47 protein-coding genes (1 of these 47 running past the window's edge) are annotated in these 57,671 nt (G+C 69.1%); 9 read left to right on the top strand and 38 right to left on the bottom strand.

What is annotated here, in order from left to right; all coding sequences use genetic code 11:
* The first annotated feature begins 221 nt into the window (after positions 1–221).
* Positions 222–6,131, top strand: coding sequence for a MobF family relaxase (gene mobF / locus KVF89_RS23870; RefSeq protein ID WP_257429223.1), 5,910 nt, complete (start codon positions 222–224; stop codon positions 6,129–6,131).
* A 466-nt stretch (positions 6,132–6,597) separates the two neighbouring features.
* Here mobF and KVF89_RS23875 read toward each other — a convergent pair whose 3' ends face one another.
* The 17 genes from KVF89_RS23875 to KVF89_RS30490 form a co-directional block, all read right to left on the bottom strand.
* Complete coding sequence (locus KVF89_RS23875) at positions 6,598–7,401, bottom strand: M48 family metalloprotease (protein WP_257429224.1); 804 nt, start codon at positions 7,399–7,401, stop codon at positions 6,598–6,600.
* A 142-nt stretch (positions 7,402–7,543) separates the two neighbouring features.
* Complete coding sequence (locus tag KVF89_RS23880) at positions 7,544–7,912, bottom strand: hypothetical protein (protein WP_257429225.1); 369 nt, start codon at positions 7,910–7,912, stop codon at positions 7,544–7,546.
* Positions 7,909–8,610, bottom strand: a complete 702-nt coding sequence (locus KVF89_RS23885; protein ID WP_257429227.1) for a hypothetical protein — start codon at positions 8,608–8,610, stop codon at positions 7,909–7,911. The genes KVF89_RS23880 and KVF89_RS23885 overlap by 4 nt, the downstream gene beginning before the upstream one ends.
* Positions 8,607–10,085 (bottom strand): type IV secretory system conjugative DNA transfer family protein, encoded by a 1,479-nt coding sequence (locus tag KVF89_RS23890; RefSeq protein WP_257429229.1) that lies wholly within the window; start codon positions 10,083–10,085, stop codon positions 8,607–8,609. Before KVF89_RS23890 ends, KVF89_RS23885 begins: the two co-directional genes overlap by 4 nt.
* Positions 10,082–10,363, bottom strand: coding sequence for a hypothetical protein (locus KVF89_RS23895; RefSeq protein WP_257429231.1), 282 nt, complete (start codon positions 10,361–10,363; stop codon positions 10,082–10,084). Before KVF89_RS23895 ends, KVF89_RS23890 begins: the two co-directional genes overlap by 4 nt.
* Positions 10,360–10,962, bottom strand: coding sequence for a hypothetical protein (locus KVF89_RS23900; protein ID WP_257429233.1), 603 nt, complete (start codon positions 10,960–10,962; stop codon positions 10,360–10,362). The genes KVF89_RS23895 and KVF89_RS23900 overlap by 4 nt, the downstream gene beginning before the upstream one ends.
* Positions 10,963–11,039: 77 nt before the next feature.
* Positions 11,040–14,186, bottom strand: coding sequence for a VldE C-terminal domain-containing protein (locus KVF89_RS23905; RefSeq protein WP_257429234.1), 3,147 nt, complete (start codon positions 14,184–14,186; stop codon positions 11,040–11,042).
* Positions 14,187–14,214: 28 nt separating this feature from the next.
* Complete coding sequence (locus KVF89_RS23910) at positions 14,215–15,750, bottom strand: putative type IV secretion/conjugal transfer ATPase (protein ID WP_257429236.1); 1,536 nt, start codon at positions 15,748–15,750, stop codon at positions 14,215–14,217.
* Positions 15,750–17,255, bottom strand: coding sequence for an SCO6880 family protein (locus tag KVF89_RS23915; RefSeq protein WP_257429238.1), 1,506 nt, complete (start codon positions 17,253–17,255; stop codon positions 15,750–15,752). The genes KVF89_RS23910 and KVF89_RS23915 overlap by 1 nt, the downstream gene beginning before the upstream one ends.
* A gap of 74 nt (positions 17,256–17,329) precedes the next feature.
* On the bottom strand, positions 17,330–19,315 hold the full coding sequence (locus tag KVF89_RS23920; RefSeq protein WP_257429240.1) for a type IV secretion system protein: 1,986 nt from the start codon (positions 19,313–19,315) through the stop codon (positions 17,330–17,332).
* A complete protein-coding gene (locus KVF89_RS23925) occupies positions 19,312–20,088 on the bottom strand; it encodes a hypothetical protein (protein ID WP_257429241.1) in 777 nt (258 codons plus the stop codon). The genes KVF89_RS23920 and KVF89_RS23925 overlap by 4 nt, the downstream gene beginning before the upstream one ends.
* The gene (locus tag KVF89_RS23930) at positions 20,088–20,954 is read right to left on the bottom strand and encodes a hypothetical protein (protein ID WP_257429243.1); all 867 of its coding nucleotides are present in this window, start codon (positions 20,952–20,954) and stop codon (positions 20,088–20,090) included. The genes KVF89_RS23925 and KVF89_RS23930 overlap by 1 nt, the downstream gene beginning before the upstream one ends.
* On the bottom strand, positions 20,954–21,247 hold the full coding sequence (locus KVF89_RS23935; protein ID WP_257429245.1) for a hypothetical protein: 294 nt from the start codon (positions 21,245–21,247) through the stop codon (positions 20,954–20,956). Before KVF89_RS23935 ends, KVF89_RS23930 begins: the two co-directional genes overlap by 1 nt.
* Before the next feature lie 39 nt (positions 21,248–21,286).
* Positions 21,287–22,141 (bottom strand): hypothetical protein, encoded by an 855-nt coding sequence (locus KVF89_RS23940; RefSeq protein WP_257429246.1) that lies wholly within the window; start codon positions 22,139–22,141, stop codon positions 21,287–21,289.
* Entirely contained in the window at positions 22,138–22,359 is a 222-nt protein-coding gene (locus KVF89_RS23945) for a hypothetical protein (RefSeq protein WP_257429248.1), read from the bottom strand. Before KVF89_RS23945 ends, KVF89_RS23940 begins: the two co-directional genes overlap by 4 nt.
* A gap of 61 nt (positions 22,360–22,420) precedes the next feature.
* On the bottom strand, positions 22,421–23,374 hold the full coding sequence (locus KVF89_RS23950; protein ID WP_257429249.1) for a hypothetical protein: 954 nt from the start codon (positions 23,372–23,374) through the stop codon (positions 22,421–22,423).
* Positions 23,375–23,786: 412 nt separating this feature from the next.
* Positions 23,787–24,206 carry a MerR family transcriptional regulator gene (locus tag KVF89_RS30490; protein WP_257429250.1) on the bottom strand — a complete coding sequence of 140 codons (420 nt, stop codon included), beginning with the start codon at positions 24,204–24,206 and terminating at the stop codon, positions 23,787–23,789.
* 188 nt (positions 24,207–24,394) lie between these two features.
* Here KVF89_RS30490 and KVF89_RS23960 point away from each other — a divergent pair, with 188 nt between their 5' ends.
* The gene (locus KVF89_RS23960; RefSeq protein WP_257429252.1) at positions 24,395–25,894 is read left to right on the top strand and encodes a SulP family inorganic anion transporter; all 1,500 of its coding nucleotides are present in this window, start codon (positions 24,395–24,397) and stop codon (positions 25,892–25,894) included.
* Between the two features lie 392 nt (positions 25,895–26,286).
* Positions 26,287–28,665 (top strand): hypothetical protein, encoded by a 2,379-nt coding sequence (locus tag KVF89_RS23965; RefSeq protein ID WP_257429254.1) that lies wholly within the window; start codon positions 26,287–26,289, stop codon positions 28,663–28,665.
* On the opposite strand, the gene KVF89_RS23970 is transcribed toward KVF89_RS23965, so the two are convergent.
* The 15 genes from KVF89_RS23970 to KVF89_RS24040 form a co-directional block, all read right to left on the bottom strand.
* The gene (locus tag KVF89_RS23970) at positions 28,666–29,097 is read right to left on the bottom strand and encodes a hypothetical protein (protein WP_257429256.1); all 432 of its coding nucleotides are present in this window, start codon (positions 29,095–29,097) and stop codon (positions 28,666–28,668) included. It abuts the gene before it with no gap.
* Between the two features lie 294 nt (positions 29,098–29,391).
* Complete coding sequence (locus KVF89_RS23975) at positions 29,392–29,607, bottom strand: helix-turn-helix domain-containing protein (RefSeq protein ID WP_257429258.1); 216 nt, start codon at positions 29,605–29,607, stop codon at positions 29,392–29,394.
* On the bottom strand, positions 29,604–32,726 hold the full coding sequence (locus KVF89_RS23980; RefSeq protein WP_257429260.1) for a type I restriction endonuclease subunit R: 3,123 nt from the start codon (positions 32,724–32,726) through the stop codon (positions 29,604–29,606). Before KVF89_RS23980 ends, KVF89_RS23975 begins: the two co-directional genes overlap by 4 nt.
* Positions 32,723–33,868, bottom strand: coding sequence for a restriction endonuclease subunit S (locus KVF89_RS23985; RefSeq protein ID WP_257429262.1), 1,146 nt, complete (start codon positions 33,866–33,868; stop codon positions 32,723–32,725). Before KVF89_RS23985 ends, KVF89_RS23980 begins: the two co-directional genes overlap by 4 nt.
* Complete coding sequence (locus KVF89_RS23990) at positions 33,865–34,824, bottom strand: HsdM family class I SAM-dependent methyltransferase (protein ID WP_257429263.1); 960 nt, start codon at positions 34,822–34,824, stop codon at positions 33,865–33,867. The genes KVF89_RS23985 and KVF89_RS23990 overlap by 4 nt, the downstream gene beginning before the upstream one ends.
* On the bottom strand, positions 34,718–35,809 hold the full coding sequence (locus KVF89_RS23995) for a type I restriction-modification system subunit M (RefSeq protein WP_257429265.1): 1,092 nt from the start codon (positions 35,807–35,809) through the stop codon (positions 34,718–34,720). Before KVF89_RS23995 ends, KVF89_RS23990 begins: the two co-directional genes overlap by 107 nt.
* Before the next feature lie 157 nt (positions 35,810–35,966).
* A complete protein-coding gene (locus tag KVF89_RS24000) occupies positions 35,967–36,569 on the bottom strand; it encodes a hypothetical protein (RefSeq protein WP_257429267.1) in 603 nt (200 codons plus the stop codon).
* A 293-nt stretch (positions 36,570–36,862) separates the two neighbouring features.
* Positions 36,863–37,432 carry a DUF3558 domain-containing protein gene (locus tag KVF89_RS24005; RefSeq protein ID WP_056890688.1) on the bottom strand — a complete coding sequence of 190 codons (570 nt, stop codon included), beginning with the start codon at positions 37,430–37,432 and terminating at the stop codon, positions 36,863–36,865.
* Positions 37,429–37,704 (bottom strand): hypothetical protein, encoded by a 276-nt coding sequence (locus KVF89_RS24010; RefSeq protein ID WP_056890687.1) that lies wholly within the window; start codon positions 37,702–37,704, stop codon positions 37,429–37,431. The genes KVF89_RS24005 and KVF89_RS24010 overlap by 4 nt, the downstream gene beginning before the upstream one ends.
* Before the next feature lie 23 nt (positions 37,705–37,727).
* Entirely contained in the window at positions 37,728–40,958 is a 3,231-nt protein-coding gene (locus tag KVF89_RS24015; protein WP_257429270.1) for a LysM peptidoglycan-binding domain-containing protein, read from the bottom strand.
* Positions 40,955–41,407, bottom strand: a complete 453-nt coding sequence (locus tag KVF89_RS24020; protein WP_188782347.1) for a TadE/TadG family type IV pilus assembly protein — start codon at positions 41,405–41,407, stop codon at positions 40,955–40,957. Before KVF89_RS24020 ends, KVF89_RS24015 begins: the two co-directional genes overlap by 4 nt.
* Positions 41,404–41,802: a TadE/TadG family type IV pilus assembly protein gene (locus KVF89_RS24025; RefSeq protein ID WP_257429274.1), complete on the bottom strand. Its 399-nt coding sequence runs from the start codon at positions 41,800–41,802 to the stop codon at positions 41,404–41,406. The genes KVF89_RS24020 and KVF89_RS24025 overlap by 4 nt, the downstream gene beginning before the upstream one ends.
* A 50-nt stretch (positions 41,803–41,852) precedes the next feature.
* Positions 41,853–42,248 (bottom strand): TadE/TadG family type IV pilus assembly protein, encoded by a 396-nt coding sequence (locus tag KVF89_RS24030; RefSeq protein ID WP_257429276.1) that lies wholly within the window; start codon positions 42,246–42,248, stop codon positions 41,853–41,855.
* 6 nt (positions 42,249–42,254) lie between these two features.
* A complete protein-coding gene (locus KVF89_RS24035) occupies positions 42,255–42,458 on the bottom strand; it encodes a hypothetical protein (protein ID WP_056890682.1) in 204 nt (67 codons plus the stop codon).
* A gap of 76 nt (positions 42,459–42,534) precedes the next feature.
* Positions 42,535–43,449, bottom strand: a complete 915-nt coding sequence (locus tag KVF89_RS24040; RefSeq protein WP_257429278.1) for a type II secretion system F family protein — start codon at positions 43,447–43,449, stop codon at positions 42,535–42,537.
* 236 nt (positions 43,450–43,685) lie between these two features.
* Between KVF89_RS24040 and KVF89_RS24045 the strand changes: the two genes are divergently transcribed.
* Genes KVF89_RS24045 through KVF89_RS24055 form a run of 3 tightly spaced genes read left to right on the top strand, consistent with a single transcriptional unit; the run spans position 43,686 to position 46,934 of the window.
* On the top strand, positions 43,686–44,813 hold the full coding sequence (locus KVF89_RS24045; RefSeq protein ID WP_257429280.1) for a tyrosine-type recombinase/integrase: 1,128 nt from the start codon (positions 43,686–43,688) through the stop codon (positions 44,811–44,813).
* 4 nt (positions 44,814–44,817) lie between these two features.
* Positions 44,818–45,150, top strand: a complete 333-nt coding sequence (locus tag KVF89_RS24050) for a helix-turn-helix domain-containing protein (protein WP_257429282.1) — start codon at positions 44,818–44,820, stop codon at positions 45,148–45,150.
* Positions 45,147–46,934: a site-specific integrase gene (locus KVF89_RS24055; RefSeq protein ID WP_257429284.1), complete on the top strand. Its 1,788-nt coding sequence runs from the start codon at positions 45,147–45,149 to the stop codon at positions 46,932–46,934. The genes KVF89_RS24050 and KVF89_RS24055 overlap by 4 nt, the downstream gene beginning before the upstream one ends.
* 8 nt (positions 46,935–46,942) lie before the next feature.
* On the opposite strand, the gene KVF89_RS24060 is transcribed toward KVF89_RS24055, so the two are convergent.
* The 6 genes from KVF89_RS24060 to KVF89_RS24080 all read right to left on the bottom strand — a co-directional run bounded on the left by KVF89_RS24060 (position 46,943) and on the right by KVF89_RS24080 (position 52,889).
* On the bottom strand, positions 46,943–47,866 hold the full coding sequence (locus tag KVF89_RS24060) for a type II secretion system F family protein (RefSeq protein WP_257429285.1): 924 nt from the start codon (positions 47,864–47,866) through the stop codon (positions 46,943–46,945).
* On the bottom strand, positions 47,863–49,542 hold the full coding sequence (locus KVF89_RS24065; RefSeq protein WP_056886571.1) for a TadA family conjugal transfer-associated ATPase: 1,680 nt from the start codon (positions 49,540–49,542) through the stop codon (positions 47,863–47,865). Before KVF89_RS24065 ends, KVF89_RS24060 begins: the two co-directional genes overlap by 4 nt.
* Positions 49,539–50,378, bottom strand: coding sequence for a CpaE/TadZ family protein (locus KVF89_RS24070; RefSeq protein ID WP_257429289.1), 840 nt, complete (start codon positions 50,376–50,378; stop codon positions 49,539–49,541). The genes KVF89_RS24065 and KVF89_RS24070 overlap by 4 nt, the downstream gene beginning before the upstream one ends.
* A 3-nt stretch (positions 50,379–50,381) precedes the next feature.
* The gene (locus tag KVF89_RS24075) at positions 50,382–51,062 is read right to left on the bottom strand and encodes an SAF domain-containing protein (protein ID WP_234411076.1); all 681 of its coding nucleotides are present in this window, start codon (positions 51,060–51,062) and stop codon (positions 50,382–50,384) included.
* 320 nt (positions 51,063–51,382) lie between these two features.
* Positions 51,383–51,829, bottom strand: a complete 447-nt coding sequence (locus tag KVF89_RS30650) for a helix-turn-helix domain-containing protein (protein ID WP_372497965.1) — start codon at positions 51,827–51,829, stop codon at positions 51,383–51,385.
* 430 nt (positions 51,830–52,259) lie between these two features.
* Positions 52,260–52,889 carry a TetR/AcrR family transcriptional regulator gene (locus KVF89_RS24080; RefSeq protein WP_257429291.1) on the bottom strand — a complete coding sequence of 210 codons (630 nt, stop codon included), beginning with the start codon at positions 52,887–52,889 and terminating at the stop codon, positions 52,260–52,262.
* 226 nt (positions 52,890–53,115) lie between these two features.
* Between KVF89_RS24080 and KVF89_RS24085 the strand changes: the two genes are divergently transcribed.
* The 3 genes in view from KVF89_RS24085 to KVF89_RS24095 are tightly spaced (at most 38 nt apart) and all read left to right on the top strand, a layout consistent with a single transcriptional unit that may run on beyond the window.
* A complete protein-coding gene (locus KVF89_RS24085; RefSeq protein WP_257429292.1) occupies positions 53,116–56,076 on the top strand; it encodes an MMPL family transporter in 2,961 nt (986 codons plus the stop codon).
* A complete protein-coding gene (locus KVF89_RS24090; RefSeq protein ID WP_257429294.1) occupies positions 56,073–57,251 on the top strand; it encodes a cytochrome P450 in 1,179 nt (392 codons plus the stop codon). Before KVF89_RS24085 ends, KVF89_RS24090 begins: the two co-directional genes overlap by 4 nt.
* Before the next feature lie 38 nt (positions 57,252–57,289).
* A protein-coding gene (locus KVF89_RS24095; protein ID WP_257429296.1) for a hypothetical protein crosses the window boundary here: on the top strand, positions 57,290–57,671 show its 5' portion. The gene runs 251 nt beyond the window's last position; 382 of the gene's 633 nt are visible here — the first part of the coding sequence; it begins with the start codon at positions 57,290–57,292; its stop codon lies off the right edge, out of view.

Genomic DNA, 57,671 nt, shown 5'->3' on the forward strand with positions numbered 1-57,671 from the left:
CCGAGAGCCCCACGCCATACACCTCTACGGGCTCACCCGCACCAGTGTGTGCCGACGTCGCCGAGCGTCACCGCCGATTCTCATCGCCCGCCACGTTCGACCGAAGGTCGAAGTCAAATACACCTCTTGCATTCTCGGTTCGCCGAATAGAAAGAACAGAGCAGAAATCCGGCCGGAAGTGATCGCCTGACGCGCGCGTGCGCACGTAGGTGACCGTGACGATGAGCCTCCACAAGCTGACGGCGGGGTCGGGGTACGACTACCTGACCCGCCAGGTCGCAGCGATGGACGCCACCGACAAGGGCCACACCGGGCTGGCGAGCTACTACACCGAGAAGGGCGAGACCCCCGGCGTGTGGGTCGGCTCGGGCCTGCAGGGCATCGAGGGACTCGATGCCGGCGACCTCGTCACCGCCGACCACATGCAGAGCCTGTTCGGCTCCGGGCACCACCCGCTGGCCACCCAGCGAACCAAGGAGCTGGACCTACGGATCGGCCGCGACGAGGCCGAGCGGCCGACCGATTCGGACTACAAGACCGCGGTCCGGCTCGGCACCCCGTACAAGGTCTACGACAATGACATCAGCCCGTTCCGGATCGAGGTCGCCAAGCGATTCAGTGAATGGAATGAGGCCGCTGGTCACCCCGGCGACTACCCCGTCCCCGCCGCAGAGCGCGCCAGAATCCGCACCGAGGTGGGCCGTGAGTTCTTCCGCGCCGAGCACGGCCGCGAGCCCCTCGACGCCCGCGAGCTGGCGGCCACGATCGCCAAGCACTCCCGGTCCAAGACCAATGCCGTCGCCGGCTACGACCTGACCTTCTCCCCGGTCAAGAGCGTCTCGGTGCTGTGGGCGATCTCCGACCCGAAGACCGCCGCGGTGATCGAGCGAGCCCACCAGGCGGCGATCAAGGACGCGCTGGGCTTCATCGAGTCCAAGGCACTGTTCACCCGCCGGGGCACCAACGGCGTCCGCCAGGTCGACGTCCGCGGCCTGGTCGCCACGGCGTTCACCCACCGCGACTCCCGCGCCGGAGACCCTGACTTGCATACGCACGTCGCCGTCGCCAACAAAGTCCAGACCCTCGACGGCAAGTGGCTGGCCATCGACGGCCGGCCGCTGCACAAGGCGGTCGTCTCGGCCTCGGAGACCTACAACACCGCGCTCGAGCGGCACCTGGTCGACGCCCTCGGCGTGCGGTTCGAGGAGCGCCCGAACGAGGACGCCCGCAAGCGGCCGGTGCGCGAGATCGTCGGCGTCGACCCCGAGCTGAACCGCCGCTTCTCCAAGCGCCGGATCAACGTCGAGGACCGCCGCAAGGTCCTCGCCGCGGCGTTCCAGGCCACCCACGGCCGCCCGCCGACGCCCATAGAGACCATCCAGCTGTCCCAGCAGGCGACGCTGGAGACCCGCGAGGCCAAGCACGAGCCCCGCTCGCTGGCCGAGCAGCGCGAGACCTGGAACCGCGAGGCGGTCGAGGTGCTGGGCACCCCACAGCGGGTCAAGCAGATGGTCCACGGCGCCCTCAACCCGAAGGGCGCGGCCCGCTCCCTGGCCGACTCGGCCTGGTTCGCCAAGACCACCGACCGGATCGTGGCCACGATGGAAGGCAGCCGGAGCACGTGGCAGTACTGGCACGTCTACGCCGAAGCCCAGAGGCAGGTCCGAGGCGCCAACGTGCCCACCAACCAGATCACCCAGGTCGTCGACCTGCTCGTCAGCGAGGTCCTCGACGGCCGCTCGGTGAGCATGGCCCGCCCGTGGGACACCATCAGCGAACCGTCCGAGCTGCGGCGCGCGGACGGGGCCTCGGTCTACACCCAGAGCGGCGCCGAGCTGTTCACCTCGGGCAAGGTACTCGCCGCCGAGCAGCGCCTGGTCGAGGTCGCCGGCCGCCACGACGGGTACGCCGTCACGACCGACTCGGTCGACCTGGCGCTGCTCGAGTCGACCGCCAACGGCATCACCCTCAACGCCGGACAGGCCACGCTGGTCCGCGAGATGGCCACCTCCGGCGCCCGGCTACAGCTGGCGATCGCGCCCGCCGGATCCGGCAAGACCACCGCGATGCGAGCCCTGGCCAGCGCCTGGAGCGACGGCGGCGGCACCATCATCGGCCTCGCTCCCTCGGCGGCGGCCGCGGACGCCCTGCGCTCCCAAATCGACACCCAGACCGACACCCTGGCCAAGCTCACGCACTCCCTCGAGCAGGCCCGGCAGACCGGCGCCGCGATGCCGGACTGGGTCGCCGGCATCGACTCCTCGACGCTCGTCGTGATCGACGAGGCGGGCATGGCCGACACCCTCTCCCTGGACGCCGCGGTCTCCTACATCCTCGAGCGCGGCGGCAGCGTCCGCCTGATCGGCGACGACCAGCAGCTCTCCGCGATCGGCGCCGGCGGCGTGCTGCGCGACATCCGCGCCACCCACGGCGCGCTCCAGCTGACCGAGCTCGTCCGGTTCAAGGACCCCGCCGAGGGCGCCGCCTCGCTGGCCCTGCGCGAGGGCAAGCCCGAGTCGCTCGGCTTCTACCTCGACCGCGACCGCGTCCACGTCGGCGACCTGGCCACCATGACCGAGGACGTCTTCGCCACCTGGCAGGCCGACCGTGCCGCCGGCCTGGACTCGATCATGCTCGCCCCTAACCGCGACCTGGTCAGCGAGCTGAACCAGCAGGCCCGCGCCCACCGGCTCGACGGAATCGACCCGGCCGACGTCGCCAGCAGTGGCCCGGTGCGGCGGCTCGCCGACGGCAACGAGGCCTCGATCGGCGAGCTGATCATCACCCGCGAGAACGACCGCCGGCTGCGTACCTCGGCCACCGACTGGGTGAAGAACGGCGACCGCTGGACCGTCCTGGAGATCCACGACGGCGGCGACCTGACCGTCCAGCACACCCAGCACGGCCGCACCGTGCGGCTGCCCGCTGACTACGTCGCCCGATCCACCGAGCTCGGCTACGCGTGCACCGTGCACACCGCCCAGGGCGTCACCGCCGACACGATGCACGGCCTGGCCACCGGCAGCGAGTCGCGCCAGCAGCTCTACACGATGATGACCCGCGGCGCGCACGCGAACCACGTCTACCTCGAGGTCGTCGGCGACGGCGACCCGCACTCGGTGATCCACCCGACGCTGGTCCGGCCGCTCACGCCCACCGACATCCTCGAGTCGATGCTGGCGCGCGACAACACGCAGCGGTCCGCGACCAGCCTGCTGCGCGAGCAGGCCGATCCGGCCACCCGGCTCGGCGAGGCCGCACAGCGCTACCTCGACAGCCTCTACGTCGCCGCGGAGGACCTCCTGGGCCATGACCACGTCGGCCAGGACGCCAACGGCGCCCCGATCAACGTGGTCAGCGCCCTGGACAACGCGGTCGAAACGCTCGTCCCCGGGCTCTCGGAGGAGGCCGCCTGGCCAACCTTGCGTGCCCATCTGCTGCTGCTCGGCGCGGCCGGCGAGAACCCCGTCGACGCGCTCCGGGCGGCCGCCGGCGACCGGGAGCTAGAGACCGCGCACGACCGCGCCGCGGTCCTCGACTGGCGCCTGGACGCCTCCGGCCTGCGCAACGCCGGCGCAGGGCCGCTGCCGTGGATGCCCGCGGTCCCGGCCCGCCTGGTTGAGGACCCGCACTGGGGCGCCTACCTTTCCCAGCGCGCTCACCTGGTCGAGCAGCTCGCCGACCAGGTCCGAACGCGGGCGACCGACCAGGCAGCACTGCCGGCGTGGGCACAGAACGGCCTCCGGCCCGAGGCCGCCACGGTCGCCAACGTCGAGGTCTGGCGGGCCGCCATGCAGGTCCCGGTCGACGACCGGCGACCGACCGGTGCACCGCAGCTGCAGAAGGCCTCCGCGACCTGGCAGCGACGGCTCAACCGCGCCGTCACCGGCGACCACACGCCGGCGCTCAAGGAATGGCGCCAGCTGCTCTACTCGCTGGCCCCGCAGGTCCGCGACGACGAGTTCACCCCGCTGCTCGCCGAGCGGCTGGCCGCGATGTCCCGCGCGGGCGTCACCGCCCACGAGCTGCTGCGCACCGCCACTGCGGCCGATCACCCGGCCGGGCCGCTGCCCGATGAGCACGCCGCGGCGGCCGTGTGGTGGCGCATGGCCCGTCAGCTCACCCCGGCCGTTGCCTCCCAGATCGGCGACGGTTCCCACGGTGAGAGCGTCACCACCGAGTGGACTCCGCGGCTCGCGGATCTGCTCGGTCCCGAGCGCGCCGCGAGCATCCAGGCGAGCACCTGGTGGCCCGCGCTCGTCGCGAACGTGGACCACGGCGTGCAGCGCGGCTGGCAGGTCGAGGCTCTGCTGGGTGCCGGGCGGGCGATGCCGAGCGACGGCTGGGAGGGCGTCGACGAGTGCCAGGCGCTGGTCTGGCGGACCTCGATCGCGCTGGAGACCGCCCCCGACGAGCACGCGCACGAGTACCACTTCGACGAGCCGCCCGCAGACCTGTGGGACGGAATCGAGCCCGACCCGGCGACGCTCGTCGACCACGCCACCGACCCCGACTGGGCCGACTGGCCGCTCGCCGAGGACCCCGGCCCGAACGACGAGCCCGCGGCCGACGAGCACGTGGTCGACGCCGTCGCCGGCGACATGGTCGACGTCGACGAGGACCAGTTCGTCGAACCCGACCTCACGCTGGCCGCCTACATCCGCGACCTCGGCGGCAGCCGACTGGAGCCCACCGACGCCGACCTCCGGCTCATGTACCAGCGGGCCGAGGAGTGGCAGTCCTCCCCCGTCTCGCGTGAGCGCATGCTCGAGATCAACGACATGGCACAGGCCTTCTTCGAGGCCCGGTTCACCGACTCGTGGGGCCGCGACTACCTCACCGGACGGTTCGGCATCGACCCCGCCGGCGACGAGCGGTTCCGTCCCGGTCAGGCGCCAGCCGGGTGGACCAACCTGGTCGACCACCTGCGCGGCCACGGTGTCAGCGACGCCGAGATGATGGCCACCGGCGTCGCCACCGAGGCCAGCACCGGTCGCCTGATCGACCGGTTCCGCGACCGGGTGATGTTCCCGGTGATCCACCAGGGCGAAGTGCTCGGCTTCGTCGGCCGCCGCCGGCCCGGCCTCACCGACGCCGACAAGGACGGCCCGAAGTACCTCAACACAGCCGACACCCCGCTGTTCCACAAGGGCGCCCAGCTATTCGGTGTCGTCGACGAACTGCTCGCCGAGGGTGCGGTCCCAGTGATCGTCGAGGGCCCGACGGACGCCATAGCGGTCACGCTAGCCAGCGCCGGCCTCTACCTCGGCGTAGCGCCGCTCGGCACGTCGCTGACCGATGAGCAGGCCGCCCAGCTGGCTGCCGTCGGCCGCGACCCGATCGTGGCCACCGACGCCGACCTCGCTGGCCAGGTCGCGGCCGAGCGGGACTTCTGGATGCTCACCCCGCACGGCCTCGACCCCGGCTTCGCGCGGTTCCCCGACGGCCTCGACCCCGCCGACCTGCTCGCCCAGCGCGGGCCCGCCGCGCTCACTGCCGCGGTGGCCAGCGGCCAGCCCGCCTTCCGCTCGCTCGGTGACCAATTGCTCACCGAGCGGCTGGACAACCTCGCCCCGGAGCAGGCACATCTGGCCGCCATGCGGGTCATCTCGGCACGTCCCAGCCGCGCCTGGGAGCCGGGCATCAACCAGGTCCGGGCCCGGCTGCAGCTCTCCCAGTTGCAGGCACGACGCGACCTGCGCGACGCGATCAAGACCTGGGATGCCGACCCGCGGAAGGCGGCACTGGCCGAACTCCACAAGAGCAGCGAGGTTCGCGCACGGCTCTCGACCGCGGCCGAGAAGACCCCCGCCGAGCGGTGGGCCACCTTGGCTCGCGACCTCGACCCGCGGCTGCTCGAGCAGGGCGACTGGCCGGCCACCGCCGCGATGCTGCAGCAGGCCCACGAGCAGGGTCACGACGTCGGCGCCGCCACGCGCGGCCTGGTCGCTGAGAAGCCCCTGGGCGACAGCCCTGCCCGTGACCTGCGCTACCGGATCGTGTCCCGCCTCGAGATCCCGATCGACACCGGCGAAGGCACCCCGGCGCCGACCCAGTCGCCGGGCGTGGCACGAGATCGGCAGGACGTGAACCGTCCGCGGCCGCCCCGCCGCGGTACCCCACGCCGCTGACCCGCTCCGGAAGCCCGCAGGCTGGCGTCACGGTAAGACCAGCTGCACGATCCTGTGGTCGCGGTGACAGCGGCCTCCGCAGCCGGTCTCGTCGATCAACGTCTTGGCCTCCAACGCACTATCAGCCGTCTGGTGCAGGGACACGGCTCCGTGCCGGTACCTGACAGGCCCAGAAGATCTGCACGCCACCAACGCGATAGCTCCTTCGCCGGAGACCCACGGAGCGTCGTTCCAGATGCACTTCGCCATCGTCAGAAAGGTCCTGTGCTTACGTGAGCAATTGTGCTGCCGCCAAACTGGTCCCAGATCGGTTGGAGTCACGATCGTCATCCTCACGCAGCGAAGAAGCCAGGGTCTACCCAGGCCGCAGCCGACCGGATGGACTACGTCGGCTGCCAGCCGCTGAACGGGCCAACGAGGTCGGCCCGGCTGCTACCAGAGGTGTTTCGCCGCCGCGTTCGAGAAGTCACCCAGCTCGACGGCGCATGGCTGCGAGCCGCGCCTGCGGCTCGGGGTGGGTTGCGAACCACCGCCGCTCCAGCCGCGACCACGCGGGGCCGCCGTCGGGCGTCGGCCACGCCAGGCTTTTCTCGTAGAACCGCATCAACTCCGCGGCCGCGTCCAGGTCGCGAGTCAGGTCGATGGCGAAGAGATCGGCGGCAGCCTCCTCGCGCCGGTCGACGGTGTAGCGGAGACCGAGAAACGCCACGGCCGCACTCATCGTGGCCAGCAACGAGGGGCCGGCCAGCTGGGGCGAGGCCACAAGAGCAGCTGCAGTGAGACCAGCGCCTGCCAACACGAGGAGTAGGTAACCGACCAGCCACGAGTACCGCGCCGCCGCCGAACTGCGCTCGCGGCGGATGACGTGGCCGAGCTCGTGGGCGGCCAGGCTCTGCACCGCGCCGACGCTGAGGCCGGTGAGCGCGGCCCGCGCGAACACCACGGTGGGGGGACGACCAGCCCGGAAGCGGGTCACCGCGAGACCACCATCGCCCGCGGTCGCATCGGCTTCCCCGGCGACCGGGGCGCCCACGATCGCAACGACGTCGGTTGCCGGAGGCGGGACGTTCGCGACTGCGGCGCCCGCGGCCATCGCCGCGGCGGCCCGCTGCTGCAGCATGACTTCGACCGGGCTGGTTTGCCCGCTGGTGCGCCAGCTGACCGACCAGGCGAGAAGGACCTTGGCAAGCGCCACGATCAACAGAACGGCTCCGCCGAGGTAGGCGATAGCCACCACGATGAGGAGCGCTGAGGTCAGCTGATCCGGCATCAGTTCTACGCCTGGGTGGTCGACGAGGCGAGAACGCTCAGAATGGCTCTCCCACAACGAAGCGGTGTGTGACTACCCGCTGGCAGGGGTTTCCGTTCTCTCAGCGGCGTACTGACGCCGTCTTGAGCCCGTCGTGCCCACTTCATGGCGATGCAGTGGGCGCGAGCTCCACGTCTGGGGTCGCCGACGTCGACGGGATTGCGCGGTCCTCGGCCGCTCGGCCGCGGGCGGCTGTCGCAGGCTCCTCGAGGTCCTCGGTCGCCCCGACCATCTGACGCTGCTTCTCTGTGCTCGGTACGCCGTAGCGGCGATCGGCCATGGCCTCGACCTGTGCAACGGCGTTCCACACGTCCTCACCCGAGCCGTGGGAGTAACAGGCGTTGACGTGTTCGCGCGCGTGGCCGAGCTCCTTCTTGCTCGAGCGCGGGTGCTCGCCGAGAGCCTTGAGGGCGCGCTGGGCTCGGCGGATGGCCTCGGAGCGCTCCTTCATCTGCATCGTTGTCTCTGTCATTCCCTCGGTCCCTTCTCGGTGCGGGTGCGCGGCTGAGCGCCGCCCGTCTCGTCGTCGTGGATCTCGCCGGTGTCGAGGTCGACGAGGCCGAGCCGCGGTGGACCGTCCGGCGACTTTTCGTGTGCCCGCCGGTTGACGGGCAGAGCGTCGATGTCGTGGGCGAACGTGTTCTCGCGGCGCTGGCGGCTGGCGTCGGCCAGGTGCTCACTGTGGCGCGGCTTGGCCGGCCAGCTCTTGTGCTCGTCGTCGCAGTGGGTGCGCAGCCTGTTGCGCATCCGGTCCGTGAACGCCGGCAGGCAGTAGCGGTGCCACTCCTCGAGCGCGTCGCTGGTCATCGCCAGGCCGGCCCGCCGGCGCTGGTCGGCCAGGACGGCGATCTCGTGGACCAGGTGCGGGTGCAGAGGCCAGCAGCTGGGGATGAGCCCGGAGACGTCCCAGGTGTACTCGCGGTTGAGCCAGATCACGACGTCCTCGAGCCACTCCCACAGGTCGTGACGCAGCTCGGGGTCCAGGCAGGTCGCCGGCTCCCAGGGCCGCGACAACAGCGCGTGGTTGCCGAGGGCCTTCTTCTCCTCCTCGGTGCCGTTGATGGCGATGTGGAGCTCGCGGTAGGCGAGCCGGACATGATTCCCGGGGACAGGGAACGGGAAGACCATCAGCGCGGGTGCCGCCCGGCCGGTCTGCTGCTCGGTGGTCACAGTTCACTCCTTGCGTGGTCGGTCTCGTCGTCGACGAAGCCGAGACGGCGTGCCTCGACGAGCGCGGCGGTGGCACGAGCTTCGGGGGTGATGACCATGCGCCGGTCGTTGGTGAGGCGCTCGCGCAGCGCCCGCTGGTCGGCCAGCAGTCGTTCGCCGGCCTTGCCTTCGACGCAGCGGTGCAGCTTGGCGATGATCGGCTTGCCGTTCTCGGCGACCACCAGGGCCTGGCGTTCGGGCAGCTGCCGGACTTCCTCGGGCCGCATGATCGGGATGTCGTCGCCGGAGAAGCTGCGCCCACCGCCGCTGGCTCCGCCCGAGGAATGGGTGACCCGGCCGATGCGGACCGTTCCGAGGAGGTCGGAGATCTCCTGGTTGAAGGCGACGTCCTTGGAGCCGCCGAACATCACCAGGGCGTTGGTGAGGCCGAGCAGTGCCCGGGCCTCGTGCTCGCCGAAGATGCTGGTCAGCTGGGGCCGAGTCTGAGCGGCCCAAATGAACGACAGCCCCAGGGCGCGCTCGTTGGCCATCCGGGTGCGCAGGGTCGGCAACGGGGCGGTCGAGGGCAGCTCGTCGAGCACCGAGACCAGGGGCGGGCACAGCCGGCCGCCCCACGGCGAGCTGTTGGCCAGCAGCAGGCCGGTGTCCAAGACGTGCTCGGCCACGGCGGTCATCAGCGGGCTGGCCGAGGCGTAGGGGTCTTCACGGCCCAGGAGGTAGATGGTGCCGCGTCGACGGATCACGTCGGCCAGGTCGGTGGCGGGACGTCCGGGGCTGGGTATGCAGCGGCGTCGGATGTCGGCCTGGAAGAACAGCGACACCGCCTGCTGGACCGTGGTGACGGTGTTGCCGGCGGTGCGGTCGTCACCGTTCAGCGCACCGTGCAGCAGGCCGTGCCAGAACGGCTCGGCGTGCGGGTGCCGCCGCAGGATCTCCATCGGCTGGGTGGCTGCGCTGGGGTTGGCGACCCACTGCAGCACGTCCTCGAGCGTCCTACCGGTCAGCGCCGCGGCGTGGAAGTAGCCCTGCAGCACCTTCGCGGACTCGGCGGCGTAGAACCGCGCCGCATCATCGCCGGTGCCGCCGGTGATCGCGCCCTTGACGGTGCCGGCGGTGAAAGCCTTGGCGCGCCGCTCGGCCACCTTGGGGTCCACGCAGCCGGCGATCGGGTCCCAGATCAGCTCGTCGACGACGCCCTCGGCCAGGCCGAAGGGGTCGAGCACCACGCAAGGGCGGTCGTCGCGGGAGCGTTCGGTGAGGCTGAGCAGCAGGTCCTCGACCTTCGTCAGTGTCACCAGAGCAGCGCCCGGTGCGCCGAGCAGCGCGGGGGTGAGCAGGTCGAGGGTCTTGCCGGATCCCTGCGGACCGATTACGCCGGCGGTGCGGTCCCACGGCACCCACAGCTCGCCGCCTCGCGGCTCGTGGGCGTCACCGATGCGCCAGCCGACGTCCCAGGGGTCGAACCTCAGCTTCATCGCGCCACCTCGGGGACGGTGTCCCCGCACAGGGCGAGGCATCGACGGCAGATCACCGCACTTCCGCGGCGTTCTTCTGCTCGGCGACCGAGGAGCAGGAAAGAGGCGTCGGACAGCAGGTCGCGCGCCTCGCAGAGGAGTTCCACCTGGCCGGCAGCCACGTAGTGGCGCTCGACGAGGACCGGCCAGTGTCCGCGGCGGCGACAGCTGTTGCCGCCCAGGCGCCGGCCGCGAGTGCGAAGTGTCGGGTTGCCGTGCAGTGGGGTCTCGTTGCTCATCGGTCTTCCTTCGTTCGCCGGCGGTGCAGGAGCCACAGGCTGAGGCCGTGGCCCAGATGCGGGCCGGGTTGTTCGGTGAGGTCGCCGGCGGTGCGCTGGACCGGTGCTGGTGTCGCGGCGGCGTGCTTGCCGTAGAGGTCCGGGCGGACGATGCCGGCGACCTTGCGGAGCCGGGTGACGCCGAGCAGCTTCTCGGCCTCGGCTGCGGTCGCCATGCCGCGCATGCGGCCCGGGCCCCAGCGCTGGTAGGCCCACGCGCCGAGCCAGATGGTCGCGGTGAGCAGCGCGATCTCGACCAGGGCGAGGCTGACCCAGACCAGGCCGCTACCGGCCAGACCGTCGGGAGTGGGGCTGGGCAGCCCGGCGTCGGCGTGTCCGCCGAGGACGCCGGGAAGGCTGGTCCAGAAGGCGGTGCCGATGGGTGAGGGGAACGCGCCGGCGTTGGCGTCGGGCCATGTCCATCCGGCGCCGGCGAGCAGATTGGCGACTGATCGGCCGAGCTGGATGCCGATGACACTGACGAACAGGGTCGCCAAGGCCACCGCTACGGGGATCTCCCAGGTCCACGGGTAGGGGTCTCGTCGTCGCTCACGCTGCATCGGTCTGGCCACCTCCAGGCGGTCGTGGGTCGTTGGGCCTTGCTGGTCACCTATGTGCCGTCAGGGCTCCGGTGCGATCACACGGCGCTACTCGTGGGTGATGCGTTCTCTGCGAGCCAGGTCGAGGGGTCGACGTTGTCGGGGCCGTAGATGGAGCCGTTCTTGAGGTGGACCTCGAAGTGGAGGTGGCAGCCGGAGACGTTGCCCTCCTTGCCGACCTGGCCGAGCGGCTCGCCGGCGGCGACGGTCTGGCCGCGGCTGACGCTGACGGTTTGCATGTGGGCGTACCACGTTGTCAGGGACCCGGCGCCTGTGGTGACCTTGACCAGCTGTGGCCCGGCCCAGGAACGCTGGGTGGTGTCGATCTCGATGGTGCCGGCGTGGGCGGCGTAGACGGTGGTTCCGCAGGGTGCGGAGAAGTCGGTGCCGGTGTGCCACTTGGACCAGTACGCGCCGGTCTCGTGCCAGTTGTGGTTGTCGGTTCCGACGTATTGCGCGGGTACCGGATAGACGACCTCGTCGCAGGAGGCGCCCTCGAGGCCGACCGGCTGGACGGAGGCGCCGGGCTTGACGTTGATGTGGACATGGTCGAGGTGGTTCTCGGTAGCGCTCCCCCGGTCCTCCATCGGCCGCCAGCCCTCGCCTGCGCGGGCGACCGACCAGATCCGCTGGTACCAGATGATGTAGTCGATGCCGAACTTCTGGGCATTGGCCTTGGCGTAGGCGGCGAGACGGTCGCCCTGCGCGCGGCCCGCCGCGGTGAGCGGCACCATGAAGTCGGCCGCGAGCCCGGCCGGGTGGCCGTTGGGGTCGGTGGCGCTCTCGCGGTAGCCGCCGACGGTCTTGATGTCGAACATGGGGCCGAGGATGTTGACCAGCTGGGTCAGCTGCGGCTTGACCGGGCCGAGGTTGTACTTGGCCTCCGCGGTGCCGGAGTCGACTGCGCACCCGGCGCTGCTGCCGGCGGTGGTGGCGGTCACCAGCGGGTGGTCGGCGATCTTGCTGGCCTGGGTGCTGGTGTCGACCGCGGCGCTGGCCCAGGTGAGGTTCGCGCCGTAGACGTGGTCGATCGGCGCGTCCTGCTTGGGCTTCTTGCAGGGCTCGGCAGAGCCGCCGAAGGCGTTGTTCAGCTCAGGGGTCAGTGCGCAGTGCGAGGCGTTGCTGCCGTCCTTTCCGTCGTTGAAGTCGCCCAGGATCACCGCAGGGGTGCCGGTGCCTGCGAGCTCGGTCATCGTGGCCAGCTGGCGGCGCAGCGCCTCCTGGCGGTGCCGGGCGGCGTTTCCTTGAGTGTTGGCCGGGTTGTGGATGCTCCAGACCCAGATCACCTGCCCGGTGGTCGTCGAGGTCAGCTGCACCAGGGGCATGCCGACGTCCTTGCCGCCGAAGTACGGGATGTCGACGAGGCGGCCGTCGGTCTGCTCCCACTCGTTGCGGTCCCAGATCACCCGGTTCTGTGCCTTCCCGCTGGCCGGGTACATCCCCCACTTGGCCGCGTACTGGTTCTCCAGCGCCTGGGCCTGCGGGCCATGCACCTCCTGGAGGCCGGTGATCGTGACGCCGGCGTTCTCGATCGTGCGCATGGCGCCGGGCAGGCGCTTGTCCCAGGTGTCGTACCCGGGCCGCTCCCCCGGCTTGTCGGTGTGGCCGGCGCCGAGCAGGTTGAGGGTGCCGACGGTGATGGGGTTGACGGTCTCGCCCTGGCAGTTGGCGACGTTCGTGGTGGAGCCGTCGTCGGGCAGGTCCGGCAGGTCGCCGCCGAGCAGATCGGTGATGTCGCCGGCGACGTCCTCCCAATGGGCGTAGGCGTCGGGGTAGCCCGAGCGCTGTACTGCCTGCGCGGCCTGGGTGAGCGGCATGTTCTGCCAGCCGGGGATGTCGAGGAGCCCGGGGTTGCCGGTGTGCTGGGCCTGGCCGAAGAACGCGCGGGCCGCGAGGACGGGGTTGGTGATCTCGGCCCGGCTTCCCCAGCCGGCCGAGGGGCGCTGCTGGAACAGGCCGCCGGAGTCGCGGTCACCTCCGGTGAGGTTGACCAGCTTGGACTCCTGGATCGCGGCGGCGATCGCGATCTGCAGCCCGTAGCGGGGCACCTGGAGGTCGCGGGCGACCTGGGCGATGGTGATCGCGTTGCGGGCCTGCTCTGCGGTCATGGTCGGGTAGTTGGACGCGAACCGCAGGCGCATCAGCTGGGCGAGCACGTCGCCGGTCGGCGGCTCGGCGGACGTCCGGGCGGTGGTCGCCGCGGGCACGATCCCGTCGGTCGTGGTGGTGGTCTCGGGCGCGCTCTCCGGGCCGGCGCCGTTCATCGCGATGCGAGCCGAGAGCCAGTGGTGGTCCGACACCATCGTGCCGTCCCAGCCCTGCTCGAGGCGGGCGCCCTGGTGGTGCGGGAAGAAGATGAAGTCGACTCCGTGGTTGTGCCATCCGTAGCCGGCGGCCTTCATCTTCGCGGCCGCCGTCCAGGGGATGTCGGTGTAGGAGGCTTGGGTGTTCATGTCGCCGCCGATCAGCACCGGACCGTGGGCGGTCAGTGAGTTGCGCAGCTGCAGCAGGATGTCCATTCCGGCGCCGTACTGCTGGGGCCGGGTCAGCGGCGGGTTGCCGTGCTGCTTCGGCCAACGGTGCGGGTTGGTCATGTGGTGGGTGGAGACCACCGAGACCACGGAGCCGTCGGCGCGGCGCAGCATCACCCATGTCGCGAAGCGGTCCCACGTGACCGGACGCCCGTCGTAGAAGGTCGTGTCGTCGTCGACGAGTTGGACCCGGCCGCCGTTGACCTTCGTCCAGGTCGAGCTCTTCCAGAGCACGACGTTGCCCATGGCCTGCTCGGCGCCGGTGCCGGTGCCGGCCGGGGCTGCCACCCGGAAGGCTGAGTAGCCCGGCGTGGCGGCTTCGATCTGTTCCAGGCTCCAGCCGCTGGCCTCGTTGAGGGTGACGAACTCGGGGTTCTGGGACAGGACCTTGGGCATGGAGGCCCGGAACCCGTCGAGGCCGGAGCGGCGCGGGATGTTGGCCTGCGCCATGGTGATCTTGCCGTTGACCGGGCCGCCCACCGGGCCGTCGATGGCTCCGAGGTCACCGAGCTCGGTAGGTACGGTGCCTTGGCTGCTCTGGGTGCGGCACTCGGCGGCCGCGGTGGTCGTCATCACCACCATCAGCGTCACGAGGAATGGCAGTCCCATGAAGATGATCAGGACGGGCAGTCCCGCGAGCAGCAGCTTCTTCATGACAGGTCAGTCCCGAGGTCGCGCGCGCTCAGGCGGCGGACTCGATGGCCTCGTTGGTGTAGTAGAGCTTCTTCTCCAGCGGGTGGAGCACCGTCTGGACCTTGTAGGTGGCGTCGCCGATGCACCACAGGGCGCGGCCCTTGTCCTGCATGGCCCACCCGGAGACGAGGTCTTGGGCGATCGGGCCGAGCCCGAGCATGGAGTCGAGCTCGCGGGCGACACGGGGCTTCTGGGCACCGAGGATCTTGATGTCGGCCAGCTCGAGGAGGTCCTTGGCGATCATCGCGGCCTGGGAGTCGGCGTCGCCGACCGAGAGCAGGTCGGAGGGCTTGTGGAGGTTGCAGAACTGGATGTCGCCGCCCTTGCCGGCCATGCCGCGTGAGAGCCGCAGGTCGGCGTCGAAGCTCGCCACTGCGGCGGTTCCGAGGCGCATCTGCTTCCAGACCTCGTCGCGCACCACGATGCGCAGGTCGCCTGGCTCGGCGATCTCGCGCAGACCACGCCCCCAGGAGTTCATGCACAGCAGCGCGATGCCCACGGCCTCATCGCCCAGGCCGTCGAGCCGGGAGAGGCTGAACGACTGGATCGGGGCCCGCCAGTCGACCTCGATGTTGGTGAAGTCGTCGAAGAGGCCGGCGAGGGTGCCGGTGACCAGCTCGCCGAGCGCGTTGCGCAGCAGCCGGGTCTGGTCGAGGAACTGGCGGGTGTTCGCGTATTCGCAGGCCCGGACGAGCTCCTCGGTGGGGTTGCGCAGCAGGTCCCACAGCCGCGGGATGGTCGTCTCCTGCAGGACGCTGTTGCCGGCGGCGTAGCCGGTGAGGATCGCCAGCGCGTTGCGCACGACGTCGCTCTCGTCGGGGCCGAACGGCACCCGGCGCTCGTCGTCGATCTTCATGCTGCCGACCAGGCCTCGGACCAGGACGAGCCACCGCTTGAAGATGATCGTGGCGCGGCGCTGCGCCTCCTCGGCCGAGAGCTTCTCCGACCCGTCGCCGAGCGGCCCCATGGACAGTGGGTTGACCCGGGCCCAGAAGCCGGGGGCGATGACGAAGGGTTCGACACCGAGCGCGCGGCACAGCGACTCGTACTCGTCCTTGACGTCGCCAGTGACCAGGGTGCGGTAGCCGAACGGCATCATCCGGGTGCAGAACGCCTTGGTGGTGCCGGACTTGCCACTTCCCGGCTTGGCGAACTGGAAGATGTTGGGGTTGGTCGCAGGTACGTCGTCGCGCAGCACCCAACCGAACGGGTCGCAGTAGAAGCTGCCGCCGGAGAGCTGGTCGACGCCCATCTGGGCGCCCGTCGGGGGCAGGGCGGGAGCGGAGACGAAGGGCCAGAACACCGGGGCCTGGTCGCTGGTCATCCGCCAGGCCATCGCCGGGGCGGTGGCGGCGGCCCAGCCTCGGCCGCGGCGGGTGGCACCGCGGCGCGGCGCGTAGCGGAAGAGCCGGGGCTCCTTGGCCTCCGGGGCGAGCGTGGGGATCGTGGGCAGGTCGTGCCCGAAGTCGGAGAGCAGGGCTGCCATGTCGCGGCCGCCACGGCGGTTCCGGCGGGTGGTGGTCATCAGGCGTCTCCGCTCCGGGTCAGGCTCGTGCCGAGGGGGATGGTGGACGCGGCGAACCCGACGTCCTGGGCGAGGTCGAGGCGCAGCGGGGCGAACCCGGCGCGTCGGACCGAGGCGTCCAGGCGGCGGCCGAACTCGGTGATCCGCATCGACTTGGGGACGGTGACCGTGCACACGCCGTAGGGCCGGGTCAGCGAGTTGCCGCGGGCCAGCTTGGCGTCCAGGCCGCGGGCCTTGTGGGCTTCGTCGCGCTGCTTGGCGCGGGTCTTGCGGCCGAGCTTCTCGTTCATCCCCTCGGCCAGGTCGGCGGCCCACTCGGCGTTGCCGGACTGCCGGTCGGCCTTGGTCTGGGAAACGATCGGGTACGCGACGACGAACGATCGCCGCTCACCGAACTCGCTGGGGGTGAGGATCGGTGCCAGGGCACCCATCGCGACGCCGCGGGTCGGCAGCTTGATGGTGGCGCTGACCGAGTTCCAGGCGTCGTGGCTGTAGTGCCGCACCGTGGCGTCGGCACCCGAGGGGCCGGCCATCGCCCACGGGACGTCGGCGTTGACGCTTGGGTCCTTCTCCCGCAGCGAGAGGGCCTCGACGATGCCGGCGCGGTCGCCGGGGGCGAATCCGGTCCGGCAGGCCAGCGCGAGCTCGGGGCTGGTGAGCCAGCGCACCGTCGTCATCCCCATCGGGCCGCGCAGCTGGGCCTCGATCTCGGCCATGAGCAGGTAGAGCTCGCGGCAGCGGCCCTCGAAGCCGCCCCCGGACTCTTTGGCCGACCTCGCGATCCGGGTCTCCGGGATCACGATCGTCACGAACTGCTCGGTGCGCACCGATGCCTGGGTGAGGCCGTGGGCCAGGTCGCTGTTGACGACCTCCGACAGCTCCGGGGCGTTGGGGCGGCGGTGGCGGTTGACCCACAGGTCGCGCTCGGCGCCGTCCTCGGGGACGGTGCGCACCATGAAGAGGATCTCGTCGAGCTTCTCTGTGCGACCGGCGACGTCGAGCAGCCCGGCCAGGGCCTCGCCGTAGCGGGCGCGCTCTTCGGTGTCCTTCATGCCGATGCCGGGGTGCACGATCGAGGCCGTGACCGCCCAGGTCTTCATGGCGTGGTCCTCGATGATCGCTACGCGCTGCAGCTGCGAGCCGTGCGGCGGGCCGTCGTGGATCTGGACGCCCTGGAGGACCCCGGGCAGGTCCGGGGTGTCGAGGTCGTCGCCGCGGCCTTGGGTGGCCTTGGCGCGGAACGAGGTCCAGCCGAACAGGCCGCCGACGGCGTACATCGTCGAGGCGAACACCCAGCCGGTGGCCGAGCGGCCGCGCACCGGGATCACGGTGATGGCCAGCAGGAACACCCAGACCAGGGCGAACAGAAACGCGGAGAACCACGCTCCGCGGCTGATTGCCCAGAACGCCGGCAGGCTGGCCAGCGTCAGGAACATCAGCTGGCCTCCGGAGAGGCCGAAAAACCAGCCGATGCGGTCGCGCTGGTAGTCGGCGTAGGTGGTCATCGTCGGCTTCCCTTCTGGTCAGTGAGGTCGGTGGGTGTCGATCGGTGCTCGAGGTGGGGCGGTCGCCGCATCGGTTACACCGCCACCGGTGGGATGCCGCCAGCTGCCGCGCCGGCGCCGCCGGCACCTCCTGCTGCTCCCCCGCCGCCGGCGGCCGGGGTCTTGGGAGCGGCGTCAGCTCCTCCGCCGCCCTGGCCGCCTGAACCGCCGCCGGGTCCGCCGCCGGTGGGCAGCGTCGGCGGGGTGGGCGGCGCAGGAGGCGTGGGCGGGGTCGGCATCGACGAGTCCTCGTCGCTCTGGTCGCCGTTCTGCGACCCGGGGTGGGTCCCGCCGCCCTGGCCGCCGCCCTGGCCGCCGGACTGGCCACCGGACTGCCGTCCACCCAGGCCGCTGAAGTCGGGGCCGTAGGTGCTCTGGCCGACACCGGCCTGGTTGGTCTCGTCCGACATCAGCGAGGTCGCCTTCGCGCCGGCGGAGTTGATCCAGCCCATGCCGGTCGACAGGGCCTGGCCGACCGGGCCGAAGCTGCCCAGGGGGCCCTGGGTCGACTTGCTGAACCGGTCGCCGGTCGAGGCTTCGGCGCTCTGCTCGCCTGAGGAGCGGCCGTTGGCGTCGGTGGTCGACGCAGCCGACGAGCCGCCACCTGCGCCGCCGCCGCTGAGCAGGCCCTGGAGGCCGCCCTGGATGGCCATGCCCTGGCGGAACGACGCGCCGCTGGGGGTGCCGGGGTCGACGAAGGCCAGGAGCTTGAACAGGGACAGCGGGGCGACGACGCTGATCAGGATCGTCATCACGGCCGGCAGCGCGGTGCCGAACGCCTTGGCGGTGTCCTCGGCCAGGTGGGCGGCGACTCCGTTGGCGAACTGCACGCCGATGCCCAGCACCATCACCATCAGCACCGGGGTGAACGCCGCGGCGTGGAACCAGCGCAGCGACTTCCAAAACCAGGAGCGGGTGAACTCCGAGACCAGGCCGGCGGCCGCGAGCGGCCCGGTGGCGGTGAGCACCAGCAGGGACGCCGCGCGGGCCAGGTAGACCAGGACGTGCCCGATGGCGGCCAGCCACAGGAAGATCCCGAGGAAGGCAAGAGCGGTGGCCACGCCGGCGTCGGTGATGTCGTCGATGCCGAGTCCGCCGAGCGGGTCCCAGTCGGGCCAGGTCTGCACCTTGAGTAGCGACTTCATCAGCGCCTTGGTCAGCGCCCCGCAGGCAGCGATGATCATGACGCAGTACCCGAACCAGCAGGCGCACACCAAGACGAACTGGCCGGACCCGATGAAGGCCCGAGCGAGGCTCTTGCCCTCGCGCTTGAAGGCCGCGGCGCCGAGCTGGATCATCGCCAAGATGACCACCAGGGCCAGCGCCAGCCACAGGGTGAAGGCGTAGACGTCCTTGCCCGGGCCGTCGGCGCTCAGGTCCGGAGTCAAGAACAGCTCGCTGAACGTGAGCACGATGCGCAGCACGAACAGGCCGGAGTTCCAGATCGCGAGCATGGCCGCGGTCCAGGCGTCGGCTGCGGCCTTGGCGATGACGTCGCCGATGGCCTCGAACGGGTTGGGGATGTCGCCCAGTCCGGGGATGCCGCCGCCGAAGAGGTCACCGACGTTCGGCAGACCGGGGATCCCGGGCAGCCCAGGGACGCCCGGAAGCCCGGGCAGTCCGCCGATGTTGCCGCAGATCGCGTCGAGGATCCCGCAGCCGTCGGGGAGCAGATCTCCCGCGCCGTCGAGCAGGTCGCTGGCACCGTCCTTCACATCGCCGGCGGCGTCCTTGCCGCAATCGATCGGGTCTTTGGCGCAGTCGACGGCGTCGCCGCCGAGGTCGCACAGGGCGTCGGGCCCCGGGCAGCCCATCTTGAGGTTGCGGGCCGGCAAAGTGCCGCTGGTCGCCACCGGGGCAACTGGAGCGAGGTGCGCTGTGCTGGCGGCTGGCTCGCTGGCCGCGGCGGCGGGAGGCTGGAGGGTCGAGGCAGCTCCGAGGATCGTGGTGAGCACCAGGAGCGCCAGGGCGGCGATGCCGAGTCGGCTCGCCCGGCGCACGGCGGTGATGACGGTGTTCACTGGGGAGCTCCGTTGATCCGGATCCAGCCGGCCTTCTCAAACTCGGGGGTGCCGGGCGACACCGCCTGCGGCTGGCCCTCCGAGACCAGGTGCTCGATGTCCGCGTCGCTGCCCTGGACCAGTCGCCAGTCACCGTCCAGCCACCGCATCAGCTGGGTGCCGGCGTAGAGGCTGTCCTTGACCTGGCCGTCGGCGGTGGTGAGGGTGAAGTAGCTGAGCAGGTTCACCGCGTAGTAGCCGGTGTCGAGCTGCTCGAGGGTGTAGGCGACCGGGGTGACGGCGTACGACGCGGGGGCGGGCACGTCGCCCTCCTTCGCGACGCCGGCCTGCTGGCGGCGCAGCGCGATTGCGGCGCGGGAGCGCTCCTCGAAGACGGCCTTGTCCTCGGGGTTGGCGTAGAGGCGGGCGACGGTGACGGCCTGGTCGTAGTCGAACCCGAGCTGTGCCTTGGCCAGCTCGACCTGAAGCGCCACGGCGCCCAGGTCGGTGGCCGGGAATCCTGTCGGGTAGCCGTCGACCTGGTCGTCGCCGGTCGGGATCACGACGCCGTCGGCCGGTGCGGTGTCCGGTGCGACCTGCTCGACCGATGCGTTCTCGACCGTCTGGCTCGAGTTGTCCCCGCCGGTGGTGTCGGGGCCGCCGGAGTCGTCGTCGGCCCGGGTGCGAGCACCGAGCCAGACGACGGTGGCCACCATGCAGGCGATCGCCACCAGGATGCCGATGCGCACCAGGGTGGCCCGTGAGTCGTCGTTGCCGGTCGTCAGGTTCTTCATCAGTGGTCCCCTTCGATGTGGTCAGGGTCAGTGGTGTCGTCGGTCGACCAGGTGCGCCAGCCGGCCTCGTGGGCCAGCTGCGTGCCGGGCCAGGTCGCGGGGGCGGGTGCGGGCGGGGCGCCGGGGGCGACCATCCAGCGGCCGCCGACCCACTGCATGCGCTCGCAGTGAGCGAAGGCGATCTGGCCTTCCTGCTTGTAGGAGGCGGTGACCTTCATCAGCACGCAGACGGTGGTCCAGTCGGGCCCGTCGGTGCCCTTCACGAGCGCGGCGGCCGGCTCAAGGGAGACTGAGGAACTGGGGTCCTTGACCTCGCCCATTCCGGTGCTGGTCAAGAAGGCCTGGACGCTGGCGGTGATCCACCACTCCTCGGCGCGGACCCCGCCGGGCAGGGCCCAGGCGTTGTAGACCTCCGCCGCCGTCGTCAGGCTCATCGACTGAAGGACCGCGAGGTCGATCTGCGCGAGCTGCCCGATCGCGCCCTCGGGGGTGTGCGGGAACCCGGTCATCACGAACGCCGGTCCGTTCACACCGGTGCCAGCCGGGATCTTGATGGCGGGCGCCTTGGCGCTGGTGGTCTCGGCCGGGAAGGCGGCGTTCTCGGGAACGGCCAGCATCGGCTCGGCCGCTACCTGGTCGCGGTGCACGGCACCCTGGGCCACCGTCGAGCGATCGGTCTCGCCTGTGGCGACGTCGGTGTTGGCGCTGGCTTCCTCGCCGATCCCGGCGACGGCCAGGTAGACCGCGTAGCCGAGGCCACCGAGCAGGAGCGCAGCCACGACGGCGGCGGCGACCAGGATTCCGAGCAGGCGGCGCCGGCCCCACTCCGTGGCGCCTTCGGCCTTCTTCGTGGCTGCGCGCCGCATCAGATGCAGCCCTTGCCGAGGATCCCGTTGAGCATGCCGGGCAGGACCAGGTAGGCGATCGCGCAGGCGAACACGACCACCACCGAGATCACCCCGACCTTGGAGGCGTGCGGCAGGGAGAACACGCGGCCGGCGATGATCGCGCCGATGGCGATCACGATGCCGAGGCCGAACAGGACGATGACGCCCCACAGCACGTAGCTGGTGATCTCGTTGGTGGGTCCGACGGCACCCGGCGGCGCCTTCGGGCAGACCTGGGCGGCTATCGGGAGGAGAGCGGTCATGACGTCCATGGGTGGACTTCCTTTCTGGGTTTGCTGACCCGGTGCGGGTCAGGCGCTTTCGCTGGTGTCGGTGGGTAGGTGGGCGGGCTCGAGCAGCTGACGGGCTGCCGAGATGAGGGGGGCCGGGACGGGCCGGGAGTCCAGGCCGTTGACCTCGAGCTCGCGGTCCTCGGGGATCTCCACGCACCGGTCCGCGACCAGGGCGCGGCGTACGGCGGGGCCGCCGGCGTGCTCGAGGCCCCGGGGCCACTTCTTGCGGCGCGGCCCACGCACGGCGAGGGCGATCTGCTCGGGCTGCCAGTGGTTAGCCAGCAGCTCGAGCGCGACCGAGGCGCGGCGCATCCCGGGGACGGTGGCGGTGGTGACCAGGACGATCTGGTCGGCGGTGCGGACGGCCTCGGCGAGCCAGCAGTCGGTGGCCAGCAGCTGACCGGCTTCCCAGCCGACGTCGAGGATCGTCAGCTGGGTCTCGTTCTCCGCGTCGATCGGCAGCGGGATCTCGTCGACGCCGGCGAGGACCTCGCTGGCCCGCTCGAGCAGGACGTGGTCGCGCTTGCCCTGACGCCAGTCGGTCGGGTGAAGGCCGAGCTCGGCGGTACTTGCCGCGGCGAGACCAGAGGCGGTGACCGAGCAGCACTCGATCACCCGGACCGGGGCGGCGGCGGCCAGGCCGGCTGCCAGGGCGAGGGTGCTGGCTCCCACCGACCCGGCGCATCCGAACACGGCGATGGTGTGCTCCCCCGCGGCTGGCGACCAGTCGCCCGCGGCGGCGGTGCCGCGGCCGCGGGGTCCCTTGCCGGTGCCGGCGCCGGCGCCGGCGCGGAACTCGCCGGCGTTCACGGCGTCCCAGGCTCGCTTGAGCTCGTCGACGCCGACCGGGCGGCTCGAGGTCTGGGTGCTCACTTGGCCTCCCCGATACCGCCGCGGCGGAACTCGAGCGCGGCACGGACCTCAGCCGGTGTCAGGCCTGCCAGCTCTGCCTTGGCGGCCTGGACTTCGTGCAGTTGGGCGACGCAGCCGGTGAGCTGCTCGATCGCCTCGATCTCGCGGCCGGCGATCGCGAACAGCTCGGCGATCTTCTCCGGCGTCCGGCACTCGCCGTCGTCCTGGGTGTTTGTCATGGGCTTCACCACCTCCAGTCGCCTATGTGTCGTGGGGCGGTGGGAGCGATCACGGTTGCGGTCATTCGTCATGGCCGAACTTCCTCGGGACGGCCGCGGCGAGGGCGCGCATGCTGCGCGAGCCGTGGCGACGGACGGTTGCCTCGGACACCCCGACCCGCGGCGCGACCCGGCTGGACACCTCGTTGCTGAGCAGGCCGCCGTAGCCGCGAGCGAGGTTGCGGGTCTCGACTCGGTCGGCTTCGTCGACCAGGCACAGCAGCAGGTAGCGGTCGGCCGGGCTGATGACCTGGTTGTCGCAGGCCCACGCGAGCAGCTCGAGCAGCTCCTCGGTGGCCGACGGCTCGTCCTGCTCTGGGCCGGCGTCGGCGAGGATCTCGGGTCGGTGGAACAGTGCGCCGGCAACGCGCTCGGTCGGCATGGCGGCGGCGCTCCACGCGCCGGCGTCGCGGTCGGCCAGGTCGCCGGACGAGAAGGACTCCACGAGGGTGGTGTTCGCCCAGGTGCGGTCGGAACGGGAGACGTAGAAGAAGTCGCCGACCTCGCGGAGAACGCCGACGCGGGTGTTGATCAGGATGTTCGCGGCGACCTTGCGCAGCCGGCGCCACTTGAAGGTCCGGACCTCGATCCACAGCTGGGAGGCCACGAGCTCGTCGATCCGATCGACGGCCGACCAGGAGCCGGCGGCGACGGGTTGGCTGTCGCGGAAAACCTCGCGGGGAGGGAGGGTGCTCAGCCAGCCCGCGAGCCGGCACGCGCCAGGCAGCAGGCACTTGGCGAGCGCGGCCGCGGCGGCGATGTCGTCGCCGCCATCGGGAGCCGCCAGCATGGCCAGCGCCAGGAGGACCTCGTCAGAGGCTGCGCTGTCCACCGAGGGCAACCAGGCCCGCAGGTCGTCGAACTCTTCGACGACTCCCAGCCGCGGATCCGCGGCCACCCAGGCCGTCCACTTCTGGCGGGCCTGGTCGAGCAGTTCGCTGTTGTCGTCGAGGCCGAGCTGGTCTCCCACACTCATCGCACTCGCTCCTTTCGTCCGTGTCTGTGCACGGCAGAAAGGTCGCGAGCGGGCGTCCCCGCATCCGTCCCCCCAAGCCCCTGATTTGGAGGGGGGACGCAGAGGGGGACGCGCGTTTGCGCAGGTCAGAGGGCGTCCCCCCGAAAGTCGAAGAAGTTTTCGGCCCACCCCTTGCGCGGCCTCGCCCGAGTCGAGATGCAGCCAACATTGAACAAACGCAAAGTTGTTCAAAGAGCACCTGACCAGTCGTGAATCACCGATCAGTGTCAGCGCCTTTTTGCGCGCGAAAGACTCAGAGACGAGGTCAGCGCGTGGCTATGCCAGTCACGTGAATGTGCGCATGACTTCGCGATCGTCAAACACTCGCCTCGCTGGGAAGCAGCGCGGGTCGGGTTGATACCGAGACGGGAAGTCAGTCGAGTTGACGGTTCAGCTGGGTGATGAACTCATCAGCCATGCCGAGCTGGCGCTCGAGCTTCGTGCGGCGCTCGCCGGCGTCGGCGAGTAGCTCGACCAGGCGTTCGCGAGCTGCGGGATGCCGGTCGGTGGCGGCCGGGTCGGCCAGGACCTCGAGGTCGCGCATCGCGGCGCTCATCTGGTCGAGGGTGAATCCCAGTGGCTTCATCCGTCGAATCACGAGGATCTTCTCGACGTCGGCCTCGGTGTAGAGGCGGAAGCCTCCCTCGGTGCGTCCCGAAGGACGGAGCAACCCCACGTCATCCCAGTGCCGCAGGCTCCGCAGCGACAACTCGGTGCGAGCCGCGACCTCACCGATATGCATAACCGACGGCTCGGTCGCAGGGTCGGTCGTGGCGGTCGGCTCGCGGGTCACGGGGGCTCTCTCACATCGCTGGATTTCAACCCTAACGTTACGTGAGGTTAGGATCAGGTCAGACTTCCGCCGGCGACGACGCCGGCACGCGCACCCATGGTGCGCACCCCTTCCACCCAGCGCCAAGTCGTCCGGCCTGTCCTCACGCAGTGACGAGCCCGACCGCCTGCCACGAACGGAGCCCGACCGTGAGCACCACCCTGTCCCACGCACCCGAACCCACGGTGCGCGCTGCCCTGCGCTCGCCGAAGCTGCTGCGCACCGAGGTGCTCGCCGGCCTGGTCGTCGCCCTGGCATTGATCCCGGAGGCGATCTCGTTCTCAATCATCGCCGGCGTCGACCCGCGCGTTGGTCTGTTCGCCTCCTTCACGATGGCGGTCGCGATCTCGTTCCTCGGCGGTCGGCCCGCGATGATCTCCGCCGCAACCGGCGCCATCGCTTTGGTGATCGCACCGGTGATGCACGACTACGGCTACGACTACCTGATCGCCACCGTGCTGCTAGGTGGTCTGATCCAGGTCGCGCTCGCCCTGGCTGGTGTCGCCAAGCTGATGCGGTTCATCCCGCGCTCGGTCATGGTCGGCTTCGTCAACGCGCTGGCGATCCTCATCTTCGAGGCCCAGATCGACCACATGCGCGACGTCCCCTGGGCGGTCTACCCGATGATCGCCGTCGGCCTGGCCGTCATCGTCGGCTTCCCCCGCGTCAACAAGATCATCCCCGCCCCGCTCGTCGCCATCGTCGCGCTCACTGCCTTCACGATCATCGCCGCGATCAACGTCCCCGACGTCGGCGACGAAGGAGACCTCCCCGACAGCCTCCCCACCTGGTTCTTCCCCGACGTCCCGTGGAACCTCGACACCCTCGAGATCATCGCGCCCTACGCGCTGGCGATGGCCTTGGTCGGCATCCTCGAGTCGCTGCTGACCGCCAAGCTCGTCGACGACATCACCGACACCCATTCCGACAAGACCCGCGAGGCTTGGGGGCAGGGCACCGCCAACCTCATCACCGGGTTCTTCGGCGGCATGGGTGGCTGCGCGATGATCGGCCAGACGATGATCAACGTGAAGGCCTCGGGCGCCCGGACCCGCCTGTCCACGTTCCTCGCCGGCGTCTTCCTGCTCATCCTCGTCGTCGGGTTCGGTGACGTAGTCGCGCTGATCCCGATGGCCGCCCTGGTCGCGGTCATGATCATGGTCTCGGTCGGCACCTTCGACTGGCACTCCATCCAGCCCACGACGCTTCGCCGGATGCCCAAGTCCGAGACCACCGTCATGCTCGCCACCGTCGTGGTCACGGTGCTGAGCCACAACCTCGCCATCGGCGTCGTCGTCGGCGTCCTGGTCGCCATGACCCTTTTCGCACGCCGGGTCGCCCACCTCACCGAGACCAACCGCGAGCTCGTCGAAGACGCACACGGGGCCCTCGCGGTCTACCGCGTCACCGGCGAGCTGTTCTTCGCCTCCAGCAACGACCTCTACACCCAGTTCGAGTACGTCGACGACCCCGACCGCGTCGTCATCGACCTCAGCGACTCCCACATCTGGGACGCCTCCACCGTCGCAGCGCTGGACGCGATCACCACCAAGTACCAGCGCAAGGGCAAGACGGTCGAGATCACCGGACTCAACGAGGCCAGTGCAGAGCGTCACGGCCGACTCACCGGCGAACTGCCCTCTCACTGAGCAGACAGCGCGCAGCCCCACGCGACAGGGCCGGGCCGCGTAGCTGGCACTTTGCGCGCGCGACTCAGAATGACGCCGTTGTGCAATGCCTGCCGCGTACGCCCGCGCAATCTTGGCTGCATCTCGACACTCGCTGATCGAGATGCGGGGACCTTTTCGAGCTCGCCGCATCTTGCTTTCAACACTGAACTGCTAGAGATGTCCGTGCGGGACGGAGATCGCGCGACCGCTCGTCGAAGCGAAGCTCTGAGGACGACCCAGATCCCACATCCTGTGTCGCGGGTGGCCTCTACGCTGACGTCACCGGCGGACCAGAGGTGATGGGCGTATACAGGATTGAGCAGCGCGGGCGACGCGTCGTGCTGCCTGCGACCGATAACCCGGGCGTGGGGATGGAGTTCTCGATGTGGGATGCGGAGAAGACACTCAAGTCGTTCAGCCGTGTCTCCGGCGGAGTGCGCCGCGGGTACCTGGCCAGAGTCAAGGTGGGCTTAGTCCACCGCTCCGACAACACCTACAACGCGAGCGCGATCGCAGTCGTCATCCCTGCCGATCAGGGCGGCAGCGTCGAGGAGCGGCACCTGGGTTTCCTCTACGACGCCGACCTGCGCGAGATCGGGTCGAGCAGGCTCCCGGCCCTAATCCGGTACGCCGGCGGAGAGGTCGAGTGCGACGCAGTCATCGTCGACCGGGCGACTCTGGCCCTGGATCTGCCCGACCTCGCCGTGCTCGGGAACGCCATCGGCAAGTTCCTCCGCAGCCGTGGCGCCGACCCTGGGGTATCGGTGATGCCCGAACCGGCTCCTGAACGTGTCGGGGACAGGTTCCGTACCCGGACCATTCTCGGTACCGAGGAGACCCTCGACCTGCTGCGCTCCTGCCCCGAACCGGGAGGCGTCATCGCTGGGGTGGACATCTCGATGGTCCACCCGTTCGAGAGCGACTCGTGGGCGCTGAACCTGCACGAGTCGGCCACCGGCCGGCACCTGGGCACAGTCCAGGACACCACGTTGTTCCTCGTCGACGAGCGCGACCGTGATGCCGCACTTCCCCACCTGGCTGCCCAGGACGTGCCAGTCCGGCCACCACGGCCGGCGCCGCGGGCGACCGTTCCCGGGTCGTGGCCGACCGGTCAGGTACCGAACGTTCGGCCGAGGTGGGACCGTGGAGCGATCGTGTTGCACGCAGGAGGCGCTCCCGAGGGTCACTTCATGGAGTCGTTCGCGATCTTCAACTCCGAGACCGGAGTCCTGTGGGTCGAGGACCAGCGGCTGGTCGACGTCGCGTCCTTGTGCACCAGCCGTCTCGGCCTCGACGTCAAGCGCGTACGCACTCCGCGGGAGCCGTGGGAGCTGGACGAGGAGGTTTCCCAAGAGGACCTGTGGGGCACGCGCCCCCGAGGAACGTCGATCGACCCATGGGCCAAGCCGGCGCTGCTGGCGTACCAGCAGCGCGCCGTCCCGCGCGGGATCCTGACCAAGCTGGTCACCTTCAACGGCATCGCAGACCCGGCCGCGTCGCAGGCGGCAGCAGATCCACAGTTCTCGGTCCACCACCGGTTCGTCAGGGGCAGGCGCCGCATGTTCCCCGAACACACGATGCTGGGCACCTCGGCGCCGTGCCGGCTGTGCGGTGCCGCGGCGCTTGAGTTCACGACCCCGATCGGCACCGGGGAGCTCGCGTACTGCCACACCTGCCTGCGGCACGCGACCTCCGGGCTTGGGGATGACCTGGACCGGGCGGTGAAGGCGGTGAAAGTCATCATCGAGACCGAGTTCGACGGCGACCTGTTCCTCGAACAGCAGCTGGCGCCGCTCCACATCAACCCCGCCGCGCCGGTCGCGGCCGAGCTGATCGACCGCGCGCTACTGCTCAGGTTCGCGATCGCGCGCGGCGTGTTCCCGTGGACCCACGTCCTGGAGGCAACCGGCCTGGCGAAGGATGGGCTGCGCACCAGCCGGGGAACCCTGATCCGGGCACGCGACGGGCACCTGTGCCATTCGCTGCGAGAGAAGGCCGTGTGCGACTTCCTGCACATCCGCGGCATCTCCCACACCCGGGAGCCGATGTATCCCAGCGACGACGACTACAACCCGAACGGGCTCCGTCGAGCCGACTGGGGGCTCGCAGACGGGACCATGGTGGAGCTGTGGGGCATGCCGAACGACCCCGCCTATGCCGCGAAGATGGTGGAGAAGCGCGAACTTACAGCGCGCCACGGGCTGCGGCTGGTCGAGCTCCTGGACCGCGACCTGCCCAACCTGCCGAACATCTTCGCCGAATGGGCACCCGACGGTGTCGACTCCGGGTGGGAATGGTCACCGCTCCTGCTCGTATCCCAGCAGGCGCAAGATGCTGCGGCGGAGAAGGCCATCCGGGCGAGGGCCGCAAAGAAGGCGGCGCCCGACAGCACGGCTCGCGGCGTGAACGCGGCGAGCGTCGCTGCTCGTGACGAGCGGCTCGAACGGTGCCGCCGCGCTCTCCAACTGCAAGCCCAGGGGCGGACCCGGGCCACCATCGCCGCGGAACTCGGCTTGAGCAGTGATGCAGTGAAGGCACTGCTGCGCGACGGCAGGTTCTACGCAGACCCTTCGACCGCTCCGGCGCGCCGCGAACTGGCGGAGCTGGCAGCGAAAGCCCGGAACTTCGGCACGACGAGGACGTCGTTCCAGGAGGAACATAGCCTGTCTCCCGACAGGGCGAAGGAGTGCTGGCGGGACGCCGGCGTGCTCTTCCCCACCGACACCGATCGGCAGTCCTCGACAGGGTGATCAGGCTGTGTGGTCGGCCAACCACTGCTCCAACTGCGCGCGGCTCCATCCGGACACTGGCACGGGTAGCGCCCGCACGTGATGGGTTCGCGTGGGGTCGACGGTCCTGGCACGCATGGCGCTCTGGTACGCCTGGAAGTCGGTGAAGTACGCCTGCTTCTCGCCGTTGCTGAATGTGACGACAGTCGGCCGGGCGCCGGTCGCCTGCTCGGGCAAGACCTTGCCCTGCCCGCGGGCGACGTCCAGGACCTGCGTGCGAAGCACTGCCACCTCGTCGGCCTCCGCCAAGGACTCCTCGCGTTTGGCGTCGGCAACTTGGCCTGCGACCCAGCGACCGGGACCGTGGCGGCGGCGGTACGACCAAGTGAGGATGCCGATCACGGCCGCGGCAATCACGGTGCCTGCGACGGTGATGACGATCCCTTCAGCCATGGTTCGTCAAGGCTACCGGGGGCAATGACTGCCGCGTGGAGTCCGTCGATCTCCGCTGCATCTCCACATCATTCCGGCCGCGATCCGCGGGCCGCGAGAGGCCGCCGGCGGTGGTCGGCGTCGACCTCAAGGACCGGTCGCACGGGTGAGGTCGACACGATTTCCGATTCCCCGGCGACGGCCGATCGGTGCGTGTTCTACTTGGGCCAAGAGCCCCAGGTGACCCGAGACGCCTGGGGCTCTTTCACGTCCAGCAGCGGCGGCGCGTGAACGGAGGCCGTCCGGCCTAGATCTTCAGCCCCGGTCGGTCAGCTCGAGCGTGAGCCCGAGTGCTTGAGCGATCTTGCCGATGGTTGCCGTCGTGACGTCGCTGTCTGCTTCGACGCGAGCGATCGTCGGACGAGACAGCCCTGACTTCTGCCCAAGTTGCCCTTGCGACCACCCGCGCTTCTTGCGGGCCTCCCTGATGATCTGGCCGAAGGACGGCCGTGACTGCTCCTCTGCGCTCATGACTCCGACGTCTCCGGCGCGCTCCCATCTGAGGCACCGTGATGCCGTGAGTGCAGTGCATCCGCAGCGATGTTCGCGATCTCGGTGATGAACGCGGGGTCCGTCATGTACGACTGGATCTCCTGCGACTCCTGGCACGTCTTGAGCACGGCCAACCCCACGGCGCTGCTGAATCCCTCGGATGCCTTGAGCTGGGCGACGGTGTTGTTCGTCGCCATCGCCACGGCCTCGTCGTTCGCATCGAGGAAACCCCAGAACGTCGTGATGAAGCCGGACACGCTCTCCGGGCTCACGTCGACGCCCTTGGCCTGGAACATCTCGTTGACCTTGTCGATGGCCTCGTCGAGCGGACCGCGCTTGGGCGCAGACGCGCCCTTGTACTCGCCGTCGAAGCCCGGGAGCTTAATCGCATCGACGCTGCCCTCGCTCAGCGAGTGATCCTCGCCGATGGCAGACGGCACGAACTTCACTCCTGAGAGTTGCACGCCGTCGAGGTAGCTGTCGTCGTAGGCATTGCCGTCGGTGTGGAGATTGCGCGCCAACAGCGTCGCGAGGATCGCGCGTCGGCGCAGCTCGGGGTCCTGGTAGTCAACGATCTGGCTGAGGAACTGCCAAGCGTTGCGGTATCCGAGCACGTCGGCGCGGAAGGCCTCGAGCGTCTCCTTCTGAGCCTTGTCCTTGGACAGCACCCCCTGCCGCCATTGACCCGTCCAGCGGTTCTTGATTGGCGAGAGCACCTTCGCGATGGCCTCTCCACCGGCGTCGCCAAGGAAGGCGTCAGCGACCGCGTCCATCTCTTCGTGGGAATAGAGCCCCGCAGTGTCGAGCCGTTCGCCGATCGTGTAGAGCGCGTTGGGATCTACGTCCCCGTCCACGTGGGCGTCGGAGTAGTAGAGCTTGAAGTCCTCCTGAACGCTTGCCGGAGTGTTGCGGAAGTCGACGACCATCGGGGCCGTCTTGCCCGGGTAGATGCGGTTCAGCCGCGAGAGCGTCTGCACCGTGGCGACGCCGGATAGCTTCTTGTCGACGTACATGGCCATGAGGCGCGGTTCGTCGAAGCCGGTCTGGAACTTGTTGGCGACGATGAGGACCTTGTAGATGCCCTCTTCGCGGAACGCCTTGCCGACGTCGCTGCGAGCGTTGAGCGAGACCTCGGTGACCGTCTCGCCGGCCTCGTCGGTGAGCGAACCGGAGAACGCGACCAGCGTGCTCATGTCGTTGTAGCCCTGGGCGGCGATGTAGTCGTCCATCTTCCTCGACCAGCTGAGCGCCTCGATGCGCGAGCTGGTCACGACCATCGCCTTCGCCTCGCCGCCGAGCATGTGCATGACGTTCCGGCGGAAGTGCTCGATGACGACGCGGACCTTCTGCGCGATCGCGGTCGGGTGGAGGCGTGCGTAGCGAACGATGTTGGTGACCGCCTCGCCAGTGTTGACGTGAATCTCGCTCTCGGACTCGTCGCCCTCGAGCGTGCTCTTCACTCGGAGGAACATGTCGTACGTCGAGTAGTTCGTGAGCACGTCGAGGATGAAACCCTCCTCGATCGCCTGCGCCATCGTGTAGGTGTCGAAGGCTTCCCACCGGCCGTCGCGCTCGGTGCCGAACAAGCGCAGCGTCTTCGCCTTCGGCGTCGCGGTCAGCGCGACGAAGGTGATGTTGCTTGACGCGGCGATGGCCGAGTCCTTGGCCCGCAGCAGGTCATCAGCACCAATGTCGTCCTCGTCGGCGTCGAACTCGACGTCGGCGAGCAGCTCCTTGAGCTGGCGGGCGGTTGACCCTGACTGCGACGAGTGCGCCTCGTCGGCCACGACCGCCCAGTGCCTGCCCCGCAGCTCCTTGGTGTCCTCGATCAGCTTCATGACCTCGGGGAAGGTCTGCAGGGTGCAGGTGATGATGTGGTCGCCCTCGAGCAGTGCCTTCTTCAGCTGCGGCGACTTCGCGCCGGACTTCTCGCCGACGGTGACGACCAGGCCCCTGCTCGACTGCACGAGGTTCATGTCCTCGCGGATGTTCTCGTCGAGCACCGTGCGGTCGGTGACGACGATTACGGAGTCGAAGGTCGACTTCGACTCGGCGTTCATATGGCGGATCAGCCTGTGACTGAGCCACGCGATCGTCTTCGTCTTCCCCGAGCCGGCCGAGTGCCATATCAGGTAGCGCTTGCCGGTGCCGTTCGCATCGATGTCGGCGACGACCCGCTCGACGGCGCGCAGCTGGTGGAAGCGCGGGAAGACCAGGCGGCCCTCATCCTTCTTGCCCGAATTGCTCGGCTCGAAGAGCGCGAAGTCCTTGAGGATGCGCATGAACATCGAGCGGGCGAGGATCTCGCGCCACAGGTAGTTGGTCGAGGAGCCGGTGCCCGACGGCGGGTTACCTTCGTGGCCGTCGTTGCCCTGGTTGAAGGGCAGGAACACCGTGTCTCCACCCTCGAGCTTCGTGGTCATATAGACGAGGTCGTTGGACACAGCGAAGTGCACGAGAGCGCGGCCTGGCGCGAGCAACGGGCGGTTCTTCCCGGGCTTGCGATCCTCCTTGTACTGCCGGATCGCGTGGTTGACCGTCTGCGTGTTGTCGGTCTTCAGCTCCAATGTCGCCACGGGGAGGCCGTTGGCGGTGAGCACGACGTCGAGAGTCTCGGTGCTCGTGGTGTCGAAGCGAACTTGGCGAAGGATCCGCAGGCGGACCGATGCAGCCGCCTCGACTACCTCGGTGAGGTTGGGGTTCGCCGGCGGGAACGCCATCATCGGCCCGAACTTCGCCGCCGGTCGACCGACCTGGGCGTACGTGAAGCCCTTGCGCAGCACGCCCAGCAGCCCGCCGACCGGATGACCCGTGGTCGGGTCCATCCTCGTGGCCTTGGCGAGCTCCTTGGTGATGTGCTGGAGCAGCTTGCGCTCAGCGGCGGTCTTCTGCCCGTCGATCAGGTCGCCAGGCACGGCCTTCTCGTACTCGTCCGGGTACTGAGTCCTGAGCCAGTGCAGCACGTCGTCCGGCACCATCGCGAGAGCGACGTCCCAGCCGAGCGGCTTGCCGTCGCTCTCGTACAGCCAGCCGCGTTCGGAGAGTTCCGTGCAGAGGTTGGTCTCGAACTCCAGCTCCATCAGCTGCGCGTGGCTCATGCGACTTCCTTCCGCCCGGTCACCACGTCGGTGATGAGCGCGGTGCGGCGCTCGATGAGCAGTGCTTTCAGCTCGGCGACCTTCGCCAGCATGGCGTCGATCTTCTCGGTGACCATGTCGAGGCGGTCGGCGAGTCGGACCTGCTCTTCGAGAGGGGTGTAGGTGATCGGCAACCCGGCGAAGGTCGCCCAGTTTCGGAAGTCGACGGACCGCTGACGGACGGAGAAGGCATAGGCCTCAAGGAATCCGTTCGCGGCCAGCGCTCGCAGCGCCCACGCCATGAACCTCTCGGACGCGAGGGGGGTCGCGGTGCACACGTGGTAGACGGGGCTGACCTTGCCTCGATCCTCCGAGACTCCCACCGCACCTGCGAAGCCGTCGAGGCCGTGAAAGACGAAGTCCCCCGGCTCGACACCTTGGTATCCCGCCTCACTGAAGGACATGGTGAAGCCCTCTTCACGCCGTCGGGAACGAAGCGCCACCTGACCGTCCCGGAACGCTGTCACGACTCCGTCGTCTGGACGTACTGCGCGAGACCGCTTCGTCAACAGCAGTCCGACGCGCGCGGACGGACCAGGAGAACAGAGCTGGTGACCCAGGGCGACGAGGTTCGTCCTGTGGAGCGTTCGCAGTTGATCAGCGAGCCCGTCCAGCTTGCCGATCATCACGTCGATCTCTCGGGTCTCTCGGTCGAGGAAGTCGGCGATGAGACGCTGGACGTTCGGCGGTGGCACAGTTACGGGGAACGTTGTGAACATCGAACGCCGGAGGGATGCAACTGTGGTCTGCGCTCCGCCAAACGAAACCGCGCGCCGGAACTCTGACGAGAAGTACCAGTAGAGGTACCGACCATCGATGCCTTGGAAGTCATGGATCACGTAAACGCGCTGGTGAGCATCGAACTTGCCCTTGATGTGATGGAAGATCTCACCGACCGCGCCATCGCCTGCCGTCAGGATTGCCTCGGTGTCGAAAGTGAAGGTATCGATCGCCAGAGGCTCGGCTGAGCGCACGATGAACGGGTGCTCGCCATCCTCCACCGCGTTGACCGTATCTTTCGATCCGGTTCCGACGGTCGCGAGGTACTGAAGGGCAATCTGCCGCCAGGTCGATGGCATCGAATCGAGCCAGGGGGCGCTCACTCCCTGACCGCCTCGAACATCGTGGCGAGTTCACCCATGAGCCGCTGCACGTCGGCGTCGATCTCTGCGAGTGGACGCGGCTCCTCGGGCACGTAGAAGATCCGCGTAAACGGGATCTCGGTGGCGTGCTTGGCCTTCGTCACGTCCCATTGGGCGTCGGGCGCGAATGGCAGCACCTTGCGCTCCATGTGCTCGGTGACGTCCTCGCTCAGCGGCACGCGTTCGATGATCTTCCAGCCATCGGCGATAACGGGCTTGCCCTTGCGGTCGACGGCCGGTGGCGCGGAGTCATCGTCCTCCGCCATCGCCTTCATGACGGCGTCGACGAGGCCGAGCGGGGCCGTCAGACCGGCCGCTCTCGCGGCTTCCGGGAAGACCTTCGGCAGATCGTTCCAGGACGTGCCGTCAAGCTCCTTCAGAACCGCGAGGTGCCCGTCCGTGACGTCTCGGCGTGCGCGCAGCGTCTCGACGGCCGCATCGCTGAAGCGCGTCGCGAACCGGGCCTGCTTGTAGACGGGTACGTCCCGGAACATGAAGTCCTCGGGAGTCATCACGCGCGAGATCGTGGGATCGGCATGCTCGAACGCCTTGTACGCCTCGAGCACCACGTCCCGGTTGTTCTTGCTCATCTCTCGGCGCTTCTCGCCCATGGGCTTGCGCATGGACTTCCACTGTCCGGAGCCGTCGATGAGCTGGATCTTGCCCTTGCGCTCAGGATCCTTGTTCCGGTCGAGGATCCAGACGTAGGTCCCGATTCCTGTGCCGTAGAACATGCTGTTCGGCAGCGCGACGATCACATCGATGAGGTCTTCTTCGAGCAGCCACTGGCGGATCGCATTCGGGCCCTTGTCACTCGCGAACAGAGGCGATGCGTTGGAGACCACTGCGGCGCGGCCGCCCTGGCCGTTCTTGTCGGCCGGGCTGAGCTTCGAGGCACAGTGCGCGAGGAACAGCATCTGGCCGTCCGTGGTGCTCGGCAGACCGTGGCTGAAGCGCGAGCCGCACCTGGGCCTGTTCACGGACGGATTTCTGGTCGGCAGACCAGTCCTTGCCGAACGGCGGATTGGAGAGCACGTAGTCGAACGTCTGGCCCTCGTAGAGGTCTTCGACGAGGGTGTTGCCCTGCTTGATCGCTTCCGGACGACCACCCTGGATGAGCAGGTCGGCCTTGCCGAGGCCGAACGCAGCAGGCATCAGCTCCTGACCGTAGAGCGTGATGTCGATCTTCTCGTTCATGTCCCTCAGCGCGTCCTGAGCAACGAGCAGCATGCCGCCTGATCCTGCGGTCGGGTCATAGATCGAGCGGAGGGCGTTCTCGCCGGCGAGCGTGTCGTCGTCGTTGGTGATGAGGATGTCGACCATGAGCCTGATCGCATCGCGCGGGGTGTAGAAGGCCCCCGCGGCCTTGCCCTTCTTGTTGAAGGCGCGATACATGACGTCCTCGAAGACGTCGCCCATTGCGGTGTCGGCGAGGCCGGCCGGGGAGAGGTCGAGGGTCGAAAAGTGCTTGACCACGGCGTGCAGGCGGTTGGCGTCGGCGAGGATCTTCGCTCGCCTGGCGAAGTCGAAGGCGACCCAGATGTCCGCGATGTTGTGCGAGAACCCTGCCACGTAGCTCTGCAACGACTTGTCGACGTTGTCGTCGACCGAAGCGATGGTGGCGAGGTCGAGCGGCGAGACGTTGTAGAAGCTCAGCCCGAACTTGTCCTTGACCGCGATGTCGATCAGATGCGGGGGAAGCGCGCCTAGCGAGGCGACGAACTTGGTCACCTCTTCCTTCGTGCCGGCGAGCATGCACTCCAGGCGCCGGAGCACGGTGAACGGCAGGATGAAGTCCCCGTAGTCCTCTTCCTCGACCACGTCCCGCAGGAACTTGTCCGCCGTGTCCCAGACGATGCGTGCGGTCGTCGCCGTCACGGTTGCCGCGGTCGGTTCTGCCATGCTCGCTCGTTCCTCGATCCCCGTGCTTGATGTATCAGGAACATTACACAGATCCGTGTATCAGGAAGGTGACATTCGCAATGTCGCCGCCTGCGGGATGAAGGCGAGCTCCGCTAACCGGCGTCTGGCAGAAGTTGGCACGCGTTGCCGAAGCCGCTCACTGCGTGAGCACCTGGGCCTCCCCGATGCGGATCGGGAGCGGCTCGGTGGTCAGGTCGAACTCGATGGTTCCGGACTGCCCGCCACCGGTCCACTCGACGACCCAGTGGCTGGTGGCGGTGACCTGGTAGGCGCCGTCGGGCTGGTCGTCCGACATCTTCGCGTAGCGGTGCCCGCAGGTCGGGGAGGCCTGCTCGCCGTAGTGATCGGCATACGGCGTGCCCTTGCCGGTGCAGTTCACCTTCGTCCCGTCCCCCATGTTCCACACGATGCTGGAGACGTTGGCCGTTGCGCTGACCGAGACCGTTCCTTCGGCCGCGGACGCAGTGATCGGCCCGAAGGTGACGTCGGTCGGCTGGTCGACCCACATCCACACCGGCAGGCCGACCAAGCCGGCGCGGTTGGCTCCCGACTCGGGAACGATGCCGATCTCGATCGGGTCCAGGTTCATCGAGGCGATCGCGCGCTGGGCGAGGACCACCGGGTCGATTCCGACCTCGCCAGTCTCGATCCACATGTACTCCCACGACGACCCCGGCGGCGGGAAGTAGCAGACGTGCCACCAGCCGTCTTCCTTGGTCTGGCCCTCAGGCGGGACCATGTCGTCTGCTCCTCGCGCTCCGATCCAGCACTTGTACTTGCTGCTCCAGACCGACCCTTCCGGGCCGGTGCAGGGGATCTCGTTGCCGGCGTAGGTGCAGGTCGATGAGCCTCCAGTGCCAGGATCGCCACCATTCCCGGGGTCGGTGTCGGTGTCCTCGCATACGAGCTTGACCTCCCCCGTGTCCGGGTCAGTCTCGTACCAGCAGTTTTCGCCTCCAGCAGCCGAGGCCGGAGACCCCGGGCCGACCACTACCAACGCGGCCGCGGCGACGATCGTGGCGAGCGCCCGCGCTAGCACGGCTCGTCCCACATCACATCGGAGCTAGTGACGAGCCAGTGGCCCTTCTCCAAGATCAGCTCGTACTCGATCGGCACCGGATTGCGCAGCGGGTTGCCTTCCGGGTCCTTCTGCTCGGGGACCGGCTTGCCATCCTTCGTCCGCTTAACCCCGGTACGGTCCTCGCAGTCGATGATCAAGATCTGGTCGGCGGCGCGCTGGCGGGGCTCACCGAGGGTGTGCACGTACTCCCCGGTGACCTTGCTGCCAGAGCGCTCGATCCCGGACACGTTCTGCTGAACGTTGAGGAACTCCCGGCCCGTTGCCACCTTGTTGAGTCGCTTGAACTCGATCGTGGCAGCGCGGAACGCGTCGTCGCGGACGTCGAGGTAGGTCTGCAGCTGGGCTGCGGCCTTCTCCTCGGGTGTCTTCGGCGTGGGTGACGCGCTGGTGGGCGTCTCGCTCGGTGTCGCGGTGGGCGTGTCGGTGGCGTCGGGATCGTTACTGCCGTCGTCCGAGCAGCCCGTGAGGGTCAGGGCCAGGGCGAGGGCCACTCCCCCCAGTGCGGAGTGGTGCTTCCTCATGCGGTGTCTCCTCGTGTGTTGGGCGGGGCCATGACTGAGCGTTGGCTGACGTCGTTGGCGATGAGCTCGAGGTGTTCTTCGGCGGCGTCGACGAGCTCGGCCAGCGAGCCGTTGTCGGCGGGGTCGATGCCGAACTTCTTGTCGGCGTTGTAGAGCGCGCGGACGGTGTCTCGCACGAACACGGCCCGGGCGACGCGTCGCGCGTCGAGGTCGGGGCGATCGCCGCCGGCCGCGACGTAGCGGCCGGTGAGCTCTTGGTCGAACGTGGTCATTTGCTGGGTGCTCCCTTCCCGAGTCAGCTCGCGAGCCAGCCGTGGGTACTGATGATGGTCTTCGTACGCTCCGACAGTTCCAACGGGGCGTCGCCGTCGTCGGACCGGTTGCAGATCTCCTCGCGAAGGATCCGGTCGGCCTCGAGCTGGTCGTCCTCGGCCTTCATGACGTGTGCCAGGCACAGGCGGGTGCTCTCGCCGTCCGGGTCGGCCCGGTTGGCTACGTAGGCGGCGGAGCGGGCCTTGACCAGGTCGCCGGCGGCGAGGGCCTCGGTGACGACGATGAGCGCGACGTCGGCGATCCAGCCGGACGCCATGAGGTCGACGCGGTCGGGCTCGTTGACGAGCCAAGACCATCCCTCTTCACGCAGCTGACTGAACGGCTTGGCTTCGCCGACCAGCTCGAGTGCGGTGCACAGGTCGGTGACGCCTTCGGCGCCGCCCCGGGCCTGCCCGCGCTTGCGCAGTCGGAGGAAGAGGTGGAGGTCGACCAGGAGGCCGTCGTCGACCTGGTAGACGTTGACGCCGCGGAGCTTGGTGGCGGGTGCCTTGTCGGCGTGGGGCAGGTGGGGCTCGGTGGTGCTGGGGTTGGTGCCCAGCCACTCGCGGATGGTGTTGGTGTAGTCGCGCACCTTGCCGGGGGTGATGCCGAAGGCCTCGCCGATCTCCTCGCGGGTGGCGCCGTGCTTGCGGTGCAGGGCCAGGTACGCGAGGAGCTCGGTGAAGTAGGGCTTGCGCTTGGCCAGGGCCTTGCCGTGGGTACGCGCGGTGACCGGGCCGAGCAGGCTGAGCCGGGGACGGTCGCAGTCGGTGGAGAACCAGTCGGCGATGTCCTGGTCGAGGGTGGGGTCGCTCTGCTCGACCTCGGCGCGGACGTGCTCGGGGACCTTCGGTGCGAGCGTCTCGAGGTCCTCCTGGACGATCGCGCTCTGCCGGATGTAGTCCTCGTCGTCGCCCTCGAGGAGGGACGACAGGGGCTCGTCGACGGCGTCGACGGGGGTGTTGCGCGGCAGGGTGTACTCGCGGCGCAGTGCCCCGGACTGGTCGGTGTAGGCCTCCCAGCCGTCGGTGGCGGTCTCGTCGACCGGCACGGGGACGTCCTCGGCGACCTCGCTCTGTGCGTAGACCAGGGCGCAGCCGCGGGCCTCGTCGCTGGTGAGGCCGACGGCGATGAGGTTGAGGTCGGCGTGCTCGAGGACGACGCGGCCGGTGTTCGTCATGTGCAGGACAGCGCCGGGTGTGTTGGGGCGCTCGCCGGCGACGACGATGGAGGTCGCGGACTGCCCGACGTGGTCGTTGACCAGCTGCAGCAGCTGCTCGAGGTCCTCGGGGTCTCCGGCTGCCGCATCGAGCAGCAGCATCCGGGCGGGCCAGGTGTCGTCGTCGACGGTGCCGGTGCGTGCCGTGGACACGTCGGTGTTGTGTCGCTTGGCTCGGTCGACCGTGGTGACGGCGGCCGCGAGGGCTTCGGCGGTCGCGGGCGACCCGGCTGCTCCGGTCGGGTAGTAGCTGATCCGCTCGTCCATGGCGACGGCTTCCTCAGCCACGCCGATGCAGTCGACCTGCACGCGCCGCGACCACGGGTTGACGGCCAGCTGCGCGGCGAGGTGGCGGGCGAAGTCCCGGCTGTAGGTCGGGTCGCCGCTGATGGTGAGGGTGGACAGCTCCTCGCAGTTGAGCAGCCACGTCTCGCCGGTGTCGCTCATGCCGATGGTGGCCAGGAGCGGGTAGGGCGGCTCAACGTTGCCGGCATCGGGCCCGAGCTCGTCGACGGCGGTGTCCGTGCTGACGTGCCAGTTGGTCTGGTCGGGGCTGCCCACCCAGGGGGCCGGGACGGCGGCCGGCGCGCTGAGATGCAGGGTCAGCTTGCCGTCCGCGAGCTCCACGGCCGCGAGCGGCGGCATCGTGGTGCCCTGGGCGCCGACGGCGGCCGCGAGCCGGCGCAGCGCTTCGTCGGCGAACTCCACGGTTGCCGCGGCCGCGGCACCGGTTGCGTTCAGGGTCATCTCGACCGGCGCGAGCTCCGGAGGCGGGGCGGCGATCGCGCGGCCGGGCGGCCGGTTCCGGTATCCGGCGCGGCGACGAGACCGCAGGGCCAAGAGCAGTGCTCCGGACAGCAGGACGCCCCCGCCGGTCAGACCGGCGAGGACCCACGGCGCGTCGAGGATCGAGTCGTCAGCGTCGTCGACCTGGTCGACGTCGGCGGCCGGTGCAGTGGGCTCCTCGGCCTGGGGGGGTGCGACGTCGGGCACGGCCGTCTCGGGCACCTCGGACTCCGGGACGACGGGAGGCTCCTCCTCGGCCGGTGGGTCGACCGGAGGCTTCTCTTCGGCCGGCGGGTCGACCGGCTGCTGGTCCTCGGGGCTAGCGGGTGTCTCGGCGCCGGGGATGTTGAGCTTCCAGCCGATGTCGATGACGTCGGGGTCGGTCAGCTGGGCCCCGCCGGGCTGGGTGATGCCGGTGGAGGCCTGGTAGATCTCGGGCCAGCGGTCGGCGTCGCCGAGCTGCTCTTGGGCGATCTCGCTGAGAGTGTCAGTGGGCTGCACGGTGTAGTCGTGCGCCGGTCCCCCGTCGTTGAGCGCGGGCAGCTTGAGGACCCATCCGGGCTCGAGGAAGCTCGGCTGCGCGCCGAGGAGGTCGCGATTGAGGTCGACGAGTTCCTTGTAGCGGGCGCCGTCGCCGAAGTGGTCCTCGGCGATCGACCACAGGCTTTCCCCCGCCTTCACCGCGTGGTCGACGGTCTTGGAGCCCTTGCGCTCCTGCTTCGTCTCGACCTTGACGTCCTGCTGGGCAGGCGCCTGGTCGACGGCACCGGCGGTGACGTGTCCCACCGCCACCGGGGCCGCAGCGGCCGAGCTGATCGTGGATGCCTGCGCGGCGATGGGTGCGGCGATGAACAGCAACGCCGCAAAGCCGATCAGGCCACGGGCTGCGGCCTGCGGCCGACCCAGGCCCGGCAGCTGGGGCGCCTGGACCTTGCGGAGCCGTGCCATGGCCTCCACGACCAGGCTCAGCGCCATGAAGGCCCACGCGACCCAGCCGATCACCTTGAACAGGCCGAGGACGAGCGTGCCGTCGTCGGGCGCCAGAAGCGCGTTCTTGATGCCGTCCAGGGTGGGGATCTGGTCTGGGATGGGGCTGGCACCGATCGCGAGGAACAGTGCGGGCAGCCCGAGGACGATGCCGAGCACGGCGACCGAGGCCGCGAGGCCGGTGAGTCGCTGGCCCAGGGTGGGATGGGTGGGCGTAGTCATCTCTCGATGCCTCCTTCGGCGCGGATGAGCCGCGCGGACGCCTCCCCGGTGACCTGCATGGTGTCCAGGCCGATGATCCCGAGGAACTTGCTGGTGTAGGTGTCGGTGGTGGTGACGATCAGGGTGTCGCCGTCGACGACGCGCGCGGTTCCTTCCACGCCGGCGGCGTGGAGGTAGTCCAAGGCAGCCGCCTTGGCCGCGTAGATGTCGACGCGGAGGTCCTCGCCGCGCACCGCGGTCGAGCCCTGGACCTCCTGGGCGCCGGTGCGGGCGGCCTGGGATGCCGCGCTGCGGGCCTGCTGCTGGGTGTGGACCTTGCCACCGAGGTCGACGGCCATCCCAACGAGGATGATCATCGCGAAGGACGCAGTCGCGAACCAGACGCTGATGGAGCCGCGCTCATCGCGCGAGCGCCGCGTCGTGAGGCTTCGGATGCGGTGGCTCATCATCGGCGCTCCCGGTAGGCGTCGACGGGGCTGCTGGCGGTCGCGGTGATCGTCCGAGTGCCGGGGAGGCCGGGGATGCTCAGGTCCGCGACGTCGACCTTGCAGGTCACGGTGGCGGTCACTTGACCGGTGGTTCCCAACGGGGCGTTGAACGCCGCGGCGTTGACCGTGATGTTGGTGGTCGTGCACTGCAGACCCTGGTCATTCAGGCTGCTGGTGGCCGCGGACTTTCCGGAGCTGATCGCCTCACTCTGGGTCCGCTCGATCGAGGCTGCGCGGGCTGCCTCGTAGGCGGCTGCGTCCACTGCCTGGTTGGCGATCTCCACGCGGCCGCCGAGAATGATCATCGCCACGAAAAGCCCGAAGGCCGGGACGCCGATCGCGGCCTCGATGGCCACCGATCCGCGCTCGTCCCGGCGCCGTCGTCGGGAATCGTGAACCCACGGGGTCATTCCGTCAGCCTTTCGACCGGGACGCTGGCGCTCTGGGTGACGGTGACGTGCCAGCCGGGGATCACGCTCATGGACTTGCCGGTGACGGTGATCGTGGCGGTGGTCGTGGTCCGTGATCCGGAGACAGTGGTGGAGGTCATCACGTCGGATCCGCCGGCGTCCTGGAGGAACGTGTTCGCCGTGGCCACACCGGCGTCGCGGGTGCCGGTCTCGCTGCCTGCCTCGCGGGCGCCCTCTTGCGCGGCCGCGAGCGCTACCTGCTTCGCGTGGTAGTACAGGGCGCCCTGAAGGCCAAGGAACATCAGCAGGAAGAGCGCGGGCATCAGGAAGACCATCTGGATGGTCACTGACCCGCGCTCGTCCCGGCTGCGGCGATGGAGGCTGGCGAACATGGCGGCCTACTTGATCTTGGCGGACTCGCTGGTCACGAAGAACTTGATCGCCGCGACGACGATGCCGACGATGACGATCACCGCGCCCGCCCAGATGACCTGCTCGATCGTGACGGAGCCGCGCTCGTCGCGCTGCCTGGTGACGCGGTCCTCGAGGGAGGCGAGCGTGGTCAGCGCCGCCAGCTGGAGGGCGATGAAGAGCTTCAACATCGGGGTTCTTCCTTCCTGGTTGTTCGGGTGTTGCGGTTTGGGTGACCCGGTTTCTTTGGGGTCGGTGTTAGGTCGGTCAGGTGGTGAAGCGGAGCATCGAGGGGGCAACGAGGATCGCCATGAAGACGACGCCAAGCAGGCTGGCGGGGATGTACATACGCTCGGAGGTCGCGTTGGCCTTGCCGATCTCGGCGCTGAGCATCGCCGAGCGGAGTGCGGCTGCGCGGGCCCGGAGGTTGTTGTAAATCTGGGCTCCGTCCTGGCCGGACTGCTGCATGATGTCGGCGAGGTCGTCCAGCTCGGGGACGCCGAGCTCGTCGGCCAGACCGTGCAGGGAGTCCCAGGGGGCGCGGGTCATGTAGCGGGCGCGGCGCAGCTCACTCTCGATCCGCTTGAAGACCCAGGTGTCGCCGACCTCGGCCGCCTGGCGCAGCGCCTGCTGGCCGCTGGAGCCGTCGCGTACGCCGGTGGCGACCATGTCGATGTAGGCGCCCAGGGCTCGGCTGAACTCGATGCGGGCCTTCTTGGCGTCGTCGGCGGCGTTGTAGTTGGGCATGAACCAGAACAGGGCGGCCAGGGCCAGCGACCCGAGCGTGGGGATCGCGAACGGGAGCGGGAGCCCGATCAGGCTGAAGAATCCCGCAAGCAGCGGCGGCATGATCAGCCCGAGCATCGCCCAGACGACCTTCTCGCCGTAGAACCGCGTCTCGCTGATCTGCAGGAGCGCCAGGTCCTTGCGGGGGGTGTGTGCCCAGGCACCACCGGGCAGGTTCTTCATCGCCCACAGGCCGATCCGATCGACCGCCGATCCGGTGTCGGTGCCGGCGTCGTCGAGGCCGTGGGCGCTGCGGCGGGGCACGACGTGGTCAGGCGAGAGACGGTCCAGGGCGTCGACCAGATCAGGGTCGGACGGCGCGAGACGCCACACGAGCAGGGCGAGGGCCAGTCCGAAGAGGGCGCCGCTGGCGAGGGCGATCTGGAGGCCGGTCATGCGAGTGCTCCTTGGTTCTCGACCGGTGCCGTGCGCTGGGCGGCGCGGTGCGCGTTGCGGGCCGGGAGTACTTCAGTTCCATCCAGTTCGTTTCTCTGCTTTTTGTCCTGGCCGGGCTGTGACCTGCGGCGTTGAGACGCTTCGGCGACATTGACGAACAGCGACAGAGTTTCAGGATTCGTGACAACTCTGCTAGGTTCACGACAGTTCATTCTCGTTCGTGAAGCGGTGGTTCGGTGACTCTCACAGTGGTCCGGTCCCTGGACTCCGCGCGCAGCCTGCGTGGCGACATCGATGTCGAGGAGTTCGAGCAGGAGCTGATCGATCAGTACTCGCTGGCGTTCGGCGCGGTGGGGATCAGCGACAAGACCGCAGCGGCGGATCGGTCGGTGGTCTTCGAGTTCGCACACTTCCTGGGCAGACCGTTGTGGACCGCGCAGGTCGAGGACGCCGACCGGTACCTGCGGGCGGCACGGCGTGAGCGTGGTCTGGCGAGGTCGACGGTGGCGGGCAAGGCCGGGGCGTTGGCGAAGTTCTACGAGTTCGTGATCGTGCGCTACCAGGGCGACATCCACGCCCTGTTCGACAAGGTCGTGGTCCAGCCGATCGACGAGTTCAACCGGCCGCGGGCGGTCGCTGCAGCCACGGCGACCAGGATCCCGCCACGGGACGACGAGGTCCGTGGCCTGTTCGAGGGCTGGCGCGACTCCCTGCCCGAAACACGCAAGTACCTGCCAGCCGCGCGGGACTACCTCGCGGCGTCGCTGTGGCGACGGATCGGTCTGCGGATCAACGAGACCGTGATGCTCGATGTCGGGGACTGGCACCCCGAGCTCGGAAACCACGGCAAGCTCCATGTGCGCCACGGCAAGGGCAGCCGCGGCCGTGGCGCAAAGACCCGCATCGTGCCGGCCATCGACGACGTCGACGCGCTGCTGGAGTGGTGGCTGAACGACGTACGACCCCAGTACGGGGACGACTACGACGACCCCAACGCGCCCCTGTTTCCCAGCGAACGACACGACCCGATGACCGGACATTGCACGCGCATCGGCGCCGAGGCGCTGCGCACGGGCATGGGCGACGCGGTCGGCCGATGGCTGCCCGGATGGACCGGCCGGCTCTCGCCGCACGTACTGCGGCACTACTGCGCCTCCCATCTCTACGAGCAGGGCGTGACGCTCAAAGCGATCCAGGAGCTGCTGGGTCACAGCTGGCTGTCGACCACGACGCAGTACATCCACGTCCACTCCACCCACATCGAGACGTCCTGGGCCGAGTCGACCGAGCGGACCCTGGCACGCCTCGGCACCACCACCAGCAGAACGAGCGACCGACAGACGAGCGAGAACGAGGAGGTTTGAGCCGATGCGCTGGAACATGAGGATGAAGGCCGCTGAGGCCGGGATCTGGAAGTCGACCGAGCTACGGCGCATGCTGGCCGATGCTGGCCTAGAGATCAGCGCGGGGAAGATGTCGGGTCTGTGGACCGGCCACCCCACTTCGATCCGGCTCGACGACCTCGACGTGATCTGCTTCGTGCTCGGCTGCACACCGGCCGAGCTGCTCATCTGCGAGCCCGAGGCAGTCGCGGCCCGCAGACCTACCAAGAAGACGGCAGCCCAAACAGGATCACCTGCGGCCAAGAAGACCACGCGGCGCCCGCCGCCCGGACGTAGCCGGAGCAAACCGCCCGCGTGAGCGCACCCAAGATGTGCCAGGGCTGCGGACTCAAACCGCAGGCCTACCACGGCAGGCACTTCTGCTACGACTGCAAGCCCGGCACCAACGGCCGACCCCTGCCGTGTCGTCGCTGCGATGCCACCGGCGACTACTGGTCCGAAAGGCTGTGCCGACGCTGCCACCAGCACGCGCCGCAGCTGCCCGACTCCTGCCGCGACTGCCTGGCCTGGGGCGCAACCCGCACCCTGAAGTGGCTGTGCGCCGGGTGCACGAGCTGGCGCCATCTGCACCCCGGGACCGGCGAGTGCATCTCCTGCCAGCGCGACCTGGCCATCAACGAGCACAAAGCCTGCCGACTCTGCTGGTTCCAGACCTTCCTCTACCAGGCCCAAGCCGGCCTGCCCCGTGACGTACTGGCCGCCAACCCCGACAGCCAGCAGCTCTGGCTGGCGAACATGGCCAACCCCCGCAACGGCTACCGGCCACACCCGCGCCGGGACTACAGCAACCCGCGCGACCAGATCCATCCACCCGGCCACGACCCCAGGACCGAGCAGAACGATGCCGCACCAACGGGGAGGCACGCGCCAGATCCGGAGCAGCTCGACCTGTTCGCCTACGACCGGGTCGAGGCCACCGCTCGGCGGTTCGGGTTCGGAGAGCCGCCCAGCAGCCGGTTCGCCGCCATGCTCGACCAGCACGTCCTCGACCATGCCCAGCGGCACGGCTGGACAGACCGGCAGACCATCCGGACCCGGATCACGCTGCGGGTCGTGCAAGCCCGACACCGCGTCACCACCGGGCTCGTCCGAGCCAGCGATGTGCTCGAGCTGACCAGCCTGAACCTCAGTGTCCGGCTGGCGCTCGCGGTCCTGGCCGACAACGACCTGTTGGACGACGATCGGGTTCCGCCGCTGCGTAGCTGGTTCGCCCGCCAGATCGAAGGACTGCCACAACCCATGGTCGGCGAGCTGCAGAACTGGTTCGACGTCCTGCACTACGGCAGCACCACTCCACCCAGGAGCCGACCCCGGCACGACGTCACCATCAAGACCCGCACCATGTGGGCCATGCCGACGCTTCGGGCGTGGGCAGACGCCGGACACCTGTCCCTGCGTGAGATCACGCGCGAAGACATCCTCGCCGTGCTGCCAGCCCATGGCACTCCGCGCGTCAAGCTCGGCGCCGCGCTGCGCTCGATCTTCACCACCCTCAAACGCCACCGCGTCTTGTTCGTCAACCCAATGGCGCGCATGCGGATCGGGAACCTCGAGCGGCGTGTCCCGATGCCCATCGACACCACCCGCATCCGCGAGGCCTTCGAGTCCACCGACCCGACCACTGCCGCGATCACCACGCTCATCGCCATCCACGGGCTGCGACCCGGCGAGGCCTGCGCCCTGTTGCTGACCGACGTGCGCGACCACCGCATCGTGCTGTCCGACCGCACGATCCTGCTGGCAGCCGAGACCCAGGCCAGGCTCGACGCCTACCTCGCCCACCGCCGAGAGCAATGGCCCAGAAGCATCAACGCGCACTTCCTGATCCACAGCCGCTCTGCCGCCACGTTGGAGCAGGTCAAGGTGCCCTGGCTCACCGACAAGCTCGGCACGTCCGCCAACGCCCTGCGCCGCGACCGCATCCTGGCCGAGGTCCACGCCGGCGGCGACCTGCGCCAGATCTGTGACTTCTTCGGCGTCACCATCGCCACCGCCGAGCACTACGCCAGCACGATCAGCCATCCAGAGCTCGACGACTTCGCCACCGAACTCTCCGGTTGGCGAACCGACGCCCCATACTGAGCGCGTCATCACGGTCCCACCCTCGGGTTCCCAGCGAGACGGGCTTCAGTTTCCGTGAACCGAGCGGAGTTGTCGAGGAACCGCGGGAGCGGCTTGGCGACCGCCATCCGGCGCATCCACAGCAAGGTGGCCACGTAGGCCGAGAGGAGGACGGCGAGGATGACCTGGCCCAGCGGGGAGCCGTAGGGCTCGATGTAGTCGCCGGTGAAGGCGAGCATGCCGAGCACCCCGAGGGTGATCACGGTGACGGTGCGGGCGGTGGTGCGGGGCTTGGCCTGGTCGGCGGCGATCTGGCGGCGGGCGCGCACGTCGGAGGCGACGGTCTCGGCGAGGGCGTCCAGCGCCTTCGACAGACCGGCCTGGCCGCGGCCGCTGGCGGCCAGGATCAGCTGGCTGGCCACGACGTCGCCGGTGGAGTCGTTGAGGTCCTCGGCGAAGGCGCGCAGCACGTCCTCGGTGCTGGCGGTGTTGTTCCACAGCCGGGAGACCATCAGTCCGACCTCGCGCTCGATCGGTGCCGGCGCGGACTGCAGGGACTTGATGAGCGCCGAGCGCAGGGATTGGCCGGCGGTCAGCTTGCCCGACAGGGACCGCGTCCACTCTTCGAGCGCCTCGAGCTTCTCGATGCTCGCGGCCGCCGGCGGGGGCGTGAGCAGCAGCGGGATACCGACGATCCCGGCCGGGACGAGCACGATCGCGATCACCCAGCCGGTCACCAGCGCGACCAGGAGGCCAGCCACGGCACCGCCGACCATCAGCATCCGGGTGCGCCGGTCGAGCCGGACGAACCAGTTCCCCAGCCGCCCGAACGGGGTGACGGTCCGGGCGGGCCGCGGCGGCTTGGGCGGCGCGGGGATTAGCGCGTAGACCATCCCGATCAGACCGATGACGATGAGCGCACCGAAGACGGCGGGCAGGAACGCAGTGCTCATGAGGTGGCCACCCCCGGGTTGGCCTGGGACTCGGCCTTGTACGCCTCGAGGTCGAACCCATGCCGCGCCAGCTCCTGGGCGAGGAAGTTGTCGAGCTTGCCGGTCGCGACGGCCTGTCCGAGCTGGTTAGGGGCGAAGATCGGGGTGGTGGCGTATCCCCTGGCGGCGTCGATGCTGGGCTGGACGACCAGGACCTCCTCGACCCAGCGCTGCTTGCGGAAGGTGCCGTCGGGATTGGCGACGACCTCCGAGCGCAGGTACATCACGATGTCGATCGCGGCGGCCAGCTTGCTGATTGCCAGCTCGCGGGTGACCTGGGGGCCTTTCTCCATGGCGCAGGAGACGAGCTTCTCGATCGTGTGCTCAGCACTGCGGGCGTGGGTGGTGCTGATCGAGCCCGGCCCGGACTCCATGGCCTTGAGCATGTTCCAGACCTCCGGGCCGCGGACCTCACCGACGATCTGGCGGGCGAGGTTGAACCGGAAGGAGTGGTGGATGGCCTCCTCGAGGCTGAACTCACCGGCCTGGCGGCCGTCGATGCCGACCTCGCCGGATCCGGGGCGGTGCTCCCACGCGTGGACGATCTTGTGGCGGTCGACGAGCTCGTGCAGGTGCAGCTCGAACTCGGTCTCGAAGGTGCCGATCATCTCCCAGGGCGGGATGCACGAGCACAGGGCCCGGACCCAAGTGGTCTTGCCGCTGCCTTGGACCCCGGAGACGACGATGCTCTTGCCCGCGCGCACGCAGGTTGCGACGAAGTCGGCCAGGACCGCGCTGCACGCCTTGCGGTCGTAGACCATCTCGTCCATCGACACCTCGCGCATGCTGTGGCGACGGATCACGACGGAGGTGTAGGCCATCACCCAGGAGCCGGCCGCGAGCCGCGCTCCCCCGGGCAGCCGGAGGTCCAGGTGCGGCCGGGCCTCGGTGAAGGGCCGGTTCTGCCGTGCGCCTAGATCGGAGAGGAACTCGCGCAGCTCGTCCTCGGAGTCGGCGATCGGGGCGGCCTCCACAAGGGTGCCGTCGACCAGCTCCAGCCACACCGAGCAGACCGGGCCGCGGGCGATGACGATGATGTTCTCGACGTCCTCGCGCTCGACCAGGGGCTGCAGGCGGCCGAGCCCGAACAGGGCGGCGTGGAGGGCGGACTTGAGTGCCTTCTCGTGGTCCTTCGTCCACGGCGGACGGCCGGTCGAGACCAACGTCTCGGCCTCGGATTTGATGAGCTCCTCGATGACGTCGAGGCCCATCTGCTCGCGGTCCTCCTCGGTGACCCGACCACCTTCCTTGTCGAGCCGGGCGGTCAGTCGCGACGAGATCTCAGCGCGGTATTGCGCGATCAGCTCCCAGTCCAGCTCGACCTCGCCATCCGTGCCGCGGGTGTCTTGGTGCTCCTCCGGTGCGGGCGCCACAAGCGGGCGCAGGCTGAACTCCGAGCGGGCGCGGCCAGGCAGCTGGCCCTCGCCTTCGCTGGTCCAGGCGCCGGCGAAGATCGGCAGCGAGGTCGGGTCGTCGTCCTCGACGACCGGCGGGGGCGGCGGGGTGCCGTTGGAACCGCGTCCTCGGGCGAACGGCGAGGTCTGCTCACGGTTCGCGGCATGGCGGGCCTCAAGCCACTCGTCTGCGCGCAGCGGGTCGCGGCCGTTGGTCTCCGGGTGGTGTCCGTTGGTGCTCATGCGTGGCCTCCGTTCGTGGGAGCGAGGGCGGCCTGGTTGGCGCCGAGGATGGACTGGATTGCGGCGGTGCTGCCCCGGTACCCGCGCCGCAGTCCGGAGGACTCGAACTTGCGTGGCTTGCGGGCGCCGTGGGAGTAGACCTCGGCCACCTCGGGCTCCCAGTCCACGGAGGCGACCACGGGGATCTGGAGGGCCTTGGCGATGTGGCGTGCGGTGTAGGGCCGGACTCGGGCGCCGGTGGGAAGCGAGGGCCAGCGTCGCTCCTCGTCGACGAGGAGTCCCCCGAGACGGGAGAGCCCACCGACCGCGGCGAACTGTGCCCGCAGGGTCTTGGCCCAGCTGGTGGCACCGGCCAGGGCCGGCAGCGAGCTGCGGGTGACGAGCAGGGTCAGGTCGGAGGCAGCGATCAGCGGCTGGGGCCAGCCGGCGAGGCCGAGTCGTCCGGCGTCGACGATGACGTCCTGGCCGTTGCGGTCGAGGGCGCGCAGTTGCTCGGTGAGCGGTTCCCACAGGGGCAGCAGGCTGGGGGCCTGCTCGTGGGCCCGGATGCCGGGTAGGAACCAAGCAGACCGCTCGGCCGGCGCCTCGGGGTCCAGCAGCAGCGTCTCCCGGGGCAGCGCAACCGCCAGCGTTCCCTCGCGCAGGGAGAGAGCGAGGTTGATCAGGCCGCCGGTCGGCTCCTGGGCGCCCTGGAAGTAGCCGGCGAAGACCGAGGAGGATCCGGTCGGGTCTGCGTCGACCAGGAGCACGGGTCGGTGCCAGTTGAGGGTTAGCCCGAGCGCCGTGGTGGACACGCCGGGCGAACCGCTCGCGGAGGCCAGGACGATCACCGCCATGCCTCAGCGCTCCCGGGCGTCCAGGACGAGTGCGACCCGTCCGGTGGCAGCCCGGGCAGCCAGTTCGGCCGCCTCGGCTTCGGGCACCGCGACGTCGACGACGGTCTCCCCCGTCTCCTCGACCCGGTTAACACCAACGACGGTGGCCTCGATGGTGACCGGCTCCCTGTCGGTGATCTCGCCCTGGTCGCCGGGCGTGGTGACGATCCGGACGACGTCGCCGCCGTAGAGCGGCTCTGACGGCATCTGCGCGGGAGTAAGGCTGATGCCTACCAGGGACTCTCCCTCCCCCGGCACCAGGTTGTCGGTGACTGCCTGCGCGGTGAGCAGAGTGCCGGCCCACAGGTCGACGGCAGCGCGGCTGCCCTCGAGCTCGGCCTTCTGGCTGCCGGGGACCGGAGTCAACGCCGGGTCGACGCTGACCCGCACCACGGCGAGGTCGCCGGCCTCGATGGTCTCGCCACGCTTGATGTCGTTGCTGACGACCAGGACCTCTTGGGTGTCGTTAACCGAGGTAAACGCGAACGCGGTCCCCAGGCCGCCGGCAGCGACAAGAGCCGCGCAGAGTGCCAGGACCCAACGCCTGCGGCGGCGCCTCAGCCGTGGGAAATGGTTGTGGTCGGGAGGTGCCTTGATACTGGCGCCAACCTCGTCCCGTGCTTGTTGAGCAGTGTTCATCGACATGGATCCCCGAGTCCTCTCTGGTCTCGATCACCTACGTGTCAAGACGTGCCGGGAGCGGTCATCGCGAGCCCGACTCGATAGAAATACACTAGTGCATTTCTATCGAGCGAATCGTTATCCACAGCTGACCGATTCCGAGATGTCATCGCCCGAGTCCTGACCGGAAGTGGTTGCGTGGCCCAATCCCCCCGATGGGACTGAGCGCCTGCACGCACCGAACGTCCGGGTCAATGGGACCACAAATCATGCGGACTTTTCGGGGGGAATTTCTCCTTGTGGATTACGGTCAAACTCGGCGCCAGGCGCGCTCGTCTACGGCGCTAGACCTGCCCGCGCCGCAGGCGCTGCTGCCGGGCTTCCTGGAAGGCCGCGGCGACGACGTCGACTGTGTCCCCCAACCCACGCGCGAGACTCTCAACCTGCTGGGCTGCTGGGAGTCGGGTCCAACGGCCTTGCTCCCAGGCGTAGTAGGTCGGCACAGCCACGTTGACGGCCGCAGCTAACTCGGGCACCGTCAGCCCCGCCTTCAAACGCAGTGCTCTGAGATCAGGAACCTCACCCTCCATGTGAATTAGACGAAGGGTCGGGATGTCGAGGGCTCTAGCAAGCTTGACCAAGAAGTCCGGCCGAGGAACCGACGCGCCGAGCTCCCAACGAGATATGCGCTCCCCACCGGCGGCACCAACTAGACGCGCCAACTCATGCTGGGTCAGGCCCGCCTTCTCGCGAGCGGCGCGCAGCACTGAGGGGTCGATTCCGGAAACCATCGCTGACAGACACTAGTCGGAGCCAGCGGGAGCCGCCGCCGCGAAGCTCCTCACCAGTTGAGCGAGATACGTGATAACCGCGCGGGCAGGAGGCGCTGGGACACGCCGCTGACTCGAGGTGGAGCGTGACGACGGCGATGCCTACCGGTCCTCTCGAAAGGCGTGGGCCTCATCGAATCCGGACGCCCGCAGCTAGCACCGCCTCTGAACCGCGCCTGCCTCGTACTGTCGGAGGTGCCTCGTACCCTCAAAGAGTCGAGGCTCTCCAGATTCCTCGGCAGAAGCGAGGTGACCGGTGGAAAGCGGTAAGCAGGTCAGTCGAAGTGGGCACGTGAATCCAAGTAGAAGCATTGGGGCAACGATCAACCTCCGACGTCCCTCATGTCCGCCTCCCAGGAGAGCTCGCTCGGTCGGGATTCACTCAGGCTGGTCAGGCCCCGTCACCGGGCTCGCAGTCACCGCGACGGGGACGCGTCGCCAGGCCGTCGAAGATCAACTCGCTGATCGACGCAGACAAGCGCACTGCGTCTGCGGACGGGTCGTCAGATGGCCCCTCCACCGCCGCAGTGAGGCCGGCGACCGTGATGGCACCGAAGACGCTCAAGGCCACGGCGCCCGGGTTGGGGACCTGGCGTAGCGACCCATCAGCCACGCCGTCGGCCAACAACTGCTCGATCGGTTCGTAGAACGCAGCCCGCAATGCCAGCGCCAGCTCGGGCAGCCGAGTCGCGCGCCCAAGGTCGCCGACCAATGCCCGACACAGGAACGGATGCTCGAGCATTACCCCCAGCTGCGCCACGACAGCGGCCTCGAGTCGAGTCCGCGCATCCTCGGCGCTCGACACGGCAACGCCGACGGCGCCGGCGATCATGTCCAGCAGGTCGCTGAGGAGAAACTCCAGCACGGCGTTCTTGCCGTCGAGGTGGTAATAGATCGTGGCCTTCGGGATGCCGGTGGCCTCGGCGATGTCTTCGATCTTGGTGCCGTCCAGACCGCGCTCCGCGATCAGCTCTGCTGCGCCGTACAGCTGGCTGGCCAGCTTTGCCGGGAGCTTTCTCATCGCTCACCTCTGTTCTCGTCCGCGATTTGCTGATGCATTCGTCGGAGCCTCGACGTGCACCACATCGTATGTTGTACTGCAATTACAAACCAGTGATCTAGGCGATCGGTTGGGTTCAGTGAGTCGAGACGATCGGGCCGGGACCCGTGGACCGCTACGGTCTGCTCTCGGCGTCGGTCACCGCTTCCCGGCCGTAGTGGTGCTCGGCTGGGTGTTGGCGGCTGCGGTGCTCTCGCTGCTGGTAACCCCACTGGGCGCGGTGGTCGAACGCAGCAGCACCGCGTTTCTGCCGGAGGACTCCCCGACCCTGCAAGGGCTGAGGATCATGGACGACGCGTTCGGTACCGGCAACACCCAGTCCTACGTCTTCGTGGTCATCACCAAAGACAACGGGCTGAGCGCGGCTGACCGCCGTGCCTACGCCGACCTCGTGCATGCCCTAGGGGAGGAGCCGGAGCGGGTCTCGGAGGTCCAGGACTACCTCGAGGACCCTCAGGCAAGGCGGTCGATGACCAGCAAGGACGGCGAAGCGACCTACCTGGTCGTGGGACTTCGTTCCGCGGTCGGGTCGCCGGCCTCAGACGAGGACGTGAAGTGGCTCCGGTCGGTCGTCGACGATCTCGACGCCCCGCCCGGCACCGAGGTTCACGTGACCGGAGACCCGGCGATGATCACGGATCTGACGACGGCGGTGAACGACGCCTCGCTGAAGATCACGGCCGTCTCCCTCGCACTGCTGGTCGCAATCCTGTGGCTGGTCTACCGCCGGGTCGCCACCGTCCTCGTGTCGCTGGTGACCATCGGCATCGCCCTATTGTGCACCCGCGGCGCCCTCGCCTGGGCTGGTGAACATGGGCTAGCCCTGTCCACCTACACCGACGCATTCGTCGTGGCTATCACCTTGGGCGCCGGGACCGACTACTGCGTCTTTCTGATCTCCCGGTTCCGTGAGGAGTACGCCAACGGCCTCGACTCAACCGAAGCGGTCGCCGAGTCGGTCTCCCGCGTCGGGCCGGCTCTGCTGGCTTCGGCGGCCACAGTCATCCTGGGCGCGACCTGCCTGGGTTTCACCGATCTCGCCATCTTTGCCACCACCGGCCCCCCGATGGCGATCTGCGTCGCGGTCACCGTCGCGGTGAGTCTGACCTTTACTCCCGCGCTGATGCGTTGGTTCGGACCGCGCATCGGCCCCGCCCCGAAGGCCCGCGCGGATTCGCGGTGGGCACGCACCGGCCGCCTCGTCGGGAGCCATCCGGCCCGGGTCCTGGTCGCAGGGGTGAGCGTTCTGGTGCTTCTGGCTCTGGCGCTGCCCACCATGCAGCTCTCGTTCGACGAACGAGCGGCCCAGCCACCCGACACCCCCAGCAACGCGGGACTTGCGGCGATGGCCGAGCACTTCCCGCCGAACCAGACGCTGCCGGACTACGTGCTCATCCGTTCCGACCAGGACATGGCCAACACTCGCGACCTTGCTGTCCTGAACGCGGTCAGCACCGCGGTGGCCAAGGTCGACGGCGTCGACCAGGTCCGCAGTATCACCCAGCCCGCCGGAAGACGACTCAAACCCGCGTCCATCGCCAACCAGCTCGGCAGGCTGGCCGAAGGACTCCACCAGGCTGACCGCAAGCTTGAGTCCGGGGAGCCAGGGCTAGAGCAGCTTGCATCCGGGTCCGGCGACCTGGCTGATGCCCTCGACCAGGTCTCCTCCGGTGCCGGGAAAGCCGAAGACGGTGCGGCCGAGCTCAGCAACGCAAGCAAGCGGATCGCCAGCGGCCTCGGCCAAGCGGCCGAGCGAACCGGTCAGGCCGCCGACGGAGCCCGCCAGCTGCGTGACGGCGCAGCAACGCTGGCTGCGGGCCTCCGAACCGCGCACGACCAGGTCGCCCAAGCCGTCGACGGCCTCGGCATGATCGTCGAGGCCCTTGAGGACGACCCGATCTGCACTACCGACCCGGTCTGCAGACGTTCCCGTGAGGGCCTGCGAACGATTTACGCCGGCCAACGCGACCAGCTCCTCCCCGGCCTCGCCGAAGCGGCCGCCGGAGCGGACAAGGTGGCCGCCGGCGACGGCAGGCTCGCCACCGGGCTCGACCAGCTCGCCGCCGGGCTGCGGCAGGCAGAGTCCGGCAGCAACCGGATCGCCGATGGACAAGCCCAGCTCAGCGACAAGCTCGGCGAGCTAGAGGGGGGCACCGACCGGCTCGTGACCGGTGCCGCCGGCATCGCGCCGGGCATCGAGCAGCTCCTGACCCAGACCGAGCAACTCCGCGACGGTCTCGACGACTCCGGCAACTACCTCCAGGACGTCAACCAGCGTGCAGACACACCCGAGGCCGGCGGTTTCTACCTCCCCGCCTCCGCTCTCGACAAGCCGGACTTCGCCCTGGCCCGGGACGTGTTCCTCTCGGAGGACGGCAAGCTGGCGCGGATCCAGGTGACCGGTGACACCGACCCGCTCACACCCGCCGGCCAGGAGCGCTACGACGAGATCCAGGACGCCGCGAAGCAGGCCATGAACAACACCCGCCTTGACGACTCCACTGTCCTGGCCACCGGCGCCGCCGGCCTGGGCGCGGACCTGGCCCACTACCTCACCGACGATGCAGTCCTGGTGGTTGTGGCGGTCCTGCTGATGGTTCTCCTCATCCTCATCCTGACCCTGCGTGCCGTGGCCGCACCGCTCTACCTGCTCGCCTCGGTGGTGCTGTCGTGCGCGGCAGCGCTGGGGTTGACCACCCTGGTGTTCCAGCACCTGGCCGGACAAGACATCCACTTCACCGTCCCCGTCATCGTGTTCGTCTTGTTGGTCGCCGTGGGGGCGGACTACAACATCCTGCTGATGAGTCGGATGCGCGAAAGCGGGCTCGCTCTAGACCGCGACGAGGTCGCGCGCGCGGTCACCGCAACCGGACCCGTCATCACCGCCGCCGGCCTGATCTTCGCCTCCACCTTCGTGGCCCTGCTGTTCTCACCGGTCGAGGCGCTCGCCCAGACCGGTTTCGCTGTCGCGGCCGGGCTCCTTCTCGACACCTTCGTCGTGCGCACTCTCGTCGTCCCGGCTTGCGCCGCGCTGTGCGAGGAGGGCAGCTGGTGGCCACACCCCCGGCCGGCACACGCACCGGCAGCCGTAGAGCCAGCCCCGATACCCCAGGCACCCGTGAACCCGATGACCAGAGAGAAGTCATGACTAGCCAGCAGCTCACCTACAGCCCGTTCGACCCCACAGTGATGGCGGATCCCTACCCCGTCTATCGGCAGCTTCGCGACCACGCCCCGGCGTACTGGTCGCCGGAGGCTAGCACCTGGGTGCTCAGCAGGCACGAGGACGTCTCGGCGGCCCTGGCCGACCCAACGACGTACTCCTCGGCCTCCGGCATCTTCCCCACCCCACCCGGCGTGGACATGACCGAGCTGTTCCTGCCCATGCTCATCATGAGCGACCCACCCCGGCACACGCAGCTGCGCCAACTCGTCAGCAAGGCCTTCACCCCGCGTCGCATCGCCGGGCTCGAGGCGCACATCCAGACCCTTGTCGACGACCTCCTCGACACAACCCCCGCGACCGGCCCCTGGGACTTCGTCTCCGAGTTCTCCGGACCTCTGCCCGCGATCGTGATCGCCGACATGCTCGGCGTGCCGCGTGAAGACCGCGACCGCTTTCGGACCTGGTCCACCACCCTGATCCAGTCCAACCCGGCGCGAGGCGAGTTCGGCGCCGGGCTGGATGCCGCTGCAGCCCTCTACGAGTACTTCTCCGCATTCCTGGCCGACCGACGCGCGCACCCCCAAGACGACCTCATGACAGCGCTCGTCCAAGCCGAGGTGGACGGCGAGCACCTCACCGAGGAAGAGCTCCTCGGCTTCTGCCTGCTGCTCCTCGTCGCCGGGCACGAAACGACGACCAACCTCCTGTCCAACAGCGCAGTCATACTCGCCCAGCACCCTGAGGACCGACGCGCTCTCGCCGACAACCCCGAACTCGTGCCAGCAGCCGTCGAGGAGCTGCTCCGCTACGACTCACCCGTCCAGGGCCTGGCACGCACCCTGACCCGACAGGTCGATCTGCACGGGCAGGCCATGGCAGCCGGCGACACCGTGCTGCTGCTCTTCGGCTCAGCCAACCGCGACGACCACGCGTTCCCCGACGCAGACCACTTCGACATCCACCGCGCCCCCGAACGACAAGTCGCGTTCGGGCGCGGCATCCACTTCTGCCTCGGCGCATCCCTGGCCCGCCTCGAAGCACGTGTTGCTCTGCGAGCACTCCTCACCCGCCGCCGTGACTGGGATGTCGACATCGACTCCGCGGTCCGACTCCGCTCAGGCCCGATCCGCGGGTTCGCATCTCTACCCATTCAGTAAGTCAGCCACTCACCATCCAGTCCCACGAAGGAGTACCTGTGAAGGACCGACCGAAGCCGAGCCGCGCAACAGTCCTCCACAATCTGATCGAGGAGATCCTCGCCCGAAACGACGGGCAAGTCCCCACCAACATCGAAGGCACCGACACCTACTTCAACAACGTCGATGACCTCGCGAACGCGCTGCTGCTCCGCTGGCACACCCGCCTCGTGGCCTCAATAGAACGCGGCCTCGTCGACGACCCTGAAGACCGCAGGGAGGCCGTCATCGAAGCCTGGCGGCACGCCTCCCGGATCTACTCGGGCGTCCGCAAAGTCGTCGACGAGATGGCGGAGGACCCGCCCACCGACGTCGTTGCCCACGCCGTGCTGGCCACCGCCCGCAACGACTGGGCAGCCATGGCCATCGCAGCCGGACTGG

Source organism: Nocardioides carbamazepini (genome assembly GCF_024614185.1).
GTDB lineage: Bacteria > Actinomycetota > Actinomycetes > Propionibacteriales > Nocardioidaceae > Nocardioides > Nocardioides carbamazepini.

Excerpts from the sequence above, each read along its gene's own strand:
- mobF (WP_257429223.1), top strand. The coding sequence starts at position 222 with ATGAGCCTCCACAAGCTGACGGCGGGGTCGGGGTACGACTACCTGACC.
- KVF89_RS23875 (WP_257429224.1), bottom strand. The coding sequence starts at position 7,401 with ATGCCGGATCAGCTGACCTCAGCGCTCCTCATCGTGGTGGCTATCGCC.
- KVF89_RS23880 (WP_257429225.1), bottom strand. The coding sequence starts at position 7,912 with ATGACAGAGACAACGATGCAGATGAAGGAGCGCTCCGAGGCCATCCGC.
- KVF89_RS23890 (WP_257429229.1), bottom strand. The coding sequence starts at position 10,085 with ATGAAGCTGAGGTTCGACCCCTGGGACGTCGGCTGGCGCATCGGTGAC.
- KVF89_RS23895 (WP_257429231.1), bottom strand. The coding sequence starts at position 10,363 with ATGAGCAACGAGACCCCACTGCACGGCAACCCGACACTTCGCACTCGC.
- KVF89_RS23900 (WP_257429233.1), bottom strand. The coding sequence starts at position 10,962 with ATGCAGCGTGAGCGACGACGAGACCCCTACCCGTGGACCTGGGAGATC.
- KVF89_RS23905 (WP_257429234.1), bottom strand. The coding sequence starts at position 14,186 with ATGAAGAAGCTGCTGCTCGCGGGACTGCCCGTCCTGATCATCTTCATG.
- KVF89_RS23910 (WP_257429236.1), bottom strand. The coding sequence starts at position 15,750 with ATGACCACCACCCGCCGGAACCGCCGTGGCGGCCGCGACATGGCAGCC.
- KVF89_RS23915 (WP_257429238.1), bottom strand. The coding sequence starts at position 17,255 with ATGACCACCTACGCCGACTACCAGCGCGACCGCATCGGCTGGTTTTTC.
- KVF89_RS23925 (WP_257429241.1), bottom strand. The coding sequence starts at position 20,088 with ATGAAGAACCTGACGACCGGCAACGACGACTCACGGGCCACCCTGGTG.
- KVF89_RS23930 (WP_257429243.1), bottom strand. The coding sequence starts at position 20,954 with ATGCGGCGCGCAGCCACGAAGAAGGCCGAAGGCGCCACGGAGTGGGGC.
- KVF89_RS23935 (WP_257429245.1), bottom strand. The coding sequence starts at position 21,247 with ATGGACGTCATGACCGCTCTCCTCCCGATAGCCGCCCAGGTCTGCCCG.
- KVF89_RS23945 (WP_257429248.1), bottom strand. The coding sequence starts at position 22,359 with ATGACAAACACCCAGGACGACGGCGAGTGCCGGACGCCGGAGAAGATC.
- KVF89_RS23950 (WP_257429249.1), bottom strand. The coding sequence starts at position 23,374 with ATGAGTGTGGGAGACCAGCTCGGCCTCGACGACAACAGCGAACTGCTC.
- KVF89_RS23965 (WP_257429254.1), top strand. The coding sequence starts at position 26,287 with ATGGAGTTCTCGATGTGGGATGCGGAGAAGACACTCAAGTCGTTCAGC.
- KVF89_RS23970 (WP_257429256.1), bottom strand. The coding sequence starts at position 29,097 with ATGGCTGAAGGGATCGTCATCACCGTCGCAGGCACCGTGATTGCCGCG.
- KVF89_RS23975 (WP_257429258.1), bottom strand. The coding sequence starts at position 29,607 with ATGAGCGCAGAGGAGCAGTCACGGCCGTCCTTCGGCCAGATCATCAGG.
- KVF89_RS23980 (WP_257429260.1), bottom strand. The coding sequence starts at position 32,726 with ATGAGCCACGCGCAGCTGATGGAGCTGGAGTTCGAGACCAACCTCTGC.
- KVF89_RS23990 (WP_257429263.1), bottom strand. The coding sequence starts at position 34,824 with ATGCTGTTCCTCGCGCACTGTGCCTCGAAGCTCAGCCCGGCCGACAAG.
- KVF89_RS23995 (WP_257429265.1), bottom strand. The coding sequence starts at position 35,809 with ATGGCAGAACCGACCGCGGCAACCGTGACGGCGACGACCGCACGCATC.
- KVF89_RS24000 (WP_257429267.1), bottom strand. The coding sequence starts at position 36,569 with ATGGTCCCGCCTGAGGGCCAGACCAAGGAAGACGGCTGGTGGCACGTC.
- KVF89_RS24005 (WP_056890688.1), bottom strand. The coding sequence starts at position 37,432 with ATGAGGAAGCACCACTCCGCACTGGGGGGAGTGGCCCTCGCCCTGGCC.
- KVF89_RS24010 (WP_056890687.1), bottom strand. The coding sequence starts at position 37,704 with ATGACCACGTTCGACCAAGAGCTCACCGGCCGCTACGTCGCGGCCGGC.
- KVF89_RS24015 (WP_257429270.1), bottom strand. The coding sequence starts at position 40,958 with ATGACTACGCCCACCCATCCCACCCTGGGCCAGCGACTCACCGGCCTC.
- KVF89_RS24020 (WP_188782347.1), bottom strand. The coding sequence starts at position 41,407 with ATGATGAGCCACCGCATCCGAAGCCTCACGACGCGGCGCTCGCGCGAT.
- KVF89_RS24030 (WP_257429276.1), bottom strand. The coding sequence starts at position 42,248 with ATGTTCGCCAGCCTCCATCGCCGCAGCCGGGACGAGCGCGGGTCAGTG.
- KVF89_RS24035 (WP_056890682.1), bottom strand. The coding sequence starts at position 42,458 with ATGTTGAAGCTCTTCATCGCCCTCCAGCTGGCGGCGCTGACCACGCTC.
- KVF89_RS24040 (WP_257429278.1), bottom strand. The coding sequence starts at position 43,449 with ATGACCGGCCTCCAGATCGCCCTCGCCAGCGGCGCCCTCTTCGGACTG.
- KVF89_RS24050 (WP_257429282.1), top strand. The coding sequence starts at position 44,818 with ATGCGCTGGAACATGAGGATGAAGGCCGCTGAGGCCGGGATCTGGAAG.
- KVF89_RS24060 (WP_257429285.1), bottom strand. The coding sequence starts at position 47,866 with ATGAGCACTGCGTTCCTGCCCGCCGTCTTCGGTGCGCTCATCGTCATC.
- KVF89_RS24065 (WP_056886571.1), bottom strand. The coding sequence starts at position 49,542 with ATGAGCACCAACGGACACCACCCGGAGACCAACGGCCGCGACCCGCTG.
- KVF89_RS24070 (WP_257429289.1), bottom strand. The coding sequence starts at position 50,378 with ATGGCGGTGATCGTCCTGGCCTCCGCGAGCGGTTCGCCCGGCGTGTCC.
- KVF89_RS24075 (WP_234411076.1), bottom strand. The coding sequence starts at position 51,062 with ATGTCGATGAACACTGCTCAACAAGCACGGGACGAGGTTGGCGCCAGT.
- KVF89_RS30650 (WP_372497965.1), bottom strand. The coding sequence starts at position 51,829 with ATGGTTTCCGGAATCGACCCCTCAGTGCTGCGCGCCGCTCGCGAGAAG.
- KVF89_RS24080 (WP_257429291.1), bottom strand. The coding sequence starts at position 52,889 with ATGAGAAAGCTCCCGGCAAAGCTGGCCAGCCAGCTGTACGGCGCAGCA.
- KVF89_RS24090 (WP_257429294.1), top strand. The coding sequence starts at position 56,073 with ATGACTAGCCAGCAGCTCACCTACAGCCCGTTCGACCCCACAGTGATG.